Here is a 57,024-nt window from a genome sequence, read left to right on the forward strand (position 1 = left end):
ACTGCAGGGGGGACCCTGTGGGAGAGTAGGACACCGCCGAACAATTTTTCCAAAAAGGTCGGATCCTGAACTTCGGTTCGGGGTCCGGCCTTTTTACGTTTTCCTTAACGTGTCGTTCACCCTGCGCGCCGAGCATCCAGCACATGGGTACTGCTGCAATGCTCAGGGCCGCCGGTGTCGGGGTCGGTGACGAGGTCGTCGTACCGGCCTTCGGTAACGTCGAAGTCGCCGAGGCCGTGACCCTGGCCGGTGCGCTCCCGGTGTTCGCCGACATAGACCCGGTGACCTACTGCCTCGACCCCGGTGCTGTCGAGGCGGCCGTAACTCCGCGCACGGCAGCGGTCGTTGTCGTACACCGCTTCGGACGTTGGGCCGACCTCAAGCGGTTGCGCGGGCTGGGCCGGCGGCACGAGCTGCTGGTGCTGGAGCAGGGCGAGTCCGAGGCGCCGTACGACGAGATAGCGCAGCGTCGCGAGCGGGCCTCGTACCTCGATGCCAAGCTCAAGGGCGTGCGCACGCCGGACGGCGGGGACGGGCACACCTATCAGCAGTATGTCGTCCGGGTGCCGGGGAACGGCCGGCCGGACCGGGACGCCTTCGCGATGGCCTTGCGGGCCAAGGGAGTTGAGTGCCGGGTCCCGGTCAAGACGCCCGTGCACCGGCTGCCGGAATTCCGTCGCTGTGTGTCCCTGCCGGAGACCGAGCTGGCCGCAGACGAGACGCTCACGCTCCCCGTGGATGCTTCGCTGACGAAGCGGGAGATGCAGCGGATCGTCTCCGCGTGCAATGCGCTCGGGGGACTGCTGCAGCCCGCCTACTGAGCGGATCCCGAACGAATTTGGGAAGTCGGTCCTGCTCGGGGTACAGTTTCTTCGTCGCCGCGAGGGAAACCTCGAAAACGACAGGCCCCTATAGCTCAGTCGGCAGAGCGTCTCCATGGTAAGGAGAAGGTCAACGGTTCGATTCCGTTTGGGGGCTCCAGTACAAAAGGCCTCACCCTTTCGGGTGAGGCCTTTTGTGTGTCCGGCGCCTTCTTCGCGTCTCACGCCTCCTTGTGGTGGCCCGGGACGCGCATCGCCAGGATCGCCATGTCGTCCGACGGGGCGTCCGAGGCGAAGCGTTCCACGGCGCGCATGATGCGTGCGGCGACCGCGCCCGCGGTCAGGCCGGTGCAGGTGGTGAGGACGTCGGCGAGGCCGTCGTCGCCCAACATGCGGGAGCCCTCGCGGCGTTCGGTGACGCCGTCCGTGACACACAGAAGTACGTCACCGGGGTCGAGGGTGACGGTCTCCTCGTGCAGTTCCAGGTCCTCGATCACGCCCAGCAGCGGCTGCGGTTCGGCGGCGGGTGTCACCGTGCCGTCCTGGCGCAGGCGCAGCGGGAGCGGGTGGCCGGCGCACACCACCTTCAGCTCGGCGCTGCCGTCCTCCTGCGGGCGCATCTCGCCGTAGAGGAGGGTCAGGAAGCGGCTGCGGTCGCCCTCGTCGAGAATGGCGGAATTCAGACGCTGCAGGACCGCCGGTCCGGACAGGCCCTCACGGGCCAGCAGGCGCAGGGCGTGCCGGGCGAGGCCGGTGACCGCGGCCGCGTTCGGGCCCGTGCCGCAGACATCGCCGATGGCGAAGCCGTAGGCGCCGTTGCCGATGGGGAACAGGTCGTAGAAGTCACCGCCGACTTCGTTGCCCTCGCCGGCCGCGCGGTAGATGACCTCGACCTCGACGCCGTCGATGTGCGGGGTGCCGGGCGGGAGCAGGCTGCGCTGGAGGGCCTGGCTGATGGCCGTGCGTTCCGAGTAGAGGCGGGCGTTGTCCAGGGCGAGGGCGGCCCGGCGGGACAGGTCCTCGGCCAGTTCCAGGATTTCCTGGCGGAAGTGTTCGTCGGTGGGCTTGCCGAGGACGAGCATGCCGATGACGCGGTTGCGGGCGACGAGCGGCAGGACGACCGTCTCGCCGCCGACCGCGGAGGCCGTGGCCAGGGTCGGGCCGATGCCCGCGGTGACCCGGTGCGTGGGGCCGCCGGCCAGGCCGAGACTGCGCATGGAGGTGCGCAGGGCTGCCTGGTGCGCCACCTCGCCGGGGATGGTCCACACGCGGGCGCCGGGGGTCGGTACCGGGTCCGGCGGCGGGACCTTCGACAGCAACGACTTGATGCCGTCGATCAGTTCCTCGTCCTCGTGCAGGACGTACGACAGATAGGGCTCGGAGGCCTGGTCGGCGATCGTGTAGACGGCGCACCAGGTCGCCAGGGTGGGGACCGTCATCTGGGCCATCAGGGCCAGGGTCTGGTCGCGGTCCAGGGTGCCGGCGAGCAGGTCGGAGGCCTCGACCAGGAAGCTCAGGGAGCCGCGGCGCAGCCGCTCCAGCTCACCGAGGCGGGCCGACTCGACGGCCAGGGCGATACGGTCGGCGGCGAACTGCAGGCGCAGCGCCTCCTCGTTGGAGTACCGGCCGGGTGCCTCGGCCGCGACGCCGAGGGAGCCGGTGAGCCGGCCCTCGACCTTCAGCGGGACCGTGACGACCGAGCGCATGCCGGTGCCCGACAGCAGCGGTACGGCCCCGGGTACGGCGGTGAGGTCGTCGTGGACGGCGGGCATGCGCGCGGAGCCGTAGCGTCCGGGGCCGGCCTCGACGGGGACACGGGCGAAGCGCTGGCGGGCCGAGGGCAGGCCGGTGGAGGCGCGGACCTCCAGCTCGGTCTCGTCGTCGGTGGCCAGCAGCAGGAACGCGGAGTCGCCGTCGAGCATGTCGCGGGCGCGCTCCACCGTGCGCTGCAGCAGACCGTCGAGGTCGTCCGGGGCGGGGGAGCCGATGAAGACCTCGAAGGGGTCGGTGCTCTGCCCGTCAGGGGACTGGGGCTGGTCGGAGGCCGGCACGCGCGGCGGGGACTGGAGTACGGCGCGCTCGTGGTCGCGGACCAGGAGGCAGACGGTGGAGGGTTCGCCGCCGGTGTCGCGGACCCTGAGGTGGGAGGCGTAGACCGGGGCCACCCGGCCGTCGGCGCCGCGGATGCCGTAGCTGCCCTCCCAGCGGGAGAGCCGGAGGGCCTCGGCCACGCCGGTGCTGGTGCCCGGGGTGTGCGGCCAGGCCGCCAGTTCGGTGAGCGGCCGGCCGACGACCTCGGGGGCGGGGTAGCCGAAGAGCTCCTGGGCGTCCTCGTTCCAGGAGGTGATGGTGCCCTTCCGGTCGACCTGGAGGACCGCGACGCGGACCCGGCCGTCGGCCAGCGGAAGCAGGTCGGCGGGGAGGGAGGGACCGGCTGTCCGGGTGCCGACCGGGCGCTCGGGGAGGTTGAGCTGAAACCAGACGTTCTTGTGGGTGGGCGTGTAGTCGACGCCCCAGCGGGCGGCCAGGGCCGCGCACAGCTGCAGGCCGCGGCCGCCCTCGCGGTCGGGGCTGCCCATCGAGGCGGGAGCGTTCTGGAGGGGTACCTCGCGCTCGGGGTAGCGGTCGGCGACCTCGATGCGCACGCCGTCCTCGGTGCGCAGGCACAGCACGTCCGCGTGTGTGCCCGCGTGCACGACCGCGTTGGTCACCAGTTCGCTGGTGAGGACGACGGCGTCGTCGACGATATCGGCGAAGCCCCATCCCTGGAGGGTGTCGCGGACGAAGGACCGGGCGGTCGCGACCGATCGCCCGACGGGCTCGAAAGTGGCGGCCGCTCGCGCGGTGATCACAGAACTCCTCGGCCGGTTGTCGACGTGCAGGGCTGCTTGGCCGACCGGCTCGCGCCGCTGCTGCGGCATCAGCTCGCCCGTCGGCTGTGGCTCCGGGGGCTGTCCCCCGGGGATGACTCCGGTGGTCATGGTCTGCGGCCGCCCCTCCGATGCCCGCTCGTTCTCGTGCCACCGCCCAAGCCGGTCGGACCGGTGCGGCTGGACAGCCGCATGCAAGGTTACTTACCTTCGCCGTCCGAGCGGATGCCGGTCGCCGGTGTTTACCCCCCATGGTGTGCGGACGATGTGCGAAGCTGCCGAACTGTTATGGCCTGGTTCGGGCAGGGTGAAACACTGGGCAAGCTTCTGATGAAGGTCGGGTCGGGCTGCGTGTGTTCCGTGTACGGCGGGCAGCAGCCCCTGGTGTGGCCGGATCTCGTCTGGCAGAAATACGCAGCAGTAACGGGTACGCGGAGGTATCCGGTATGCCGATGACCGGCAGGCCGGGCCGAAGCGGCCGAGCACAGCAGTAACGGTCTACCCCTCCGGGAGGGACACAGTGGAGTCTGGCGCGGCGACGCGTGGCACGAAGACGCGCGCGAAAGGCGGACCGTCCCTGGGCAGGCGCGGCAGTACGACTGCGGTGGACACGGCTGCCCTGAACCGGCTGCTGGCGGCGCTCGTCGCGATGCGTGACGGGAACTTCCGCAAGCGGCTCACGGTCTCCGGGGACGGCGTGATGTCGGAGATCGCGGCCGTCTTCAACGAGGTGGCCGACCGGAACATGCACCTGACCGGGGAGCTGTCCCGGGTACGGCGCATGGTGGGGCGTGAGGGAAAACTCACGGAGCGGCTGGAGACGGGAGCCTGCGAGGGCTCCTGGGCGTCCGCCATCGACGCCTCCAACGCCCTGGTCGACGATCTCGTCTGGCCGGTGTCGGAGGTCAGCCGGGTACTGACCGCCGTCGCCGAGGGCGATCTGTCGCCGCGCATGGAGCTGCGGACGCAGGCGCCGGACGAGGGCACCGGGCATCCGCTGCGGGGCGAGTTCCTGAAGGTCGGCCGTACCGTCAACAATCTGGTCGACCAGCTGTCGACGTTCACGGACGAGGTCACACGCGTGGCCAGCGAGGTCGGTACCGAGGGCAAGCTCGGCGGGCAGGCCCGGGTGCGCGGTATGTCCGGTTCGTGGAAGGACCTGACCGAGTCCGTCAACACCATGGCCAACCGGCTGACCGCGCAGGTGCGAGACATCGCACTGGTCACCACGGCGGTCGCGCGCGGTGATCTGTCACGCAAGGTCACCGTGCATGTGGCCGGCGAGATGCTGGAGCTGAAGAACACCGTCAACACGATGGTGGAGCAGCTGTCGTCCTTCTCCGTCGAGGTGACCCGGGTGGCCCGTGAGGTGGGCACCGAGGGCATCCTGGGCGGGCAGGCGCAGGTGCCGGGTGTGGCCGGTGTGTGGAAGGAACTGACCGACTCGGTCAACACGATGGCGGGCAACCTGACCGCACAGGTGCGGGGGATCTCGCAGGTCACGACAGCTGTCGCCAACGGTGACCTGTCGCAGAAGGTGACGGTTCCGGCGCGCGGCGAGGTGGCGCAGCTCGCCGAGACGATCAACCAGATGACCGAGACGCTGCGGATCTTCGCGGACGAGGTCACGCGCGTCGCGAACGAGGTCGGCGCGGAGGGGCGCCTGGGCGGTCAGGCGAACGTGCCGGGCGCCGCCGGTACGTGGAAGGACCTGACGGACTCCGTCAACACGGTCTTCCGGAACCTGACCACGCAGGTGCGCGACATCGCCACCGTGACGACCGCTGTGGCCAGCGGTGATCTGTCGCAGAAGGTCACGGTCGACGTGGCGGGCGAGATGCTGGAGCTGAAGAACACCGTCAACGGGATGGTGGACCAGCTGTCGGCGTTCGGTGCCGAGGTGACGCGGGTCGCGCGGGAGATCGGTGTCGAGGGTGAGCTGGGCGGTCAGGCGCAGGTGCCCGGTGCAGCCGGTGCGTGGAAGGACCTGACGGATTCCGTCAACACCGCGTTCCGCAATCTCACCGGTCAGGTGCGCAACATCGCCCAGGTGACGACGGCGGTGGCCAACGGCGACCTGTCCCAGAAGGTCACCGTGGACGTCTCCGGCGAGATGCTCCAGCTGAAGAACACCGTGAACACGATGGTGGACCAGCTGTCGAGCTTCGCCGACCAGGTCACGCGGATGGCCCGGGACGTGGGTACGGAGGGCCGCCTCGGCGGTCAGGCCCGGGTGGACGGCGTGTCGGGCACGTGGAAGGAGCTGACGGACTCCGTCAACTTCATGGCCGGCAACCTGACGTCTCAGGTGCGGCAGATCGCGCAGGTCACGACGGCCGTGGCGCGCGGTGACCTGTCGCAGAAGATCGACGTCGACGCGCGCGGCGAGATCCTGGAGCTGAAGAACACGATCAACACGATGGTTGATCAGCTGTCCGCCTTCGCCGACCAGGTGACCCGGGTCGCGCGTGACGTGGGTACGGAGGGCCGCCTCGGCGGTCAGGCGCAGGTACCCGGTGTGGCCGGTGTGTGGCGGGATCTGACCGACTCCGTGAACGGCATGGCCGGCAACCTCACGGCCCAGGTGCGCAACATCGCGCAGGTCGCCACCGCCGTTGCTCGCGGTGACCTCTCCCAGAAGATCACCGTGGACGCGCGCGGGGAGATCCTGGAGCTGAAGAACACGCTGAACACGATGGTGGACCAGCTGTCGTCGTTCGCCCAGGAGGTCACGCGTGTGGCTCGTGAGGTGGGTACGGAGGGCATCCTCGGGGGTCAGGCCGAGGTGCAGGGTGTCTCCGGTACCTGGAAGGACCTCACGCAGTCCGTGAACTTCATGGCGAACAACCTGACGATCCAGGTGCGCAACATCGCCGAGGTCACGACGGGGGTGGCCAAGGGCGACCTGTCGAAGAAGATCACTGTTGACGCCAAGGGCGAGATTCTTGAGCTGGTCACGACGGTCAACACGATGGTTGATCAACTGTCCAGCTTCGCCGAGCAGGTGACCCGGGTGGCCCGTGAGGTGGGCACCGAGGGCATCCTGGGCGGTCAGGCGCATGTGCCGGGCGTCACCGGTATCTGGAAGGACCTGAGCAACAACGTCAACCTGATGGCCAACAACCTGACCATGCAGGTGCGCAACATCTCGCAGGTGTCCGCGGCTGTCGCCAACGGTGACCTGACGCGGCAGGTGACGATCGAGGCTCGGGGTGAGGTCGCTCAGCTCGCCGACACCATCAACACCATGGTCAGGACGCTGAGTTCGTTCGCCGACCAGGTCACCAAGGTGGCCCGTGAGGTGGGCACGGACGGCATCCTGGGCGGTCAGGCGCACGTACCGGGTGTGGCCGGTACCTGGAAGGACCTCACCGAGTCGGTGAACCAGATGGCGTCCAACCTGACCGGACAGGTGCGCAACATCGCCATGGTCACCACGGCCATCGCCAAGGGTGACCTGACGAAGAAGATCGACATTGACGCGCGCGGCGAGATCCTTGAGCTGAAGACGACGATCAACACGATGGTCGACCAGCTGTCCAGCTTCGCCGAGGAGGTCACGCGCGTGGCCCGCGAGGTGGGCACCGAGGGACAACTCGGCGGCCAGGCACGCGTGCGTGACGTCGACGGCACCTGGCGGGACCTGACCGAGTCGGTGAACGAGATGGCCGGGAACCTGACCCGGCAGGTGCGGGCCATCGCGCGCGTGGCGACCGCGGTGACCCGCGGCGACCTGAACCTGAAGATCGACGTCGACGCGTCCGGCGAGATCCAGGAACTGCAGGACTACATCAACAAGATGATCGCCAACCTGCGCGACACCACGATCGCCAACAAGGAGCAGGACTGGCTCAAGGGCAACCTGGCCCGTATCTCCGGCCTCATGCAGGGCCGCCGCGACCTGGAGGACGTGGCCTCGCTGATCATGAGCGAGCTGACCCCGGTGGTCTCCGCACAGCACGGCGCGTTCTTCCTGACGATGCCGCTCATGGAGGGCAAGGACGCCGGTGACGGCGGCGAGGCCTACGAGCTGCGGATGCTGGGTTCGTACGGCTACTCGATGGGCTCCATGCCGACGTCGTTCCGGCCCGGTGAGGCGCTGGTCGGCACGGCCGCCCAGGAGAAGCGCACGATCCTGGTGGAGAACGCGCCCAGCGGCTATCTGAGGATCTCCTCGGGGCTCGGCGAGGCCCCGCCGGCGCAGGTGATCGTGCTGCCGGTGCTGTTCGAGGGCAATGTGCTCGGGGTGATCGAGCTGGCCTCCTTCACGCCGTTCACGCAGATCCAGAAAGACTTCCTCAACCAGATCGCCGAGATGATCGCGACGAGCGTCAACACCATCTCGGTCAACACCAAGACCGAGCAGCTGCTGAAGCAGTCGCAGGAGCTGACCGAGCAACTCCGGGAGCGATCGGCCGAGTTGGAGAACCGGCAGAAGGCGCTGCAGGCCTCCAACGCCGAACTGGAGGAGAAGGCCGAGCTGCTGGCCCGGCAGAACCGCGACATCGAGGTGAAGAACACCGAGATCGAGGAGGCCCGGCAGGTCCTGGAGGAGCGCGCCGAGCAACTCGCGGTGTCGATGCGCTACAAGAGCGAGTTCCTCGCCAACATGTCGCACGAGCTGCGTACTCCGCTCAACTCGCTGCTGATCCTCGCCAAGCTGCTCGCCGACAACGCCGAGGGCAATCTCTCGCCGAAGCAGGTGGAGTTCGCCGAGACCATCCACGGCGCCGGTTCCGATCTGCTCCAGCTGATCAACGACATCCTCGACCTGTCGAAGGTCGAGGCGGGCAAGATGGACGTCTCGCCCACGCGTATCGCGCTCGTCCAGCTCGTGGACTACGTGGAGGCCACCTTCCGGCCGCTGACCGCGGAGAAGGGCCTGGACCTGTCCGTACGGGTCTCCCCGGAGCTGCCCGCGACCCTGCACACCGACGAGCAGCGGCTGCTGCAGGTGCTGCGCAACCTGCTGTCGAACGCGGTGAAGTTCACCGACTCCGGCTCGGTGGAGCTGGTGATCAGGCCGGCCGGCATGGACGTACCGGTGCGCATCCGGGAGCAGCTTCTGGAGGCCGGCTCGCTGACCGATCCGGAGGCGCCGCTGATCGCGTTCTCGGTGACCGACACCGGCATCGGGATCGCGGCCAGCAAGATGCGGGTGATCTTCGAGGCGTTCAAGCAGGCGGACGGCACGACCAGCCGCAAGTACGGCGGCACCGGCCTCGGCCTGTCGATCTCCCGGGAGATCGCGCAGCTGCTCGGCGGCGAGATCCACGCGCAGAGCGAACCGGGCCGCGGCTCGACGTTCACGCTGTACCTGCCACTGCACCCGAGCGAACTGCCGCCGCAGGGCTACCAGCAGTCCGTGCCCCAGCTGGAGGCCCGCGAGTTGCTGGCCTCGGAGGCGGAGGCGTCCTCGGAGCTGTCCGCGGCGGAGATCGAGACGCCGGCCGAGGTGAAGTCGTACCGGGAGACGCAGAACGGTCCCGCGGCGCTCTTCCGGCGCCGTCGGCGGAGTCTGCCGCAGGGCGAGCGGCGGTCCGAGCAGTGGGCAGGGGTGCCCGAGCAGGAGGGCGCGCCGCAGTCCGCGCGCGCGGTGCGGTTCGGCGGCGAGAAGGTGCTGATCGTCGACGACGACATCCGCAACGTGTTCGCGCTGACCAGCGTCCTGGAGCAGCACGGTCTTTCGGTGCTGTACGCCGAGAACGGCCGCGAGGGCATCGAGGTGCTGGAGCAGCACGACGATGTGGCGGTCGTGCTGATGGACATCATGATGCCGGAGATGGACGGGTATGCGACGACCACGGCGATTCGCCGGATGCCGCAGTTCGCCGGACTGCCGATCATCGCGCTGACCGCGAAGGCGATGAAGGGCGACCGGGAGAAGGCGATCGAGTCCGGCGCCTCCGACTATGTGACCAAGCCGGTCGACCCGGATCATCTGCTGGCCGTGATGCAGCAGTGGATGGGTGGGAAGTGACGAGATCGGCACACCATGACGTGAACACCCGGGGAACCCTCGGCACGTGTCGGGAGTTGCCCACTTGAGGTGAGTGCGAACGTACGACTTAAGGTGGCTGCACACGTATGGGAATGCCAGATTCCGGGAACCATCCCGGCCTCCGCCGCGTTTCCGCTACGTGCACAGTGACATCGCGGTGACAGGGTGTGGCGACAGGCGGGGTACGGCTACGATGACCGGCACAAGGACGGGCGGCGAAAGGGAGTCGTCCCCTGGGGCGGCGCCCGGTGTACCGCCGGGGCGAGGAGGGCGGGCCATGGTGCAGAAGGCCAAGATCCTCCTGGTCGATGACCGGCCGGAGAATCTGTTGGCGCTGGAGGCGATCCTCTCTGCGCTCGATCAGACGCTGGTGCGGGCATCGTCCGGGGAGGAAGCACTCAAGGCACTGCTCACGGACGATTTCGCGGTCATCCTGCTGGATGTCCAGATGCCGGGCATGGACGGTTTCGAGACCGCCGCGCACATCAAGCGGCGCGAGCGGACCCGGGACATCCCGATCATCTTCCTCACGGCGATCAACCACGGCCCGCATCACACTTTCCGGGGCTACGCGGCGGGTGCGGTCGACTACATCTCCAAGCCGTTCGATCCGTGGGTGCTGCGCGCGAAGGTCTCGGTGTTCGTCGAGCTGTACATGAAGAACTGCCAGCTGCGCGAGCAGGCGGCGCTGCTGCGACTGCAGTTGGAGGGCGGCGGCAAGGGCGCGGTCGGCGGCAAGGAGTCCGCCGGGCTGCTCGCCGAGCTGTCCGCGCGGCTCGCGGCCGTCGAGGAGCAGGCCGAGGCGCTGTCCAAGCAGCTGGACGACGATTCGGCGGACGCGGCCGCGGTGGCCACGGCGGCCCATCTGGAGCGCAAGCTCACCGGGTTGCGGCGCGCACTGGACGCCCTGGAACCGGGCGCCGGCCCCGCCGGCTCCTCGGTGCCGGCGCAGAACTGACCCACACCGAGGCGGCGGTTGCCCATGAGCGCGCGTCAGCTCCGGTCTCCTGCAAGGGCGACACGAACGGGTGAAGCTGTGGGCACACGTGTCCGCTGTCGTCTCCCCCGGTAACCTCACACCCATGGCCTCACGTCCCTCCGCAGCCAAGAAGCAGCCCGCGAAGAAGGCGGCCGCTCCCGCGAAGGCTCCGGCGAAGAAGGCCGCAGCAAAGAAGGCGGCGGCCAGGAAGGCGCCCGCCAAAAAGGCTCCGCCCAAGAAGGCCGCGCCGAAGCCGGCACCGAGCCCCACCGGGGGCGTGTACCGGCTCGTGCGCGCCCTCTGGCTCGGCCTGGCGCACGCCGTCGGCGCCGTCTTCCGCGGCATAGGGCAGGGCGCGAAGAACCTCGACCCGGCTCACCGCAAGGACGGCATCGCGCTGCTGCTGTTCGGCATCGCGCTGATCGTCGCCGCCGGCACCTGGGCCAACCTCAAGGGCCCCGTCGGCGGCCTCGTGGAGATCCTCGTCACCGGCGCCTTCGGCCGGCTCGACCTGCTGGTCCCGATACTGCTCGCGGTGATCGCCGTACGGTTCATCCGGCACCCGGAGCAGCCGGAGGCCAACGGCCGGATCGTGATCGGCCTGTCCGCGCTCGTCATCGGCGTGCTCGGCCAGGTCCACATCGCCTGTGGCTCGCCCGCGCGCAGCGACGGCATGCAGGCCATAAGGGACGCCGGCGGCCTCATCGGCTGGGCGGCGGCCACCCCGCTGACGTACACCATGACCGAGGTCCTCGCCGTACCCCTGCTGGCGCTGCTGACGATCTTCGGCCTGCTCGTGGTGACCGCCACCCCGGTCAACGCCATCCCGCAGCGGCTACGGGCGCTCGGCGTACGCCTGGGCGTGCTGCACGACCACGACGCGGAGGGGTACGAGGAGTACACCGACGACGACGAGCGCTACGACGAGCAGTGGCGCGAGGCGCTGCCCGCGCGCCCCCGTAAGCGCTCGTCCGCCCCCAAGGCGTACGACCCCGACAACGCCGAGGAGGAGGCCCTCTCGCAGCGCCGCGGCCGCCCCAGGCGCTCCGCGGTGCCCCAGCCGGATCCGCAGCGCCATATGGACGCCGTGGACGTCGCGGCGGCCGCCGCCGCGGCGCTCGACGGCGCGGTGCTGCACGGCATGCCGCCCTCCCCGCTGGTCGCCGACCTCACCCAGGGCGTCAGCATCGGCGACCGCGAGGAGACCACCCCGGTGCCCACCCCCGCGCCGGCTCCCAAGCCGTCGCCGGTGCCGGCCGCGCGCCCCAAGCAGGAGAAACTCCAGCCCGGGACCGTCCCCGACCTGACCAAGAAGGCCCCCGAGGAGCCCCGCGACCTGCCCCCGCGCGCGGAGCAGCTCCAGCTCTCCGGGGACATCACCTACTCGCTGCCGTCGCTGGACCTGCTCACGCGCGGCGGCCCCGGCAAGGCGCGCAGCGAGGCCAACGACGCGGTCGTCGCCTCGCTCACACAGGTCTTCACCGAGTTCAAGGTCGACGCCGCCGTCACCGGCTTCACCCGCGGCCCGACGGTCACCCGCTACGAGGTCGAACTCGGACCTGCCGTGAAGGTCGAGCGGATCACCGCACTGACCAAGAACATCGCGTACGCCGTCGCCAGCCCGGACGTACGGATCATCAGCCCCATCCCGGGCAAGTCCGCGGTCGGTATCGAGATCCCGAACACCGACCGGGAGATGGTCAACCTCGGTGACGTGCTGCGCCTCGCGGAGTCCGCCGAGGACGACGACCCGATGCTGGTCGCCTTCGGCAAGGACGTCGAGGGCGGGTATGTGATGCACTCGCTGGCGAAGATGCCGCACATGCTGGTCGCGGGCGCCACCGGCTCCGGCAAGTCGTCCTGCATCAACTGCCTGATCACCTCGGTCATGATGCGGGCGACCCCGGAGGACGTCCGGCTGATCCTGGTCGACCCCAAGCGCGTCGAACTGACCGCGTACGAGGGCATCCCGCACCTGATCACGCCGATCATCACCAACCCCAAGCGGGCCGCCGAGGCCCTGCAGTGGGTCGTCCGCGAGATGGACCTGCGCTACGACGACCTCGCGGCCTACGGCTACCGGCACATCGACGACTTCAACCAGGCCGTGCGCGAGGGCAAGGTCAAGCCGCCGGAGGGCAGCGAGCGGGAGCTGCAGCCGTACCCGTATCTGCTGGTGATCGTGGACGAGCTGGCCGACCTGATGATGGTCGCCCCGCGTGACGTCGAGGACTCGATCGTGCGCATCACGCAGCTCGCGCGCGCGGCCGGCATCCACCTGGTGCTCGCCACCCAGCGCCCCTCGGTCGACGTGGTCACCGGTCTGATCAAGGCCAACGTGCCCTCCCGGCTGGCCTTCGCCACCTCCTCGCTCGCCGACAGCCGCGTCATTCTCGACCAGCCCGGCGCCGAGAAGCTGATCGGCAAGGGTGACGGCCTGTTCCTGCCGATGGGCGCCAACAAGCCGACCCGTATGCAGGGCGCGTTCGTCACCGAGGCCGAGGTCGCGGCCGTCGTCAAGCACTGCAAGGACCAGATGACGCCCGTCTTCCGGGACGACGTCACGGTCGGCACCAAGCAGAAGAAGGAGATCGACGAGGACATCGGCGACGACCTCGACCTGCTGTGCCAGGCGGCCGAGCTGGTCGTCTCCACCCAGTTCGGGTCGACCTCCATGCTCCAGCGCAAGCTGCGCGTCGGCTTCGCCAAGGCCGGGCGGCTCATGGACCTCATGGAGTCCCGCAACATCGTGGGACCGAGCGAGGGCTCCAAGGCACGTGACGTTCTTGTGAAGCCTGATGAGCTGGATGGCGTGCTCGCTCTGATTCGCGGGGAGTCTGAGGAATAGAAACAAGACGGGACAGGGTGAAGGGCCGTCCGGCGGACACTGGTTACGCCGGGTGGCGTCATCGTCGTGATCCACCCGTTAGAGATCGGCGGGCAACCGTTTCCCTTTCCCGTACGTCCAGTTGAGCGAGAGGAACAGGAAGGCATCTCATCCTGGGGTACCTCTTGTCCAGCCCTCGGCATGTCCGGCCATTCCGATGGCGTACAAAGTCCCACCGCCCGGTTGCCCCACCCTTTCGTACCACCCCTAGACTGAGCTTCCAGCACAGGTGGCTACACGCTCGAAAGGCGCCCCCGTGTCCATCGGCAACTCCCCTGAAGACGAGCGTCCGTTCCGAGACGAGTCCCAGGAACCCCGTGTCCCCGTGGGCCGCGCCCTGCAGCAGGCGCGGATCGCGGCCGGGCTCACCGTGGACGACGTCAGCAGTGCCACTCGTGTCCGTATCGCCATCGTGCACGCCATCGAGGTGGACGACTTCGGTCCGTGCGGCGGCGACGTGTATGCCCGCGGACACATCCGAACGCTGGCCAAGGCTGTCCACCTCGATCCCGCACCCCTGATCGCCCAGTACGACGCCGAGCACGGTGGCCGTCCCGCCCCCACCCCGGCAGCACCTTTGTTCGAGGCCGAGCGAATCCGTCCCGAGCGGCGCGGGCCGAACTGGACCGCGGCCATGGTCGCCGCGATCGTCGTCGTGATCGGGTTCGTCGGCTTCACCATGGTGAAGGGCGGCGACTCCGGAAGCGATGCGAAGTCGCAGGTCGCCGAGGGCAGCACGCCCGCCGCCAGCAAGTCCGCCTCCGCCACACCGAAGAAGGACAAGCCCGCCGCGCCGAGCACCGTGCCCTCCGACAGCGCCATCGCGGCGGCGCCCCAGGACAAGGTGACCGTCCAGGTCAGCGCGCCGAACGGACGCAGCTGGATCTCGGCCAAGGACCACAACGGCCGGATGCTCTTCGACGGGCTGCTGAAGAAGGGCGAGTCCAAGACCTTCCAGGACAGCTCCAAGATCAACCTGATCCTCGGCGACGCCGGCGCGATCGAGCTGTACGTCAACGGCAAGAAGATCGACAACAACTTCCAGCCGGGCGCCGTGGAGCGCCTGACCTACACGAAGGGTGACCCGGTAGCGGGCTGACCGGTCCCTCTGAGACCGCGGATGTGACGGGGTCGGCACAAGATCGGCCAACCCCGTCGACGTGGGCTGTCAGTGGGACGAAGTAGTCTTGAGCCCATGCCTGAACGCCGTACCGTCGCACTCGTCACTCTTGGCTGCGCCCGTAACGAGGTGGACTCGGAGGAGCTCGCAGGCCGTTTGGAGGCGGACGGCTGGCAGCTCGTCGAGGACGCCGCGGACGCCGATGTCGCCGTGGTGAACACGTGTGGCTTCGTGGAGGCCGCGAAGAAGGACTCCGTCGACGCCCTCCTCGAAGCCAATGATCTCAAGGACCATGGGAGAACCCAGGCCGTCGTGGCGGTGGGCTGCATGGCCGAGCGGTACGGCAAGGAGCTGGCCGAGGCACTGCCCGAGGCCGACGGCGTGCTCGGCTTCGACGACTACGCGGACATCTCCGACCGCCTGCAGACCATCCTGTCCGGCGGCATCCACGCCTCCCACACCCCGCGCGACCGCCGCAAGCTGCTCCCGATCAGCCCGGCCGAGCGACAGGAGTCGGCCGCAGCCGTCGCGCTGCCCGGCCACGGCCCCGCCGACCTCCCGGACGGCGTCGCGCCCGCCTCCGGCCCGCGCGCACCCCTGCGCCGCCGCCTGGACGGCGCCCCGGTCGCCTCGGTCAAGCTCGCCTCCGGCTGCGACCGGCGCTGCTCCTTCTGCGCCATCCCGTCCTTCCGCGGCTCCTTCATCTCCCGCCGCCCCAGCGACGTGCTGAACGAGACCCGCTGGCTGGGCGAGCAGGGCGTGAAGGAGATCATGCTGGTCTCCGAGAACAACACCTCCTACGGCAAGGACCTGGGCGACATCCGCCTGCTGGAGTCCCTGCTGCCGGAACTGTCCGAGGTCGACGGCATCGAGCGGGTGCGCGTCAGCTACCTGCAGCCCGCCGAGATGCGCCCGGGACTCATCGACGTCCTGACCTCGACGCCCAAGGTCGCCCCGTACTTCGACCTGTCCTTCCAGCACTCCGCGCCCGACGTGCTGCGCGCCATGCGCCGCTTCGGCGACACCGACCGGTTCCTGGAACTGCTCGACACGATCCGCTCCAAGGCCCCCGAGGCCGGCGTGCGCTCCAACTTCATCGTCGGCTTCCCCGGCGAGAGCGAGGCGGACCTGGCCGAGCTGGAGCGCTTCCTGACCGGCGCCCGCCTGGACGCCATCGGTGTCTTCGGCTACTCCGACGAGGAGGGCACGGAGGCGGCGACCTACGACGACAAGCTGGACGGGGACGTCGTGGCCGAGCGCCTGGCGCGCGTGTCCCGGCTGGCCGAGGAACTCGTCTCGCAGCGCGCCGAGGAGCGCGTCGGAGAAACGGTGCACGTGCTGGTCGAGTCGGTCGACGCGGAAGAGGGCGTCTACGGCCGTGCCGCGCACCAGGCGCCCGAGACCGATGGCCAGGTGCTGCTCACGAGCGGCGCGGGCCTCACGGTCGGACGTATGGTCGAGGCGAAGGTGGTCGGTACGGAAGGTGTCGACCTGGTGGCCGAGCCGCTGACCGGCTCGCTCGCGTGTAGTGAGGAGGCGGGCAGATGACGGGAGTCCCGGCATCCGCCGCGGGTGGCTCCTCCGGCGCGCACGGCGCCCGGGGTTCCGGCGCCGCTGCCGACGGCGTCAAGTCCGAGGGCTCCGGTTCTGCCTCAGGTTCCGAGGGCGGCGGCAGGGCACCGCGCGGCGCCAAGATCGCGGCCGCGGCCGTCAACCAGGCGAGCGTCTGGAACGTGGCCAATCTACTGACCATGCTCCGCCTGGTCCTGGTGCCCGGCTTCGTGGCGCTGATGCTGGCGAACGGCGGCTATGACCCGGCCTGGCGCTCGCTGGCCTGGGCCGCCTTCGCCGTCGCCATGATCACCGACCTGTTCGACGGGCATCTGGCGCGCACCTACAACCTGGTCACCGACTTCGGGAAGATCGCCGACCCCATCGCCGACAAGGCGATCATGGGGGCGGCGCTCATCTGTCTTTCGGCCCTGGGCGATCTGCCGTGGTGGGTGACGGCCGTGATTCTCGGCCGGGAACTCGGCATCACGCTGCTGCGTTTTCTGGTCATTCGCTACGGCGTGATCCCGGCCAGCCGTGGGGGCAAGCTGAAGACCCTCACCCAGGGCGTGGCGGTGGGGATGTATGTCCTGGCGCTCACGGGGTGGCTGGCCACTCTGAGGTTCTGGGTGATGGCCGCGGCGGTCGTCCTCACCGTCGTCACGGGCCTCGACTACGTAAGACAAGCCATTGTGCTGCGCCGCCGGGGAATCGCCGAGCGCGCGGCCGCGTTGGAGGAGAAGGAAGCGTGAGTGCGCAGGCCACCGAACTGGTGCGACTACTGACCGTGAGGGGCGAGAGCCTCGCCGTCGCCGAGTCGCTCACCGGTGGCCTGGTGGCCGCGGAGATCACCTCGGTCCCCGGGGCGTCCAAGGTGTTCCGGGGCTCGGTGACCGCCTACGCCACCGAGCTGAAGCATGAGCTGCTGGGCGTCGACGCCACCCTGCTGGCGCGGCAAGGAGCGGTGGACCCGCAGGTCGCGGGCCAGATGGCAGCCGGAGTACGGAAGGCTCTGGGCGCCGACTGGGGCATCGCGACCACCGGAGTCGCCGGCCCCGAACCGCAGGACGGCCGGCCCGTCGGGACGGTGTTCGTGGCCGTCGACGGGCCGTTCACCGACCGCCCCGGTTGCGCCGGTGGCGGAAAAGTGGAGAGCCTGCGGTTGAACGGCGGCCGTGCGGAAATCCGTATGGAGAGTGTACGGAGCGTGCTCGCACTGCTCCTGGAGCAGCTTGCGGGCGAACACACCGGGAACGAGCGGGCACAGGATACGGAACGGAACGGGGGGTTTTGATGTTTGCAGCCCTGAGTGAACACGACATCGCTCCCCGCACGGCCGCGGCGCGAGGCGGTACGGTGGGGCGAGAAGGATGCGGCTACGCGGTCCGAGGAGGGAGCCACCGATGATTCTGCTCCGTCGCCTGCTGGGTGACGTGCTGCGTCGGCAGCGCCAACGCCAGGGCCGTACTCTGCGCGAAGTCTCCTCGTCCGCCCGAGTCTCACTCGGCTATCTCTCCGAGGTGGAGCGGGGGCAGAAGGAGGCTTCCTCCGAGCTGCTCTCCGCCATCTGCGACGCGCTGGACGTACGGATGTCGGAACTCATGCGGGAAGTGAGCGACGAGCTGGCGCTCGCCGAACTGGCCCAGTCCGCCAGGGCCACCGAGTCCGTGCCCACGTCGGTCCGTCCGATGCTGGGTTCGGTGTCGGTGACCGGTGTGCCACCGGAACGGGTGACCATCAAGGCGCCCGCCGAGGCGGTGGACGTGGTCGCCGCGTGACGTCCGCGTGCGCGGCTCAGTGACCCGATACGCGTGAAGCCCCGGCTGGGCTTCTCCAGGCAGACCTGGGGAGCCCGGCCGGGGCTTTCGTGTTGCCCGTGCACGTGATTTGTGTCTCTTATGGGTCCGTTTGCCGGGCTTGGGCGGTGCGGTCATGGTGGAGGGATGTGACGGCACCGAAGCACTGGAGGAATCGGATGTACGTCGTGAAGAGCCCGCTGGCCGACGCGGACCTGAAGACCGTGGCCGAGGCGCTGCAGGGTGCCCTCGTGGACCTGGTGGACCTCTCGCTGGTCGCCAAGCAGATCCACTGGAACGTCGTCGGGCCCCGCTTCCGCTCCATCCACCTCCAGCTCGACGAGGTCGTCGCCTCCGCGCGCACCCACTCCGACACCGTCGCCGAGCGGGCCTCGGCCCTCGGCGTCCCGCCCGACGGGCGTGCTGCCTCGGTGGCCTCCAGCAGCGGCATCAAGGCGACTCCTGCGGGCTGGATCAAGGACACGGACGCCGTCAGGATCATGGTGGAGGCGCTCGGCGCGGTGATCGTCCGGATGCGGGAGCGGGTGGAGGCGACGGGGGAGCCGGACGCGGTGTCCCAGGACATCTTCATCTCGATCACGGCGGATCTGGAGAAGCATCACTGGATGTTCCAGGCGGAGAACGCGTAAGCGTTCTGGCCGAGGTCGGTGCGCCGCGATGGGTGGTGGTCCCGTGTTGCCCCCGGACGGGCTTGATGACCGCGAGGCTGGGCTGAGCGGAGTGGTGCGTCCGTGTGCCCTCAGTGCGCCCTGCCGGTGCTCGTGATCGGCGATCTAGCGTCCCGCTGGAGGTGACGGCCATGGTGGTGCGGACAGCGCGCTACGGGGTCGCCCTGGCGCTGGGGGCCGTGTGGTGGTGGGCGGTGCTGCGGCTCGCCCTCGGGCAGGGCGCGGGCGTGCTGGAAGGCGCCGTCGCGGCCGGCGGGTGGGGGCTGAGCCTGCTGCCGGTGCACTGTGTGCCCAAGGGGCGGGCGGACGGGGCGTTGCCGACGGGGCGCTGGGTGGCCGCCTGGCGGGCGGGGGACGACGCTACCAGGGCATCGCCACACCCCCGTTCGGGCGAAGTATCTGACCCGTCGTGAACGCCGACGCGTCCGACGCCAGGTACAGCACCGCGTGCGCGACGTCGTCCGCCTCGCCGACCCGGCCCAGTGGCGCCATCCGGGCCATCGTGCCCTCGGTGTGCGCCTGCGCCGCACGGTCGTGGCGCTCGGTCATCGGGGTGCGGATCCAGCCAGGCGCGATCGCGTTGACCCGGATGCCGTGCCGGCCGACCTCGGTGGCCAGCGTCTTGGTCAGCTGGACCACGGCCGCCTTGGCCGCGCCGTAGCAGAGCAGCCCGGGGCCGCCGGTGTCGACCGCGCCGGAGGCCATGGTGACGATGCTGCCCCGGGTGTCCTGGGCCAGCATCAGCCGGGCCGCCTCCTGGCAGGCGTGGAGCACGCCCTTGAAGTTGACGTTCAGTACCCGGTCGAGATCCTCGTCGCGGGTCTCCAGCACGGGGCTGCTGTGCATGATCCCGGCGATCGCCGCCATCACGTGCAGGCGCTCGCAGGATCGGACCGCCTCGGCCAGCGCCGTCCGGTCGGTGACGTCCAGGGCATGGGTACGCGCCGTGCCACCGCGTTTCTCGATCAGTTCCGCCGTGCCGTGCAGACCGTCCGCGTCCCGGTCGGCGCAGTGCACGGTGGCGCCCGCCTCGGCGAGCAGGACGGCCGAGGCCCGGCCGATGCCGCCGGCGGCTCCGGTGACGAACGCGGTGCGTCCGGTGAGGTCGTACGCCGTGAGGGGCATGAAGCGACGGTACGAGCGTTTCTGACGGAACGTCAATTAGTGCGATGGTGCGGATTGCTGGTCACCCTGGAGGCGGGGTGCCCTCGCGCGTCGTCAGGGTGTGCGGCGGGGGTAGCGGTCGCGCCGACGCTGCGGTGAGCCGGGGGCCGGGGCGGGGCCCGGCTGGCAGGCGGGGCACCAGAAGGTGGGGCGGTCCTGCGAGCCGTCGCCCTGGTCGGCCACGCGGACGGGGGTGCGGCAGCGCAGGCAGGGGCGGGGCGCGCGGCCGTAGACGAACAGGTCGTGCCGGTGCAGGCCGGTGGTCTGGCGGACCGGGCGGTCGCGGTTCGCCTCCAGGAGTTTCCTGGCGAGCGCGGGAAGTTTCTCGGCGCGGTCGGCGGGCAGCGCGCCGACCGGCAGCCAAGGGGTGACGCCGAGCAGAAAGCACAGCTCGCTCTTGTAGACGTTGCCGATGCCGGCCAGATTGCGCTGGTCGAGCAGGGCCTCGCCGAGCGGGCGGGCGGGATCGGCGAGGATGTTGGCGAGGGCGCGCTCGGGGTCCCAGTCCGGGCCGAGCAGATCAGGGCCGAGATGGCCGACGACCCGCTCCTCCTCGCTCGTGCGCAGCAGCTCCAGGACCTGCAGGCGATAGCCCACGGCCGTGCGGTCGACGGTTCCGAGGACGGCCCGGATCTGATGCGCCGGGCCGCCGCGCCAGCGCTCGCCGGTGCCGTACACCTTCCACGCGCCCTCCATCCGCAGATGGGTGTGCAGGGTCAGGCCGCCCTCGAACCGGGTGAGCAGGTGTTTGCCGCGCGGGATCGTGCTGAGCACCGTACGGCCCGTGAGGTCGACCGTCGCGTACTTCGGCACCCGGAAGTCGCTGCGGGTCAGCGCCTTGCCCGCGAGGGCCTCATGCAGCCGCCGCGCGGCCTGCCAGACCGTGTCACCTTCGGGCATGCGTCCAGGGTGCCATGAGGGGGAGGCCGGGGAACGCCCCGGAGGGGCGCGGAGAACTGCGCGACCAGCCACGATGGTGCTGCGGACGGTATACGGCAGACCCCGGCACTCCCAACGGCGCGGCACTCCTGGCGGAGCGTCACGCTCTCAGGCGCAGGCCGCGTGGTGTGGCCACGAAACCCGCGGCTTCCAGGAGGGCGCCTATGGGCGAGGTCAGGGCCTGGGCGCCGTTGATCCGCTCGACCGTGACCGTGCCGAGGGAGCCCGCGCGGGCGGCTGCGGCCAAGGCCTCGGCGGCCGTACGGAGACGGGGATCGTCCGGGGCCTCGGTGTCGGCGGTGACGGGCCAGGCCAGCAGGGTCTTGCCGCCGCGCTCCATGTACAGCGTCAGTTCGCCCTCCACCAGGACGACCAGCGAGCCCGCCTTACGGCCCGGCTTGTGCCCGGCACCGGTCGGTGGCTCGGGCCAGGAGAGGGCCGCGCCGTAGGCGTTGGCGGGGTCGGCCGCGGCGAGGACCACGGCACGGGGGTCGGGCGCGGACGTGCCCGTACGACCGCTGGCGTATCCGCGGTGCGCCGGTGCGCCGTAGCCGCCGGTGCCGCCTCCTCGGGGGCCTCCGTAGCCGGGGGAGGCGAAGGGGGCGGCGAGGTCGCGGGGCGAGATGTAGTCGCCGGGGGCGGGCGGGGGGTCCGCCGGGGGCCAGGTGAAGTCTCCGTCGAGGCCGGGGTGCGCCAATCCGCCGTCGCTTCCGTCGAGGGCGCCGGGGAGTGCGTGGTCGTGCGGTGCGCCGTCGGACGCGCCGAAGCCGTCCGGGAAGGCCGCATCGCTGAAACCGTTCGGGAAGGCCGCGTCGGTGAAACCGGGTGGGAAGGCCGATTCCGTGGAGCCGGGTGGGAAGCCCGGGGCGGGGAAGCCGTCCGGGCGGGCCGGGGCGGTCAGGCTCTCGCCGCGTTCGCGGGCATTGGCCACCGCGCGGAGCCGGTCCACCGCACCGTCCATGGCGAACTGGGCCGCGCCCAGGCCCTCGACCACATAGCCGCGCCGCGCCTGACCGCTCTCCTCGAACGCGGACAGCACCCGGTACACCGCTGAGAAGCCGCCCTCGATCCCCTCCGCCGCGACCGCCCCGCGAGTGACCACGCCGTGCCGGTCCAGGAGGGTGCGGGCCAGTGCGTGGGCGTGCACGGTGGCGTCCGGTTCGGCCGGGGGGAGCAGGGACCAGCGGCCGGCGACCGTCGGCGGGCCCGTACGGGACGCGGTGCGGGCCGCCGCCGTCAGGGAGCCGTAGCGCCCGCGCGGGACGGCGCGCTTGGCACGGTGGGCCGTGGAACCCGCCGTACGACCGGATCCCAGCAGCGAGCGCATCGGGGCGAGGGTGTCGTTGGTGAGCCGGCCCGACCAGGCCAGGTCCCAGAGCGCGTCGGCCAGTTGGGGGTCGGTGACGTCGGGGTGCGTGGTGGCACGGACCTGGTCGGCGATCTGGCGGAAGAACAGGCCGTAGCCGCCGCAGAGCGTGTCCAGGACGGACTGGTGGAGCGCGGTCAGCTCCAGGGGGTGGGGCGGCGGGAGCAACAGGGGGGCCGCGTCCGCCAGATAGAGGGAGACCCAGCCGTCCTTGCCGGGCAGCGCGCCCGCACCGGCCCACACCACCTCGCCGGCGGAGGTCAGCTCGTCGAGCATCGACGGCGTGTAGTTCGCCACGCGGGAGGGCAGGACCAGCTTCTCCAGCGCGGAGGCCGGCACGGAGGCGCCCTGCAACTGCTCGACGGCGCGCACCAGTCCGTCGATGCCGCGCAGACCGTGTCCCTTGCCGATGTGCTGCCACTGGGGCAGGAACTGGGCGAACGCGGCCGGCGGCACGGGCTCCAGCTCATGGCGCAGGGCCGCCAGGGAGCGGCGGCGCAGACGGCGCAGTACGGCCGCGTCGCACCACTCCTGGCCGATGCCCGCCGGGTGGAACTCGCCCTGGACGACCCGGCCGCTCGCGGCGAGCCGCTGCAGGGCGCCCTCGGTGACCGCCACGCCCAGCCCGAAGCGGGCGGCCGCCGTGGCCGACGTGAACGGGCCGTGCGTACGGGCGTAACGGGCGAGGAGGTCACCCAGAGGGTCCTTCACCGGCTCGGTGAAGGCCTCGGGCACGCCGACCGGCAGGGCCGTGCCGAGCGCGTCGCGCAGCCGGCCCGCGTCCTCGATCGCCGCCCAGTGGTCGGCTCCGGCGATCCGGACCTTGATCGCCCGGCGGGCCCCGGCCAGCTCGCGCGCCCACTGCGGATCCGCGCCCCGCGCGACCAGCTCGGCGTCGGTCAGGGGGCCGAGCAGCCGGAGCACATCGGCCGCGCCCTCCACGTCCTTGACCCGCCGGTCCTCGGTGAGCCACTGCAGATCGCGCTCCAGCTCGGTCAGCACCTCGGCGTCGAGCAGCTCGCGCAGCTCCGCCTGGCCCAGCAGCTCGGCCAGCAGCCGGGAGTCCAGGGACAGCGCGGCGGCACGGCGCTCGGCGAGCGGGGAGTCGCCCTCGTACAGGAACTGGGCGACGTACCCGAACAGGAGCGAGCGGGCGAACGGGGACGGCTCCGGGGTGGTGACCTCGACCAGGCGCACCCTGCGGGACTCGATGTCGCCCATCAGCTCGACGAGCCCGGGGACGTCGAAGACGTCCTGGAGGCATTCGCGGACCGCCTCCAGCACGATCGGGAACGAGCCGAACTCGCTTGCCACCTGGAGCAGTTGGGCCGCTCGCTGGCGCTGCTGCCACAGCGGGGTGCGCTTGCCGGGGTTGCGGCGCGGCAGCAGCAGCGCACGGGCGGCGCACTCGCGGAACCGGGAGGCGAACAGGGCCGAGCCGCCGACCTGGTCGGTGACGATCTGGTCGACCTCGCCCTTGTCGAAGGCGACGTCCGCCGCGCCGACGGGGGCCTGCTCGCTGTCGTACTCCGTGCCGGCCTTCGTCGGTTCCTGGTCGAGCAGGTCAAGGCCCATCAGGTCGGCGTCGGGCAGGCGCAGCACGATGCCGTCGTCGGCGTGCATGACCTGCGCGTCCATGCCGTACCGCTCGGACAGCCGGGCGCCGAGGGCGAGAGCCCAGGGGGCGTGGACCTGGGCGCCGAAGGGGGAGTGGACGACGACCCGCCAGTCGCCCAGCTCGTCGCGGAAGCGCTCCACGACGATCGTGCGGTCGTCCGGGACGTGGCCGCAGGCCTCGCGCTGCTCGTCCAGGTACGACAGCACGTTGTCCGCCGCCCAGGCGTCCAGGCCCGCCGCCAGCAGACGCGGCCGGGCGGTGTCCTTGGGCAGCGAGCCGACCTCGCGCAGGAACGCGCCCACCGCGCGGCCCAGTTCGAGCGGGCGCCCCAGCTGGTCGCCCTTCCAGAACGGCAGCCTGCCCGGCACGCCGGGCGCGGGGGAGACCAGGACGCGGTCGCGGGTGATGTCCTCGATGCGCCAGGAACTCGTACCCAGCGTGAAGACGTCACCCACCCGGGACTCGTAGACCATCTCCTCGTCCAGCTCGCCGACTCGGCCGCCGCCCTTCTTGGGGTCGGAACCGGCGAGGAAGACCCCGAACAGACCGCGGTCGGGAATCGTGCCGCCCGAGGTGACAGCGAGGCGCTGGGCGCCCGGCCGGCCGGTGATCTCGCCGGTCACGCGGTCCCACACCACGCGCGGGCGCAGCTCCGCGAACGCGTCGGACGGATACCGGCCGGCGAGCATGTCGAGGGTCGCCGTGAACGCCGACTCGGGCAGTGAGGCGAAGGGCGCCGCGCGGCGGACCGCGGCGAGCAGGTCGTCGAACTGCCAGGTGTCCAGCGCCGTCATGGCGACCAGCTGCTGCGCCAGCACGTCCAGCGGGTTCGCGGGGACCTTCAGGGACTCGATCGAGCCCGAGCGCATCCGCTCGGTGACCACGGCCGCCTGGACCAGGTCGCCCCGGTACTTGGGGAAGACCACGCCGGTGGAGACGGCACCCACCTGGTGTCCCGCGCGGCCGACGCGCTGGAGCCCGGAGGCGACGGACGGCGGGGACTCGACCTGCACGACCAGGTCGACGGCGCCCATGTCGATGCCCAGCTCCAGGCTGGACGTGGCGACCACGGCGGGCAGCCGGCCCGCCTTCAGGTCCTCCTCGACCAGGGCACGCTGCTCCTTGGAGACCGAGCCGTGGTGCGCGCGGGCGATCACCGGGGGTGCGCCCTGGGCCGCGCCCGAGCCGCCCATCAGCTGGGCCGGGGAGTGATGCTCCTCCAGCGTCTCGCCGGTCGCCCGCTCGTACGCGATCTCATTGAGCCGGTTGCACAGGCGCTCGGCCAGGCGCCGCGAGTTGGCGAACACGATGGTCGAGCGGTGGGCCTGGACCAGGTCGGCGATCCGCTCCTCCACATGCGGCCAGATCGACGGCCGCTCCGCGCCCTCGGCAGCGTCCGCCGCCGGGGAGCCGCCCAGCTCGCCCATGTCCTCGACCGGGACGACGACGGACAGGTCGAACTCCTTGCCCGACTCCGGCTGGACGATCTCGACCTTGCGGCGCGGCGAGAGATACCGGGCCACCTCGTCCACCGGGCGGACGGTGGCCGACAGGCCGATCCGGCGGGCCGGCTTCGGCAGCAGCTCGTCGAGCCGCTCCAGGGAGAGCGCGAGATGGGCGCCCCGCTTGGTGCCCGCGACCGCGTGCACCTCGTCCAGGATCACCGTCTCCACGCCCGTCAGCGCGTCGCGCGTGGCCGAGGTCAGCATCAGGAACAGCGACTCGGGGGTGGTGATCAGGATGTCCGGCGGGCGGGTGGACAGGGCGCGCCGCTCGGCTGCCGGGGTGTCGCCGGAGCGGATGCCGACCCTGACCTCGGGCTCGGGCAGGCCCAGGCGCACCGACTCCTGGCGGATGCCGGTCAGCGGGCTGCGCAGATTCCGCTCGACGTCGACCGCGAGGGCCTTGAGCGGGGACACGTACAACACCCGGCAGCGTTTCCTCGGGTCGGCCGGGGGCGGGGCCGAGGCCAGCTGGTCCAGGGCGGCGAGGAACGCGGCCAGCGTCTTGCCCGAGCCGGTCGGGGCCACCACCAGCACGTCCGAGCCCGCGCCGATGGCCTGCCACGCGCCGGCCTGGGCCGCGGTGGGCGCGGAGAACGCCCCCGTGAACCAGCCGCGGGTCGCGGGTGAGAAGCCATCGAGGGCCCGGTGTGCGGAGCTGACCATGCGTCCATCCTGCACCCGACCACTGACAATCACGCTGACCTGGGCAAACGCCGTTCGGCGAGGAGCGGGCGCGGGCCTGGCGGTGTCGTCGGGCGTCGGCCCGCTGCCCGTCCTGTCGGCCCGCTGCCCGTCCTGCCGGGCGTCGGCCCGTGCTGGTCGTGGAGGCGGCCGTGGTGGTGACGGCGGTCGTACGGGCCGTCGGAGGGTGCCGCGCCACCGGCGCGGCCGTCCGGCTCAGCCCACGAAGCGGCCGTAGGACCGGAGGGTCTGTAGTGCCTCGATCGTCACCAGGGGGCGCGCTTCCAGTGCGGGGGCCGGGGACCAGTGGTGCCGGCGGATGGGCCAGCCGCCGTCGTCCTGCTGCTCGGCGGCCAGGTGGTCCAGGGAGCGGGCCATCTCGTCGTCCGTGAACCACGCGCGCGCGAGTGACTCCGGACTCCTGGCGAAGTCGTGCGGGAAGTGGTGCTCGCCCGGGGCATAGCCGGAGGCGACCGGATACGCGTCGAGCCGGTCCGGGTCCAGGACCGCGAGCCGTTGCTCCCGCACCGTGCGGCCGAGCCGGTCCGCGGCGGCCTCCGCGCGTGAGCGGTCGGGAGCGGAGTCCAGGAAGGCCACGGCGGCCTCCACCTCGTACGGGTGCGACTTGTCCAGGGACTCCACGGCCTGCCAGCAGAAGTCGGTGGCCCGGAACAGCCAGGCGTGCCATACCTCGTTGCGGTGCAGTAGCCCGACAACCGGCCCGGTGGCGAGCAACTCGCTGGGAGGATCGTCGACGACCGGGACGAACGGCGCCGTCGGATACCCGCGCTGGCTGGGATGGATCGCCGGCAGGGCGCCGTCCGCGGTGGAGACCGACGTCAGATAGCGGCACACCCGCTCGACCCGCTGCCCGCCGCAGCGCCCGATGGTGTCCAGGACGCGAAGCGCGTGCGCGGTGTGCAGGGGCTGGCTCACGGGCCCGCGGAGATCGGGCTCCAGCCCGTACCCGTACCCGCCGTCCTCGTTGCGGAAGGCGTCCAGTGCCGCTTCCACCGCGTCCGGGGTGCCGTGCAGGAAACGGTATGCGAAGAGGCGCTGCTCCAGCACGCGCGCGTTGAGCCACACGAACTGCTCGGCGCGGAAGAGCGGAGAGCGTGCCGGGGGCGTGGAGGGGAGTGGGGAGACTCCTGTTTCGGACATGCGTCAGACCGTAGGACGGAAAGCGGTCTCGGCAAGGGCTCCAGGCCGGGCCCACCCCCAGGGGCGGGATACTGGAGTCATGCGGTTGACGGTCTTCTGGCAGCGGATGGCGGAACACTTCGGTCCGGGGTACGCCGACACCTTCGCGCGCGATCACGTCATGTCGGAGCTGGGCGGACGCACGGTGCGCCAGGCGCTGGACGCCGGCTGGGACGCGAAGGACGTGTGGCGCGTGGTCTGTACGGTCATGGAGGTGCCGGGCGAGCGGCGCTGAGCCGCTGGTGGGAGAGAGTCACCCGATACGCCCCGATCGTCCGTGAAGAGGCCGGCCGTACGGCACCGATCGGTCACGAAGATCGCAGGTGGGCACCGGTGTCGGTGGTGTCCCTCGGGGTCTCCGCGCAGGTGTTCGGCGGGCTGTGCCAGCTGCTGACGGTCGCGCTGTTCTCGTTCTACTTCGCCGCCGACGGTGCCGTACGCGCCCGTGCTCGGTGTCTGGGTGGGCCTGGTCTCGCAGTTCATCCCGACCATCGGCACGTACCTTGCCGGCACGCTGCCGATGCTGATGGCGTTCCAAGTCGGGCGACATCCACCCCGCGGTCGCCTTCGGTTCGGTCGTCGGTCCCGGTGGTGGCCACCCCTCAGGCCTTCCTGGGGGCGCATGTGAAGCGGTACGCCGTCACGGACGACCCCAGGGTGCACGGGCACCGCGGCCGGGGGCCGGGCGCCGCCGGGGTGCAGGCGCGCATACGCAGGCCGGCGCGGGAGCCGTAGCCCGAGCCGGAGGGGTCGGCGTAGGCCCGTGCCGGTCGGGTCGGGGGCGTGGCAGGCGGGTGTCGCCTCGGTCCTGGCTTGGCTGTCTTCAGTACGTCAGCATCGCCCACACCCCCGTGCCGGCGACGGCCACCGCGTAACAGCCGACCGCTGTTGCCACGATCCGCCGGCGGGTCCGTTCGCTCCAGGGTGAGCGGGACAGCAGCCAGGCCAGTGCGGGCAGGACGAGTACGGCGTGCAGGCTCACGCCGTGCAGGGGCTTGAGCGGGGCCGTCGAGTGGTAGGCGGCCTCCTGATGGCCGGTCCTCGTGAGCACGACCCCACGCGCGATCATCGCCGCCCCGGAAGCCAGCGCCACCAGCAGGATCGCGAACCCGGAGCGGACCGCGAGCGGCATGCCGACCGGGCCTGCCGGCCGGTGCCGGAAGGACGTGATGGCGAAGACCGTGAGCAGGGCCACCAGGACACCACCGCCCACGGCGAGAGTCATGGACACCGACGTGTCGAAGGGGGTCTCCATGTTCAGATGCGAGGGCACCCGGCGCCACGCCTGCAGGGTGATCCCGCCGACCTCCACCACACAGTCGGCGGCGAAGACGAGCAGCAGGACCGAGCGCGGCCGCGGGCTGACGCGTAGATACGACGTGACCCAGGTGATCGCGATCAGCGTCAGCCCGAAGGAGAGCCCGAAGGTGATGGGCTTGCGCCAGGAGACGGGGCCGTACCAGGGGCCGCCGTCGACCGCGAACACCACCAGATGCACGAGACCGGACAGGATGAGAAACAGCCCCGTCGCATGACAGAGGCGGTCGACGGCCCGCGGATTCTTCATGGGCCAAGGCTCCTGGGGAGCAGCCCCTGCGGTCGTCGTCCGGCCGAAGGCACCCGCCGTACGCCGTCGGAAGTAGCGGTGCCGGGTGCTGAAGAACGGTGGGTGTAATCAGCGGCGGGCCGATGCGATGAGACGTCGTAGCGCTGCCCGGGCGGGTGGGCCCCAGGTGGGCTTGCCGCCCGGACGGCCGTGGATGCCGGCCTGTCCGATGAGGAGGCCGCTGAGGGCCTGCAGCACCGCCCAGCCGCGGGCACGGCGCAGGGTCGCGGGGTCCGGGGCGGGCCGGTAGGCGGCGTGGAAGCGGTCGGCGGCCCCGTCCGGCAGGAGCACCCAGGCGGCGGCGAGGTCACAGGCCGGATCGCCCGTGCAGAGGTCGCCGAAGTCGATCACGCCGCAGAAAGTGCCGTCCGCGGTGAGGACGTTGGCCGGATGCAGGTCGCCGTGGAGCCACAGGGCCGGACCCGCCCAGACGGGCGCGGCGACGGCGTCCTCCCAGACCGCGCGGACGGCGCCGGGGGCGGGGATCAGCCCCAGCTCGGTGGCCGAGGCGAGGTGTTCGGCGAACTGCTCGGCACGGTCGGCCGGCGGCCCGCCGCGGCCCAGGCCGGCGGGCGCCGTGTCCGGAGCGGGTCGGTGAAGGGCCGTCAGGAAGGCGGCCAGGGCGTCGGCCGCCTCCGTGGCCCTGGTGGCGGGGGCTCGGTCGGCGGGCGAGCCCGGCACCCACGTGGTGACGATCCAGGGGCGCGGGAACCGCTCGGAGGGCTCGCCGAGGCGCTGCGGGACCGGGACCGGCAGGGGGAGGCGCGGGGCGAGGGCGGGCAGCCAGGTGTACTCCTTGCGCAGCAGCACGTCCGCGGACCGCGTCGCCCAGGCCAGCCGGACGGCCAGGTCGTCACCGAGCCGCCAGAGCTGGTTGTCCCAGCCGCGCGCGCCGAGCCGCAACGGCCGATCGGCCAGATCGGGGTGCTGGTCGCGCAGCAGGTCCCGGACGAACTCCGCGGTGATCCCGGTCTCGGTGTGGGTCATGCGGAGCGACGATAGGTGGGGGGCGGCCGGCCGGGCCGTTTTCCGGCCCGCGGCCGCCGCCGAACCCTGGCTTCCGGTGCGGTGCGGTGCGCTTGACACGAAAATCGAACATCCATTCTCATGGAGGCTCAGGCGAGGCGTCAGGCAGCCGATTTCATCCCGTTTTGCGGGACGAAGTCCCTCGGTTATCCACAGGCTGGGCCTGCGTCGGGGCGCATTGTCAGTGGCAGGGGTTAGCGTCTTTGACGTGAAGCGATCGACTCAAGCAAACCGGGTGGAACCCATGGCAGGAACCGACCGCGAGAAGGCGCTCGACGCCGCGCTCGCGCAGATTGAACGGCAATTCGGCAAGGGCGCGGTCATGCGCATGGGCGAGCGGTCGAAGGAGCCCATCGAAGTCATCCCGACCGGGTCGACCGCACTCGACGTCGCCCTCGGTGTCGGTGGCCTGCCGCGCGGCCGTGTCGTGGAGATCTACGGCCCGGAATCGTCCGGTAAGACGACCCTGACCCTGCACGCGGTGGCGAACGCGCAGAAGGCCGGCGGCCAGGTCGCCTTCGTGGACGCGGAGCACGCCCTCGACCCCGAGTACGCGCGCAAGCTCGGCGTCGACATCGACAACCTGATCCTCTCCCAGCCGGACAACGGCGAGCAGGCGCTGGAGATCGTGGACATGCTGGTCCGCTCCGGTGCGCTCGACCTCATTGTCATCGACTCCGTCGCCGCTCTCGTCCCGCGCGCGGAGATCGAGGGCGAGATGGGCGACAGCCATGTGGGTCTGCAGGCCCGGCTGATGAGCCAGGCCCTGCGGAAGATCACCAGCGCGCTGAACCAGTCCAAGACCACCGCGATCTTCATCAACCAGCTCCGCGAGAAGATCGGCGTGATGTTCGGCTCCCCGGAGACCACGACCGGCGGCCGGGCACTGAAGTTCTACGCCTCGGTGCGCATCGACATCCGCCGCATCGAGACCCTCAAGGACGGCACGGAGGCGGTCGGCAACCGCACCCGCTGCAAGGTCGTCAAGAACAAGGTCGCCCCGCCCTTCAAGCAGGCCGAGTTCGACATCCTCTACGGCCAGGGCATCAGCCGCGAGGGCGGTCTGATCGACATGGGCGTGGAGCACGGCTTCGTCCGCAAGGCCGGCGCCTGGTACACGTACGAGGGCGACCAGCTCGGCCAGGGCAAGGAGAACGCGCGCAACTTCCTCAAGGACAACCCCGACCTGGCCAACGAGATCGAGAAGAAGATCAAGGAGAAGCTGGGCGTCGGTGTCCGGCCGGAGGAGCCCGCGGCCGAGCCCGGCGCGGACGCCGCGGTCACCGCCACGGCCGCCGACGACACCAAGACGGCGCCCGCCCCGGCAGCCGCCAAGGCCACCAAGCCCAAGGCCGCCACAGCCAAGGGCTGACCCGTGACACGACGAACCGACTGGGCCGAGTACGAGTACGCCACCCCCGGTGCCCCACGGGGGAGGGGCACCGGGGGCTATCCGGACTCCGCCCCGGACGGTGACGACGGATACCGGGACGACGGCTGCGACGGCTACAAGCGTTACGGCGGGCACGAGGACTACCGCGGAACAGCGGGACACGCGGACGACGACGGAGCCCACGCGGGCGGTACGGGCGACCCAGGCGACATGGGCGACGGGCCGTACGCGGGTGGCTCGCCCGGCCGTGGCTCGGGCCGCCGTTCAGGCGGTGGTTCAGGCCACGGTTCCGGCGGTGGCGTCGGCCCACGGGGCGGCCGGGGGCGTGGCCGGCGGCGCGGCTTCGGGGACGCGCCCGGTGAGGACGAAGGCACCCCTCCCTCGTCGAGGGCCGAGCGGGGGGAGTCTTCAGGGGACCCGGCTGAGCGGGCACGGGCGATCTGTCTGCGCCTGCTCACCGGGACCCCGCGCACCCGCAAGCAACTCGCGGACGCCCTGCGCAAGCGGGAGATCCCCGAGGACGTGGCCGAGGAGGTGCTGTCGCGGTTCGAGGAGGTCAGGTTGATCGACGACAGCGCGTTCGCGGACGCCTGGGTGGAGTCCCGGCACCATGGCCGGGGCCTCGCGCGCCGGGCACTCGCCCAGGAACTGCGCACGAAGGGCGTCGACTCGGCGCTGATCGACGAGGCCGTCTCCCAGCTCGACTCCGAACAGGAAGAGGCAACGGCCCGCGAACTCGTGGCCCGCAAACTGCGCGCCACCCGTGGCCTCGACCGCGACAAGCGGCTCCGTCGCCTCGCCGGCATGCTCGCCCGCAAGGGCTACCCCGAGGGCATGGCCCTCCGCGTCGTACGCCAGGCCCTGGAGGAAGAGGGCGAGGACACGGAGTTGCTCGGGGAAGGGGACTTCTGAGGAGAGGGGGACCTACGAGTTCTCGGGGCAGGTGCTCGCTGGGCGGAGGCGGAGCGTGGGCGCCGGGCTCACAACGGCCCGAAGGGCTGTGCACCCGACTCGCCCACGTCCCCGCCGTGGCCTCGTCGTGCCCGAACTCACCGTCGTCGCCGAGGCGTTGACCCCATCCGGTCAGCACGGGCCGTCGTAGCGCCTGCGGCCTCCGGTACGGTTCAGGACCGCACCGGCTCCACCGGCAGTCCCTCGGCCCGCCATGCCTGGAAGCCGCCCACCAGGTCTGTTGCCCGGCGGAGGCCCAGTTGGTGGAGGGAAGCGGCGGCGAGGCTGGAGGCGTAGCCCTCGTTGCAGAACACCACGACGCGCAGGTCGTGGCCGGTGGCTTCGGGGACGCGGTGGCTGCCCTGGGGGTCGAGGCGCCACTCCAGTTCGTTGCGCTCGATGACGAGGGCGCCGGGGATCACTCCGTCCCGCTCGCGCAGGGCCGCGTACCGGATGTCCACCAGCAGCGCCGCACCGGTCCGCACCGCCTCGTGCGCCTCCCGTGCCTCGACGCGCCGGTAGCCCGCGCGTACTCGTTCCAGCAACTCGTCTATGCCGACGGGCCGTTCACTCCCGCCCGCCACCTTTACCGCGCCGTTCGCCGTCGCCGGGGCGCCGTCCACCGGTGCCCTCTCCGTGTCGTTCGCCGTAGCCACGGCGCTGCCCGGCCGTCTCTTCTCCGCGCCGTTGGCCGTCACCACAGCCCCACCCCTCGGGGTCTTGTCCGTGCCGCTCACTGCCAGTCCTCCGGGCGTTCGACCTGCTCCAGGCGGAGGACGTGGCCGGTGCGGCTGTAGCGACGGATGCGTGGCAGGGGCGGGTAGTAGGCGTGTACGGAGATCGCATGCTCGTCGCGGGAGTCGTTGAGGACCTCGTGGACATGGTGGCGGCCGAAGGCACGGCCCTCGCCGGCGGGCAGCCGGCGTACGCGGTCCACGTCATCGGCGAGTTCCAGGGTCTTCCAGCCGTCGGTCGGCAGCCGGGCGGCCAGCGAGTACTCCTTGAGCGCGCCGGAAGCCGTGAGGAACGCGCCGACCGAGTCGGCGTGGTCGTGCCAGCCGGTGCCGGTGCCGGGCGGCCAGCCGATCAGCCACGCCTCGCTGCCACCCGGCCCCTCAAGCCGCACCCAGGTGCGGCCCTCGGGGTCGAGCGGCAGGGAGGCGATCAGCTCGGCGTCTGCGGCCGTACGCCGTACGAAGTCGAGGAGGTCCGCCTGGGTGGGCGCCGAGCCGACGGCAGGGGACACGGGGGCAGGGGAGACAGACACGTACACCGTCCTGAGGAGCGTTCGCGGAACGGGCGCACGACGGCGCCCGGAAGGAAGAGAGATGCGAATTCAGCAGGACGGGCGACACACGCAGCCCGCGTAGCGGACGAGGTCCATGTGGACCCTCCGCCACAGGCGCACACAGGTGTCGGTCATGGTCCGGAGTACAGCATGCGCGTGCACGTCGGTCAACTCACTGTCACCATGTGGACAGAGGGTGACGGGCTTCTGGGTCAGCGTGCGCCGGAGACGGCCTGTGCCTCCTCCTTCGTCGCGCCGCCCACCGTCGCCTCCGCAGCCGCGTACAGATCGGCCGGACGGACCCCGTTCAGCACGGTGACCAGGTGACCGTCGGGGCGTACGAGCAGCACACTGTGCGCCGGCGCACCCGGGTAGCTCTCGGCGACCAGCAGTTCGGCGGGGTACGGCAGCGCCGTCACGGCCGCCGCGAGCCGGGGCATGATCCCGGCGGACATCCAGTGCTTGCGGTCCCACACGCCCGTGCCCGGCGCGATCAGGACGACGAGCAGGGCGCCACGCCCGAACCGGTCGCGCAGTTGGACGAAGGAACCATCCTCCGCGGTGACCCGTACGTCGGTGACCAGCGCGCCGCGCGGGGTGTCGACCGGGATCTCGCCCTCCAGCTGCCGGGGCGCCAGCGGGGAGTCGGCGTACACCTGCGGCGCGCCCAGCGCCCCGCGTCCCAGGTGACCGTCCGTGAGCAGCGCGTCGTGCCCTCGCGCTGCGCCCGGGACGATCTGGCGCAGCCCGCCGGCACCGCGCAGCGCCGGCAGCACCTGGTCGGCGGCGCGCAGCCGGGCGGCGATCACCGCGCGCCGCTCGGCCTGGTAGCTGTCCAGCAAGGCCTCGTGCGGGCCGTGGTGCCAGGCCGCGGCGAGCTTCCAGGCGAGGTTGTCGACGTCCCGGAGGCCCTCGTCCAGCCCCTGGGCGCCGAGCGCGCCGAGCAGATGGGCCGCGTCCCCGGCGAGGAAGACCCGGCCGGCGCGCCACCGGCGGGCCAGGCGGTGGTGCACCATGTGGACACCGGTGTCGAGCAGCTCGTACGCCGGTGTGGCGCGGTCCGTCCAGCCCGCGAGGGTCTCGCGGATCCGGGCCACCAGGGTCTCGGGCGTGACCAGGTCCTTGCCCGGTGGCAGCAGCCAGTCCAGGCGCCACACGCCGTCCGGGAGGGGGCGGGCGGTCACCTCCCCGGCCGAGGGCCCGGACTGCCGCCACGGCGGCATCCGATGGAGCAACGTCCGGCCCTCCCACGGAAGTTCCGCGCGCAGTGCGGCGACCGCGTGCCGCTCCACGGCCGTACGGCCCGGGAAGCGGATGTCCTGGAGTTTGCGCACGGTGGAGCGTGGTCCGTCGCAGCCGACCAGGTAACTGCCACGCCACCAGGTGCCGTTCGAGCCGCGGGTGTGCGCGGTGATGCCGGAACGCTCCTGCTCGATCGCGTCCAGGCGGTTGTCCACAGCCGTCTTGACCAGGGGTTCGTCGGCGAGGGCCGCACGCAGGGCGCCCGTGAGCACATGCTGGGCGATGTGCAGGGGGGCGGCGGGGTCCGACGCGTCGAAGGTGATCTCGCTCGACACCTGCTTGCGCCGCAGGGAGCGCCATCCGGCCGAGCGCACACCGTGCTCGGCGAGCGCCGTCCCGGTCAGCCGCTCCAGCAGGGCGGCCGTGTCCTGGCGCAGCACGACGGTGCGCGCCGGGCGGGGTTCGTCCTTGCCGGGGCCCTCGTCCAGGACGACGCACGGCACCTCCTGGCGGGCCAGCGCCAGGGCGAGCGTGAGCCCGACGGGCCCCGCTCCGACGACGATCACCGGGTCCACGGCGCGGTGCCCCCTGTCCGCGGCGATACCTCGACGGCGGTGGGTGAACAGGAAGGTGAAGCCGGGTGCACGATCACAGAACGTATGCAACCCATTGGCAGAGTTTGCGTCAAGTGACCGGGGGCAGTGGCGATCATGCCACTGCCCCCGGATGGGTCAAGCTGTTTGAGCCGTCGTCAGTTCCCGTGGCCGCCGCCGTGCCCACCGTGCGAACCGCCGGCGAAGCCACCGCTGAGGTCCAGGCCGCCGCCGGCACCCCCGGCGCCGGTCGCCGCCGTACCCGCGATGTCCGCCACGTCCTGGGCTCCGAGCACCGCGCCGGTCGACTTCTTGCCCCGCCGCTGCCGGCGCTCCAGCCAGCTGGCGAACGAGGTCAGGGAGTAGTTGATGATCAGGTAGATCACGGCCACGACGGTGAGAGAGGCGATGATGTTGCCGTAGTAGCCGGCCATGGTGTTGGCCGAGGCCAGCAGTTCGGGGAAGGTGAGGACCGCGCCGCCGAGAGCGGTGTCCTTCACGATGACCACCAGCTGGCTGACGATGGCCGGGAGCATGGCGGTGACCGCCTGCGGCAGCAGGACGAGCCGCATCATCTGGCCTTTGCGCAGGCCGATCGCCAGAGCCGCCTCGGACTGGCCCCTCGGCAGAGTGAGGATGCCCGCGCGGACGATCTCGGCGAGCACCGACGCGTTGTACAGCACCAGACCGGTGACGACCGCGTAGAACGGACGGTCGTCCGAACTGACATCGGTGTACTGAGCGAAGAGCGCGAGCCCGAAGATCATCAGGACCAGGACGGGGATCGCTCGGAAGAACTCGACCACGATCGCGACGGGGACGCGCACCCACACGTGGTCCGAGAGCCGCGCTATACCGAGGACGGCACCCAGCGGAAGCGCGATGACCATCGCCAGCGCAGCCGCTTCGAGGGTGTTCTCCAGACCGGGCCAGATGTACGTCGAGTACGCCTCGGTGCCGCTGAAGAAGGGCTGCCACAGAGACCAGGAAAGCTGCCCCTTGTCGTCGAGGGCTTTGTACACCCACCACACGACGGCCGCGAGGGCGACCAGGGAGAGGGCCGTGTACAGGACGTTGCGCCGCTTGGCGCGCGGGCCCTGGGCGTCGTACAGGACCGAAGTCATCGCTTCACCGCCACCTTCTTGCCCACCCAGCCGAGGATCACGCCGGTCGGCAGGGTCAGGCAGACGAACCCGAAGGCGATGACCGCGGAGATCGCCAGCAGCTGGGCTTCGTTCTCGATCATCTTCTTCATCAGGAAGGCAGCCTCCGCCACGCCGATCGCGGCGGCCACCGTAGTGTTCTTCGTCAACGCGATCAGCACGTTGGTCAGCGGGCCGACGGCCGCGCGGAAGGCCTGCGGCAGTACGACCAGGCCCAGCACCTGGGTGAAGCTCAGACCGATGGCCCGGGCCGCCTCCGCCTGGCCGACCGGCACCGTGTTGATGCCGGAGCGGATCGCCTCGCACACGAAGGCCGACGTGTAGACGACCAGACCGAGCACGGCCAGCCGGAAGTTGATCGTGTCGAAGCCGTGCGCACCGAGGCTGATGCCCAGCGTCTGGTTGAGGCCGAGCGAGGAGAACAGGATGATCACCGTGAGCGGGATGTTCCGCACGATGTTCACGTAGGCGGCGCCGAAACCGCGCATGAGCGGTACCGGGCCCACCCGCATGGCGGCCAGCAGGGTGCCCCAGACCAGGGAGCCCACGGCCGACAGCAGCGTGAGCTGCACCGTCGTCCAGAAGGCGCCCAGTACGTCGTACTTGTCAAGAAAGTCGAACACGATCTCCCGCGCTTCCGCGTGTAGGGATGCCCCGGTGCGCCACCGCCGTCAGGAGCGGCGCACCGGCCGGGCGTTGCCTCAGCTCTTGATGTCGCCGATCTTCGGGGCGGGCTCGTTCTTGTAGTCGGCCGGGCCGAAGTTCTTCTTCACGGCCGCCTCCCAGGAACCGTCGGAGACCATGTCCTCAAGAGCCTTGTTGATCTTGGCCTTGAGAGCGCTGCCCTTCTTGACGCCGATGCCGTAGTTCTCGTTCGTCATCTTGAAGCCGCCCAGCTTGAACTTGCCCTTGAACTGGGCCTGGGAGGCGTAACCGGCGAGGATCGAGTCGTCGGTGGTGAGGGCCTCGATGGCGCCGCTCTGCAGGCCCGACATGCAGGCCGAGTAGGTCGGGTACGTCTGGAGGTTCGCCTTGGGAGCCAGCTTGGCCTTGAGGTTCTGCGCCGAGGTCGAGCCGGCCACCGAACACAGGTTCTTGCCGTTCAGGTCCGCAGGCGCCTTGATCTTCGTGTCGTCCGCCCGCAGCAGCACGTCCTGGTGGGCCAGCAGGTACGGACCGGCGAAGTCGACCTTCTGCTCGCGCTTCGGGGTGATCGAGTAGGTGGCGGCGATGAAGTCGACGTCACCACGCTGCAGCATGGTCTCGCGGTCGGCGCTCTTCGACTCCTTCCACTCGATCTGGTCGGCGCTGTAGCCGAGCTTCTTGGCGACATAGGTGGCCACGTCGACGTCGAAGCCCGAGTAGCCCTGCGGGGTCTTCTGGCCGAGGCCGGGCTGGTCGAACTTGATGCCGATGGCGATCGTCTTGCCGCCACCGGAGGAACCGCTGCCGTTCTTCTTGCCGCCGCCGCAGGCGGTGACGGACACGGCGAGGGCGACCACGACGGCCGAGGCGGCGGTGACCTTGCGGAGCTTCATGGTGAACATTCCTTTGGGTGGTGAGAAACGAGGTCCGTGGCGGGACGGCTGATCGAGCCCGTAGCAGGACTGGCGATCCTGGCCGCCCACGCGCCGCACCGTCAGTGGTGCAGGATCTTGGACAGGAAGTCCTTGGCCCGGTCGCTGCGCGGGTTGCTGAAGAACTGGTCGGGCGCGGCCTCTTCGACGATCCGGCCGTCGGCCATGAAGACGACCCGGTTGGCGGCCGATCGTGCGAAACCCATCTCATGGGTGACGACGACCATCGTCATGCCCTCACGGGCGAGCTGCTGCATGACCTCGAGGACCTCGTTGATCATCTCGGGGTCGAGGGCGGAGGTCGGCTCGTCGAAGAGCATGACCTTCGGGCCCATCGCCAGTGCCCGCGCGATGGCGACGCGCTGCTGCTGGCCGCCGGACAGCTGGGCGGGGTACTTGTCGGCCTGGGTGCCCACGCCGACCCGGTCGAGCAGGGACCGGGCCTTCTCCTCGGCCTGCGTCTTCTCCGCCTTGCGAACCTTGAGCTGCCCCAGCATCACGTTCTCGAGCACGGTCTTGTGCGCGAACAGGTTGAAGGACTGGAAGACCATCCCGACGTCCGCCCGCAGGCGGGCCAGCTCCTTGCCCTCCTGGGGCAGCGGCATTCCGTCGATCGTGATCGTGCCCGAGTCGATCGTCTCCAGGCGGTTGATGGTGCGGCACAGGGTCGACTTTCCGGACCCGGAGGGCCCGATGACCACGACGACCTCGCCGCGGGCGATCGTCAGGTCGATGTCCTGGAGAACGTGCAACGCGCCGAAGTGCTTGTTGACGCTCTTCAGGACGACCAGTTCGTCGGACGCGGCCTCGTCTTCCTTGGCCACCGATACATTGGTCATCGCTCTCAGGCTCCGTCCTCCTCGGTTTCGGAGGACAGTAATGAGCGGCTGTGACCTGCGTCATCACATCTGAGGGAGATCTGAGCATCACGATCCGATAGCGATCGGACACGTGTCGTAGCACTTGCCGTGCCTGTGCGTATCGGCCGGATAACGGAAGCGGCGGGCAACCGGAACGCACTTGACGTCGTCCTTGTCCATCGGCGTGACTGCCATGGTGCACGCGCGCGTCCGAGCCGCACGACGCGCGAGAACCAAGACCGTACGACCGCTGAACCGGAGGGGGCCGGGATGAGACTGCTGCTCGTCGAGGACGACAACCACGTCGCCGCGGCTCTGTCCGCCGTACTCGCCCGGCACGGATTCGAGGTCACACACGCGCGTAGCGGCGAGGAGGCCCTCCAGGCCCTCGTCCCCGAGGGCGCCGGATTCGGCGTCGTCCTCCTCGACCTCGGCCTGCCCGACCAGGACGGATACGAGGTCTGCGGCAAGATCCGCAAACGCACCAGCACCCCGGTCATCATGGTCACCGCCCGCTCCGACGTCCGCTCCCGCATCCACGGGCTCAACCTCGGCGCCGACGACTACGTGGTGAAGCCGTACGACACCGGGGAACTGCTCGCCCGTATACACGCCGTCAGCCGGCGCACCGCCCACGAGGACACGGGGCCCGGTGGTGACAGCTCCCTGCTGCTCGGCCCCGTGCGCATCGAACTGCCCACACGGCAGGTCACCGTGGATGGTTCGATAATCCAACTGACCCGCAAGGAGTTCGATCTGCTCGCCCTGCTCGCGCAGCGCCCCGGTGTGGTCTTCCGGCGGGAACAGATCATCAGCGAGGTCTGGCGCACCAGTTGGGAGGGGACCGGCCGCACCCTGGAGGTGCATGTCGCCTCCCTGCGCGCCAAACTGCGCATGCCCGCGCTGATCGAGACCGTACGCGGCGTCGGCTACCGCCTCGTCGCCCCGGCCGTCTAGCGGGGACGGGTGCGCGCACGTCTGCTGCCGCTGCTCATCGTCCTGATGGCGGCCGTCCTCCTCGCACTCGGGATCCCGCTCGCCGTCAGCCTGGCCGCCGCCCAGCAGCAGAAGGTCGTCGTCGACCGCATCGACGACACGGCCCGCTTCGCGGCGCTCGCCCAGTTCGTCACCGACGGGCCCAGCGGGTCCCGCCGCACCAGCACCGACGAGCGCCTGGAGGCCCTGCGCAGCGAACTGGACAGCTACTACGGGGTCTACGGCATCCGCGCGGGCGTCTTCTACCGCAACGACTCCGCGATGGCCAATGCGCCCGGCGACTGGGTCGTACCGCAGACGGGGGAGGTGCGGGACGCCTTCGAGGAGGCACTGCTCAGCCGGCGCAGCCACGACCCGAAACAGGTGTGGCCCTGGCAGCGCAGCCGGCTGATCGTCGCTTCGCCGGTGATCCGGGACGGGGACGTCGTGGCGGTCGTGGTCACCGACTCGCCCACCGGGCAGATGCGTTCACGGACCCTGCGCGGCTGGCTGCTGATCGGGGCCGGGGAGATCGCGGCGATGCTGCTGGCCGTCGGCGCGGCGCTGCGGCTGACCGGCTGGGTGCTCAGACCGGTACGGGTCCTGGACGCCACCACGCACGACATCGCCACCGGACGCCTGAAGTCCCGCGTCGCGGCCGCCGGCGGGCCGCCGGAACTCAGACGGCTGGCCCGGTCGTTCAACGAGATGGCGGACAACGTCGAGGACGTGCTGGAGCAGCAGCGCGCCTTCGTCGCGGACGCCTCGCACCAGCTGCGCAACCCGCTCTCGGCGCTGCTGCTGCGCATCGAACTGCTCGCCCTCGAACTCCCGGAGGACAATGAGGAGATCGCCTCGGTCCGCACCGAGGGCAAGCGCCTCGCGCAGGTTCTGGACGACCTGCTCGACCTGGCGCTGGCCGAGCACGCCGAGGCGGACCTGAGCCTGACCGACATCGGCGCGCTCGCCGGGGAGCGGGTCGCCGCCTGGTCTCCGGCCGCCGAGGCCAAGGGCGTCCGGCTGACCGGGGACTGCCCGCCCATGACCGCCTGGGCGGACCCGATCACCCTGTCCAGCGCCCTGGACGCGCTGATCGACAACGCCGTGAAGTTCACCCCCGAGGGCGGCACGGTGGCGGTCACCGTGGCCGTCGACGGCGACACCTCCGCCGTCGTCGTCACCGACACCGGACCAGGCCTCACCGACGAGGAACTAGCGCGCGTGGGCGACCGCTTCTGGCGCAGCGGCCGCCACCAGAACATCAAGGGCTCCGGCCTCGGCCTGTCCATCGTCCGTGCACTGCTCACGGCAGGCGGCGGCTCGATCACCTACGCCCACCATGAGCCGGGTGGCTTGCGGGTGACGGTGACGGTGCCCCGGCAGGGGGAGCGCTGAGGCCCGGTTCCATGGGCTGCGAGCCATGGGCTATGAGCCATGGGCTCTCGTCCGCCCCGCTACGGCTTCATCGAGCGGTAGTAGCGGCGGGCGCCCTCCTGAAGCGGGAGGGGGTCGGTGTAGATGGCGGTGCGCAGGTCGACGAGCTGGGCGGAGTGGACGTGGGCGCCGATGCCGTCGCGGCTCTTGATGACCGTGCGGGTCACCCATTCGGTCAGCCGGGGGTCCACGTCCGTACGGGTCATCAGGAGGTTGGACACGGCGATGGTCGGGACCTCGCTGCCCTGCTGTACGGCCGGGTAGGCCGACTCGGGGATGTTGGTGGCCCGGTAGTAGCGCGCCTCCTGGCCCTCGCTGTGCAGCTTGCTGACGAGGTCGCTCTCGATCGGCACGAACTTGAAGGCGGACTTCTTCGCCAGCGTGAGCAGTCCCCTGGTGGGCAGGCCGCCCGACCAGAAGAAGGCGTCGATCTTGTGCTGCGCCAGCCGGTCGGGCCCGGTGTCGATGCCGTCCGCGACCGCGGTGATGTCCTTGCGCGGGTCGATGCCGGCGGCCTTGAGCACCCGGTCGGCGATCAGCCGCACCCCGGAGTGGGGCAACCCGGTCGCCACCCGCTTGTGCCGCAGGTCCGCGATGCTCCGGATGTCCGAGTCGCTGCGCACGACGAGATGCACGTAGTCGTCGTAGAGCCGGGCCACCCCGCGCAGCCGCTCGGCGCCGCTGCCGTGCGCCAGTTCGTACGCCTCCACCGCGTCCGCCGCCGCGATGGTGAAGTCGGCCTTGCCGGTCGCCACCCGCTGCACGTTCTCCTGCGAACCGGCACTGTTGAGGAGCTTCACCTTCAAGTCGGGCATGTCCTTGGCGAACTCGGCGCGCAGCCGCTCGCCGTACTCCTGGTACACCCCTCGGGGAGTGCCCGTACTGAAGACGATCGTCCCGCTCGGCGGCTTCTCGCCCAGCGGCAGCAGCCACCACAGCAGCAGCCCGAGCACCACGGCACCGGCGGCCGCGGTTGGCAACGCCCGGCGTCTGCTGATCCGGGGGAACACCTTGGACATGCGGCGATCCTGCCAGGCCGGGCGCGGCGCTGACCAGGGCGGGGGTCCCTCCGGGACGGAGAAGCGGACCGCGGGCGCTGTCAGTGGGCGCCGTTAGAGTCGACGCATGAGCACTTCACCCGCCCACCTCGTCCGAGAGTTCCACCGCGCCTTCGGCCTCGACGCCCGCAGTACGCCGACGGAGGTGGCCCCCGAACTGGCCGCGCATCGTGGGGAACTGCTCGCCGAGGAGGCCGCGGAGGTCGCCGAGGTCGCGGTCGACGGCCCGCTGGACAAGCTCGCGCACGAACTGGCGGACGTGGTCTACGTGGCGTACGGCACGGCGCTGGTCCACGGCATCGACCTCGATCAGGTGATCGCCGAGATCCACCGGGCCAACATGAGCAAGCTCGGCCCGGACGGGCAGGTCGCCCGCCGGGCCGACGGCAAGGTCCTGAAGGGGGAGCACTACCGCGCACCGGATGTGTCGTCCGTGCTGCGCGGCCAGGGCTGGATACCGGCGGCGGCCCAGCGCGCTGCCTCGGAGCCGAGCGCCTAGGCGCGCTGCGGTTGGAGCCCGCGCTGCCTCGGAGCCGGGTGCCTGTCCGGCGTGCCTAGCCTGCCAGGAGGGTGCCGCCCGCGAGTTTCCACTCGCGGTTCAGGGTGCCGAGCGGGATGCTCCGCTGGACGATCGGTGTGCCGAAGACGGACAGCTGGAGCCGCAGGGTCCCGGACAGGTCGACCCCGCCGTACACACCCCAGGCGCCCCCGGTCTTCGCCTCGGCGGCCTTGCTCTTCGCCCCGGCGTCGGAGGAGGCGGTGACCGTGCCGGAGGCCTCGCCGCGCAGATACGGAGCCAGGTCGGCGCTGACGCCCACGGTGCCGTAGAGGCCGACCGAGGCCTCGGCGCCGAGCGCCGTCTTGAGGTTCCCGGCAGCGGCGACAGAGGCGCGCACGGGTGTGCTGGTCATGTTTGCGGAGCTGACCGGGGTCCAGCCCTTCGTCAGGCCGAAGGTGCCGCCCGCCTTGAAGCCGCCCTTCAGGTGCTGCTCGACATCGACGGTGACCCGCCCGTCGCCGCTGATCTGGACATAGGCGGTCAGGTCGAGGTTGACGACGACGGGGACGGGGCCGACCTGCAGGACGGGGTCGGCGTGCAGTTTGGCGAACGGGATCCGCAGCGGTGTGCCGGTGGCCGCGGCGGCCCGGCCCTCGACCGCCCAGCCGGAGGTCCAGTCACCGGACACACCGAGGTAGGCGGAGCCGGGCGGCGCGTCGCTGCCGGTGCCGCCGTAGGCGAAGTCGACCCGCGGGGCGACCTGGACGAACCCGTGCACCGACGCGGAGGCCGAGGCCGGGGAGCCCTGGGCCGTCGGGATACCGGCGCTCATATCGAGCCGCAGGCTGCCGAGCGGCACCGTCGCACCCTTCGGGCCCGCGTGCACGTCACCGGCCTTCGCCCAGGACACCTTCACATCGGGCAGCAGCTTGTCGACGGCGAAGGACGACGGGTCGACCGGCACGGCGCCCTTCGCCGTGTCGTCGCCGAGCAGCGCGTTGAGCGTGGCCGGTTCCGTCTGCACCGCGGTGCCGCCGTCCGTCTCGCCGATCACCTTGGTGACCTTGGCGAGCAGCCCGTGCGGAGCCCCGGGCGCGGGAGCGCTGGCGATCACATCGCCGACGGCGGCGCGGTGCGGGGTGCCGGTGGGGGTGGGGGAGGGGGAGTGAGGGGTCGTCGGGGAGGCGGAGGAACTCCCTTGGCGGGCGGGCTTGTCGGAGAGGACGGCCCGCCGGGTGTGGCTGTCGTACGCGCTGACGGCGAGAGCCGTGCGGTGTGCCCGCTGCCCGGAACCGGCCGGTCCCGCCGTCGCGGTCGAGGTGCCGGCGGGAGCGGCGGCGACGGCGAGCGAGTGGTCCGTGTCGTCGGCGGGCCGGTCGGCGACCTCGACGTGCCGGCCGTGCCCGGCGCTCGCCGGCGGTTCGGCGTGCGGTGCGGACGAGGAACAGGCCGCGGCGAGGAAGAGGGAGGCAACGGCGAAGGCGGGCAGCAGGGCACGTCTGTGCCGCATGCGTCTGTGCATGGTCGGTCCCGTGTGAGGTGGGGGGTGGCAGAGAGGTACCGGGCGCACGGGCTACTTGAAGGTAGTACCGGCCGGTAACTCGATGTGATCCATGAGCATGCCACGCCCCCGTGCATGGTTCCCTCACAATCCGGCCACATCTCAACGTGAGCTGCGCCACGCCGAGTTCAGGTCGGCGTGAGGCTGAAACTGCCTGTGCGGGACGGGTGTTGAGGGCCGGCCGTCGCCTGGGTGGGGGCGACGGCCGGCGCACGGGAAAAGAGGAGGGGACCGGAGAAGGGAGGAGCCGTTGTCCCGCTGCGGGCTCAGCGACCGGCAAGGCCGGTGCCGCCGAGGCGGGCCAGCAGAGTCGACAGCAGCCCGGTGTCCCCGGCGTTCCACGCCGGTGCGGCGAAGACCTCGGCGGCGGTCTCCTCGGCCGTGGCGCGCATCTCCTTGAGCCGCTGTCTGCCCGTCGCGGTCAGGGACGCGTACGCCACGCGGGCGTCCCGGGCATCCGCTTCACGGGTCACCAGCCCGATCCGCTCCAGCGGAGCCAGCCCGCGGGTGACCCCGGACGCCGTCAGGCTCAGTACCTCGGCGAGGTCCACCCGGCGCATCCGGCCGCCGGGCGCCTCACCCAGCCGGAGCAGCAGGGTGAAGTCGGCGAGGCTGACGCCGTGCAGACCGCTCAGCCGGGAGTCGAAGCGTCGTACGAGCGCGGCCTGGGCCCGTACCAGCCGCAGTGCCGCGTCCAGGGTGTCACTCATCGCCGCCGCTCACTCCTGCCCTGGCGCGTAGCACGTGGTCATTCATTGCTTTCTCCTTGAGTGCTCAAGTTCATGGGCTGTCGGAACGCCTCGCTTCATGAGCCGATGGAGCGTGCCGCGCGTCGCTGCCGCTTGCCCAGCGGCGCCCGGGAGAGGTCCTCGGCGGTGGAGCGGAGGTTCTTGAAGCCGTAGCCGCGCTCGGCGAGCCAGGCCTGTGCCGCCGCTTCGGCCCGCTCGGTCGCCTCCAGGATGTCCTCCTCTTCCTCACCGGTGTCGGAGAAACGGAACACGAAGGCCGGCCGGGCGGCGATGTCGTAGGTGAGGGTGCCCTCGGGCGTGAACGCGGAGCGCAGCACGTCGTGTTCGGCGGCCTCGGCCAGCAGCGCGGCCCGCTGGGCGTCGGTGAGGCCGTCGAAGGCGCCGCGGACGGTGATACGGAAAGTGCGAGTACTCATTGCGCGACCATAGGCGCGGTGGAGCCGGCGTCTCCAGCGGGTTTCTCCCGACGGGCGCCTACGCTTGAACCATGACCAACGGCAGCGACCGGTGCCCCACCGTGGACCTGCGCGGCTGGCCGACCGACTGCTCGGGCCCGTACGGGAGGGCGGTGGCGTTCCATGCGGTACGTGACGGTGAGTGCGCTGAGTCATCCCGGGCTGCTCCGTGAACGGAACGAGGACAGCCTCGTGGTCGGGCCGTGGACGCTGTGCGCCACGGTCACGGAGAGTCCGCAGACCCTGGTCTTCCCGCTCGGCACGCCCCTGGTCGTGGCCGTCGCCGACGGGCTCGGCGGGCATCCCGGCGGCGAGGTGGCCAGCGCCCTGGTGGCCCGCCGGGTCGCGTCCCTCGGGCCCGTCCTGAGCAGCGAGGACGCTGTCCGCGACGCCTTGAGCGCTTGCAACCGCGCCGTGTACGAGGCCGCCGGCGGCGACGCGGGAGGTGAGCTCGCGGCCATGGGGACGACGATTGCCGGCATCGTCGTACAAGCCGGTTCCCTGTTGGTGTTCAACGTGGGCGACAGCCGGGTCTTCGCGGCCTCCCCCGACGGGCTGCGCCAGGTGAGCGTCGACGACAGTCCTCCGCTAGAACCCGGGCGCCGTACCACGTCCATCGTCACCCAGTGCCTCGGCGGCAGCCGCTCGTACCGCGCCGTCCGCCCTCATGTGACCGCCGAGCCCCTGTCGCCCGGCGACCGCTATCTCATCTGCACCGACGGTCTGACCGACCCCGTGCCGCAGGATGAACTCGACGAGCTGATACGGGAGAACGACGACGGACGTGTGGCCTTCGAGCTGTGGAAGGCCGCGATCGCGGCGGGCGGCCCCGACAACATCACGCTGGCGGTCGTACGCGTCGCGGACGCATAGGTGCCGACGGTAGTGAGGCGGAACTCCGCCTCATTGCCCCTCACTCCGCCTCGTCCGGCGGGAACTCGTCCGGCGGAAAGCCGTATCGCCCCTGCAGCCGGACGAAGCAGGCCGGGGTCAGCACCCGCAGCCGTACCAGCGCCGACGCGGTGCGCTCGAAGCACACCACCTGCTCATGCCCGCCCGGCCCGATCGGCTGCACCAGGCGGCCGCCCGGCCTCACCTGGGCGACCAGCGGCGGGGGCACCTCCGGGAACGCGGCCGACACGAGAACGGCGTCGTACGGAGCACGGTCCGGCACGCCGCCGCTGCCGTCGCCGACCCGCAGCTCCACGTTCCGCACGCCCTGACGCGCGAGGTTCACCCGTGCCTGGCGGGCTATGTCCGGCCGTATCTCGATGCTGACCACGTCCGCGGCCAGCCCGGCGAGCAGCGCCGTCTGGAAACCGAGACCCGTACCGACCTCCAGAACGTGCTCGGATCCGGCCAGACCCAGGCCCTCGATCATCATGGCGGACAGCGAAGGCTGCGTGGTGACCTGCCCCTGCCCGATCGCGACGGCCACGTCCCGGTACGCGGCAGCCGCCTGACCTGCCGGGACGAATCCCGCCCGGGGCGTCGTCCGCACGGCCGAGAGCAGCCGTGCGTCCCGGACCCCGGCGGCCATGAGCGCCCGCACGAGATCATCCGGTTCACCGGGTACGACGTTCACGGCACGGGCCGTTCGGTCTCATGACCGCCTACCGTGGAGACATGCCCGAGATCGTCGTCTACGAAGTCGACAAGCCGGTGGCGAGGCGTTCCTCCCCGGGACCGCCGGGTGGGGCGGAACAGCGCGTCCGCAAGGTGCACGCTGCCCCCGCGGCACCGGGGTCGCGCACCACCGCGGGACCGCGGACCCTCTGCGGCAAGGACACGTTCGCCATGGAGACGGCCCGCTGGAAGCCCTCCGAGGATCCCGGAGCGCCCTGGTACCCCGCCGAGTACGCCTCCGTGGTCTGCCCGGACTGCGACGCCGTGCTCGAGGTCTGAGCGGTGTACCGACTGCTCGGCGGTGTTGCTCCCGCGGTGCGCCGAGCCTGCGGTGTCTCTGCCGCTCAGCCCCGCTCCACGTACTCCTTGAAGTGCTCCAGATCGCTGCGGACGAGCCGTTCGATGGCGTTCGTCTGGGCGAATCCCTTCGGCCCGCCGAAGGTGTCGCGGACCGTGCTCGGGTCGTACTCCAGCCGTGCCTGGATCCGGGTGCGGTTCTGGTCGATCGGCTGGACCGAGAAGGAACCCGTCAGCTCGGGGGCGCTCGTGGTGAGCCACTCCATCACGCGCTCGCCAACGCGCTCGCCGCGGTCGCTGACCTCGGCCTCGACCTCCGTGGCCCGGCCACCCGCCTCGACGTCCAGATGCGCTCGGCCCCCCGCCTCCGTACGCGCGCCCCGCACTCCCTCCACGAAGCTCGGATAGTTCTCCACTCGGTGCAGCGTCTCCCAGGCCTTGTCGACCGGAACCCCGACGTCGACGTGTAGCTCAAGGGTGCTCATGGCTCACCTCCACGTGCGGCTCATGGTGCATGCCCTTCCACTTCCAGTGTGCGCCCGGTGGGAGGGGAGACGAGCCGAGCGGAACGAGGACAGCCTCGTGACCGGACCGTGGTCGCTGCGCGCCTCGGCGACGTGCCGCTTCTACGGCGGCACGGACGGAGTACCGGAGTACTGGCACCGTAATCTGCGTGCAGCTGGGGTCGGCGTACGGGCGGAGGAGTTCACTTGTTACGACTTCAAGCAGTGAGTAAGCGATATGGCCGTGGCGACTGGATTCTGCGTGACGTCGACGTGGAGGTCCCGGCGGGAGAGGTCGTGGCATTCACAGGCGGGAACGGTTCCGGGAAGTCGACGCTGTTGCGGATCGCGGTGGGACTGTCCCGGCCGACCCGCGGCCGGGTGGCCACGCGGCCACCGGTCGTGGGCTACGTGCCCGACCGCTTCTCCCCCAACGAACGCATGTCGGCGGTGGACTACTTGGCCCATGTGGGACGCGTGCGCGGGCTGACCACCTCGGACGCCTCGTCGCGGGCGGACAGGCTGCTGGACAGGCTGGCGCTGGTGGGCGGCAAGCAGGCCCCGCTGCGGAGCCTGTCCAAGGGCAACGCCCAGAAGGTCGCGGTGGCCCAGGCCCTGTTGGTGGATCCCGGGCTGCTCGTCCTCGACGAGCCGTGGTCGGGGCTGGACGCCGACGCCCACGGCGTCCTGGCCGAGATCATGACCGAGGTCGCCGGCGCCGGAGGAACGGTGATCTTCACCGACCACCGCGAGTCGGTGACACGGGCCCGTGCCACCCGGACCTACAGCGTCAGCAAGGGCCGGGTCTCGCTGCGCGCGCCGGAGTCCCGGCCGGACGGGCACCGGCCCTCCTCCGACGTCGTCCTGACCGGGTACCCGGGCGACCGCGTGCCTCAGGACCTCGTCTGGGAGGAGCTGGACGGCGTGCTGGCGGTGAGCCGCACGGACTCGGGGGTCCGGGTGAGAGTGGCTCGCGAGACCGCCGACGCCCTGCTGTTCACCGCACTGCGGCACGGCTGGTCCGTGGAACGGGTGGAAGGGCCGGCAGTGGACCTCTTCGCGCGGGACGCCGCCACGAACGGAGGCGTGCAGTGATCGCCCTCATCCGCTACACGTTCGCCACCGTGCTGCACAGCCAGCGCTACGTAGCCCCGTTGCTTCTGTTCATGGGCCTGCTGGGCGTGCTGACTGTGAACGGCAGCGGCCCCCTGCCGCCTGCCTACGCGTCCTCGGGCGGTGCGCTGTTCGTCTGCTCGACCTGGCTGACCGTCGCGCTGATGAGCCTGGACGAACCGACACAGCGGGCGATCGTCGTCGTCGCGTCCGGCGGCCGGTCGCTCAAGGTCCTGCTCGCGGCGATCGGCACGGCTCTGCTGAGCTGTCTGGTGCTGATGGTCTTCGGCTTGCTCTTCCCGCTGTGGATGGGGCGCTACACCGTCACCACGGACGATCTTCTGCTGGGAGTCGAGGCCCAGCTCACCTGCGCGTTCGTGGGGGTCGCCATCGGCGTGCTGTGCTCGCGGCTGGTCTTCGGACGACAGGGATACGCGGTGGTGTGCGCCGTCGCGCTGGTGATGGCAGCCCTCTTCGCCAAGGGCATGCCCCCGGTCAATCGGCTGTTCACCCTGATGTCGACGACGCCCGACGCGACGAAGCTGCTGGCTCCCACGGGCGGCATGCTGGCGATCGCGGCCGTGATCCTGGTCGCGTTCACGGCACTCACCCAGTTCGTCGCCGCACGGCGAGAGTGACCCGGGACAGGGCTCTCCCGACAGCGCCTACCCTTGACGCATGACCAGCAGCATCGACCGGAGCCAGCCCGTGGACGTCAAGCGAACCTATGAGGTGCGCACCTATGGGTGCCAGATGAACGTCCACGATTCCGAGCGCCTGGCCGGGCTGCTCGAAGAGGCCGGGTACGAGCGGGCGCCCGAGGGGGCGGACGGGGACGCCGATGTGGTCGTGTTCAACACCTGCGCCGTGCGGGAGAACGCCGACAACCGGCTGTACGGCAACCTCGGCCGGCTCGCGCCGAGGAAGGCCTCGCGGCCCGGCATGCAGATCGCGGTCGGCGGCTGTCTCGCGCAGAAGGACCGCGACACCATCGTGAAGAAGGCGCCCTGGGTGGACGTCGTCTTCGGCACGCACAACATCGGCAAGCTGCCGGTCCTGCTGGAGCGCGCCCGCGTGCAGGAGGAGGCGCAGGTCGAGATCGCCGAGTCGCTGGAGGCGTTCCCCTCCACGCTGCCGACCCGGCGCGAGAGCGCCTACGCGGCCTGGGTGTCGATCTCCGTCGGCTGCAACAACACCTGCACCTTCTGCATCGTCCCGGCCCTGCGCGGCAAGGAGAAGGACCGCCGGCCCGGCGACATCCTCGCCGAGGTAGAGGCGCTGGTCGCAGAGGGCGTCTCCGAGATCACCCTGCTCGGGCAGAACGTCAACGCCTACGGCTCCGACATCGGCGACCGTGAGGCCTTCAGCAAGCTGCTGCGCGCCTGCGGGAACATCGAGGGCCTGGAGCGGGTGCGGTTCACGTCCCCGCACCCCCGTGACTTCACCGACGACGTCATCGCCGCCATGGCCGAGACCCCGAACGTGATGCCCCAGCTGCACATGCCGCTGCAGTCCGGTTCGGACACGGTCCTGAAGTCGATGCGCCGGTCGTACCGGCAGGAGCGCTACCTCGGGATCATCGAGAAGGTCCGGGCCGCCATCCCGCACGCCGCGATCACCACCGACATCATCGTGGGTTTCCCGGGAGAGACGGAAGCGGACTTCGAGCAGACCCTGCACGTCGTCCGCGAGGCGCGCTTCGCGCAGGCCTTCACCTTCCAGTACTCCAAGCGCCCGGGCACCCCGGCCGCGACCATGGAGAACCAGATCCCCAAGGAGGTCGTCCAGGCGCGCTACGAGCGGCTCGTCGCCCTCCAGGAGGAGATCTCCTGGGAGGAGAACAAGAAGCAGGTCGGCCGCACGCTGGAGCTGATGGTCGCCGAGGGCGAGGGCCGCAAGGACGGCGCCACGCACCGGCTCTCCGGCCGTGCCCCCGACAACCGGCTCGTCCACTTCACCAAGCCGGAGCAGGAGGTCCGCCCCGGTGACGTGGTCACCGTCGAGGTGACCTACGCCGCCCCGCACCACCTCCTCGCCGAGGGCCCCGTTCTCGACGTGCGCCGCACGCGCGCGGGGGACGCCTGGGAGAAGCGCACCGCCGCCGAGTCCGCCAAGCCCGCGGGTGTGCTGCTGGGCCTGCCGAAGATCGGCGTCCCGGAGCCGCTGCCGGCCGCGGCGACCGGCTGCGGCTGCGACTGACGGCGCGCAACGTGCCCGACGCCATCGGGAACCGAGTCGGGCGTCGTACGGCGTTACCCTGCCGATCATGCTTGTCTCAGCCGCTGTCTGCCCCTGCCCTCCGCTGCTCGTGCCCGAGGTCGCCGCGGGCGCCGCGCCCGAAATGGACGCCGCGCGCGCGGCATGCTCGGACGCCGTCGGCGTGCTCGCGGCCGCCCGCCCGGACCTCCTGGTCGTAGTCGGGCCCGCCGAGCAGAGCGGGCGTGGATCGTTTCCGCAGGGCGCCCGGGGATCCTTCCGCGGGTTCGGGGTCGACCTCGACGTACGGCTCGGGCCCGCGACGGACGCCCCGGGCGAGCGTGAGCTGCCGCCCTCGCTCGCCGTGGGTGCGTGGCTGCTGGAGCGCACCGGCTGGGCGGATGCCCCGATCGAGGGACTCGGGATCGGGGAAGCGCTCGCGCCCGAGCGGTGCGGCGAAGTCGGACGGGAGATCGGCGCGCGGGCCGGGCGGGTGGCGCTGCTGGTGCTGGGAGACGCCAGCGCGTGCCGCACGGTCAAGGCGCCGGGCTACCTGGACGAGCGGGCGGCACCCTTCGACGCGGAGGTCGCACGGGCGCTGGGCGCGGCGGACCTGCCGGCCATCCGTGCGCTGGACCCCGGGCTGGCCCGCGAACTGAAGGCCTCCGGCCGGGCGCCCTGGCAGGTCCTGGCCGGCGCCGCCGAGAACACGGCCCTCAGCGGCTCACTGCTGTTCGAGGCCGCGCCGTACGGCGTGGGATACGTGGTGGCCGCCTGGTCGTAGCGGGGTGCGTGGCCACGGTCTCCACGGCCGCGCAGGCGCACGCGCATACGGCGGACGACCGGGAGCCGGTGTGTTGTACGACCGTCCCCGCGACCGTCCGCCGATCCGCATGCCGTTGAGGAGATTCAGGAAGCCGGTGGCGGGCCCTCCGGCCTGGTGGGGGCCGTCGGGTCGCCGGTGGCGGTGTCCGGGCCGGGACCTTCCTTGTGCGCAAGGCGGTCCATCGCCTCCTTGGCCTTTCCGGTCCCCGCATGGATCTTGTCGCTGTACTTGCCCTTGGTCCGCTCGTCCACGGCCTTCGCGGCCTTGTCGATGCCGTGCTGGACCTTGTCCCCGTGCTGCCGCGCGAGGTCCGACACCTTGTCCTTGGCCGGGCCGAGCTTGGCCTTCATGTTGTCCAACAGACCCATGGTCCACCTTCCCTCACGGGGCAGTTACCTGCGGGCGCCCTCGCCGGCCTCGTTGTCGGCGGCCTCCTCGGCGGACTGCTGCTTGGGGATGCCGGAGCCCTCGGACGCGTCGTCTGTGCCGGCGTCCGACGATACCGGCACGTCCTCGCTCCCGTCCCCGGCCGAACCCTTCGCCTCCGCCGACCCGGTCGCCTTCGCCTCCGCCGGCTCCGCTTCCGCCGCCTCGGCCGCTTCCGGCTCCGCGCCGGCCTGCGCCTCGGCGGCCGACGCCTCCGGAGTCGGCTTCGACTTACGGAGGAGCCGTGCAAAAACGCCCATATCCACTCCATACGGTACTCGTGCGGGCGAATTCCCGCGTTACCCGGTGCGTACGGTTGCGCCGCCCGGGTCACCGCCTCCAATCTGCAGGAGGGCGGCATCTCGCCTCGGGCAACGACCCGGGACCCCACCCGTCACGTAACTCGTTCGAGGCATGGCCTGGAGGTTTGCGAGACTGGTGCGGTGAGCAGTGCACCCTCCACCCCCCGTGTCATCGCCGTCGTCGGACCCACCGCGGCCGGAAAGTCCGATCTCGGCGTCTTCCTGGCCCAGCAGCTCGGTGGGGAGGTCGTCAACGCCGACTCCATGCAGCTGTACCGAGGGATGGACATCGGCACCGCGAAGCTGACGCCCGAGGAGCGCGGCGGCATACCGCACCACCTGCTCGACATCTGGGACGTGACGGTCACCGCCTCGGTCGCCGAGTACCAGAGACTGGCCCGCGCCCGGATCGACGCCCTGCTCGCCGAGGGCCGCTGGCCCATCCTGGTCGGCGGCTCCGGCCTGTACGTCCGCGGGGCCGTCGACAACCTGGAGTTCCCCGGCACCGACCCCGAGGTCCGGGCCCGCCTGGAAGAGGAGCTGGCCCTGCGCGGCTCGGGCGCGCTGCACGCCCGGCTGGCCGCCGCCGACCCCGAGGCCGCCCGCGCGATCCTGCCGAGCAACGGCCGCCGTATCGTCCGGGCGCTCGAAGTGATCGAGATCACCGGCCGGCCCTTCACCGCGAACCTGCCGGGACACGACTCCGTCTACGACACCGTCCAGATCGGTGTCGACGTGGCGCGCCCGGAACTGGACGAGCGCATCGCGCTGCGCGTCGACCGCATGTGGGAGGCGGGCCTCGTGGACGAGGTGCGCGCACTGGAAGCGCGGGGGTTGCGCGAGGGGCGCACGGCGTCGCGTGCGCTGGGTTACCAGCAGGTGCTCGCCGCGCTCGCCGGGGAGTGCACCGAAGCGGAGGCGCGGGCCGAGACGGTACGTGCGACCAAGCGCTTCGCGCGCCGCCAGGACTCGTGGTTCAGGCGCGATCCCCGGGTGCACTGGCTGAGTGGGGCCGTGGCGGACCGGGGGGAACTTCCGCACCAGGCCCTGGCGTTGGTCGAACGACCGGTTACAGCCTGATCACGTCATGGCATCGGGATGCGCCGCCGGTCATCCCGGCCTTCGGGGCCGTGCCATCATCGAGCTTCGATCGACCAAGTGGAGCCTAGTTGGGAGGGCGCGTGGCGATGGAGGCCGGCCCTCGCGACACCGCACAAAGCGCCGAGCACGTCACCACCGACAGTGACGAACCGAGCCGCTGCGAGAACCGTCTGGCCGAGGACTGCCTGGGCGAGGACCGTCTGCCCGAGGGCCGGGTGGTCGAGCAGCGGCTGCCCGAGGGGCCTCTTCCGGACGGCAGGCTGGTCGAGGACGCGCTCACCGAGGCCCGGCTGACCGATGACGGCCCCGACGAGATCCCCGACGGCGTGACGGCCGACGGGCCGGAGCCCGAGGAGATGTACCCGGGCGGTCCGGAGGTCGAGGTCGAGCTGCGCCCGCAGCGCCGGCTGCGCATCTGGCAGCTCGCTCCCATCGTGGGCCTGTCCGCCGTCGGCTCGCTGATGTTCGCCTTCCCGCTCGCCTTCGACTTCGGCGACAGCGGCGCCGTCATCGCCATGCTGGGCCTGCTGATCTGCTCCTGCGCCGCCGGCTGGGCCATGATGGCCGCCCGCAAGGTGGGCTACACCTGGCCCGGCCTCCCGCCCCGGGGCTCGGCCCGCCGCCCCGACTGGAGGGTCGCACTCGGCTACGCCGTGCTGGTGGCCGTGGTCGTGATCCTGGCGGTGTGGCGCGTGGCAAGGCTCCGCTGAGCGCACCCCGGACTGAAGGGCTTCCCGTCAGGGCGCACCGCCCCGCCTCCCGTCGGCTCCCTGGTGGAGCGCTCCCGTACGATCGAGGCATGCGCACCCCCATCCCCTTCCTCAAGGGCCATGGCACCGAGAACGACTTCGTGATCGTCCCTGACCCGGAGAACGCCCTCGACCTGCCCCCGGCCGCCGTCGCCGCCCTGTGCGACCGCCGGGCCGGTATCGGCGGCGACGGGGTGCTGCACGTGGTGCGCTCGGCCGCGCACCCGGAGGCGAAGCCGATGGCGGCCGTGGCCGAGTGGTTCATGGACTACCGCAACGGCGACGGCTCCGTCGCCGAGATGTGCGGCAACGGAGTCCGTGTGTTCGCGCGCTACCTCAAGCACGCCGGACATGTGGGCGAAGGCGACCTCGCGATCGCCACGCGCGCGGGCGTGAAGACCGTCCACATCGCGAAGGACGGCGACATCACCGTCGGTATGGGCCGCGCCCGTCTGCCGGAGGGCGAGGTCACGGTGAGCGTCGGTGAGCACAGCTGGGCCGCCCGCAACGTGAACATGGGCAACCCGCACGCGGTCGCGTTCGTCGACGACCTCGCGCAGGCCGGCAACCTGTACGACCCGCCGCCGTTCAGCCCGGCCGCGGCCTATCCCGAAGGGGTCAACGTCGAGTTCGTCGTCGACCGCGGTCCCCGTCACGTCGCCATGCGCGTGCACGAGCGCGGCTCCGGCGAGACCCGCTCGTGCGGCACGGGCGCGTGCGCCGTCGCCGTGGCCGCCGCCCGGCGCGACGGCGCCGACCCGGCCGTCACCGGCACCCCGGCCACGTACACCGTCGACCTGCCCGGCGGCCGTCTCGTCATCACCGAACGGCCCGACGGCGAAATCGAGATGACCGGACCCGCCGTGATCGTCGCCGAGGGCGAGATCGACGGCGAATGGCTGGAAAACGCGCTTCGCTGACCAGGCGAGACCACGAACACGACGTCGCTCGGCGCCTGGAGCAGCGGTTTCCGGTGGCCGGGGGTGTTCGAAACCGCTGACGACCCCAGGGCATGTGGCGCAAACCCTAAACCTCTTTTGCGTCGCTCGAATGGGTGATCCGTTTCACGCTCGGCGAGAGGCGGTCAGTCGGGCGTGGTGGGCTCGATAGCATCAAGCACCGGCACGGACGGGGGGAACGTCGCCATCCCTGAGCCGCGTACGCCCTGGGGCCCCCGTCCGCCGGTCCACGAGCCGGAGGTGCCCATGAGTGCGGAGGCCACGAACCCTGCGTCCCCTGGCCCGGTGGCCCCGACGGCGTCCGCGGCGGTCACCGCCCCCGCGGTGCCCAGGGCGGACCGCAGGAAGTCCCGGCCCCGGATCGATCTGCGCAGACTCGGCCGGGCCGCGCTGCTCGGCCCCGCCGTCCGCGGCAGGGTGCCCGACGCCATCGGCCATGTCGCGGAGGCGCACCGCGCCCATCACCCCGACGCGGACCTCGACCCGCTGCGCCGCGCCTACGTCCTCGCGGAGTCCTCGCACCGCGGCCAGATGCGCAAGAGCGGCGAGCCGTACATCACCCACCCGCTCGCCGTGACTTTGATCCTCGCCGAACTCGGCGCCGAGACCACGACGTTGACGGCGTCCCTGCTCCACGACACCGTCGAGGACACCGATGTGACGCTCGATCAGGTGCGGGAACAGTTCGGCGAGGAGGTTCGTTATCTCGTCGACGGGGTGACGAAACTGGAGAAGGTCGACTACGGAGCCGCCGCCGAGCCGGAGACCTTCCGCAAGATGCTCGTCGCCACCGGCAGCGACGTGCGCGTGATGTCGATCAAACTCGCCGACCGTCTGCACAACATGCGCACCCTGGGCGTCATGCGCCCGGAGAAACAGGCGCGGATCGCCAAGGTCACCCGCGACGTCCTCATCCCGCTCGCCGAGCGCCTCGGCGTGCAGGCCCTGAAGACCGAGATGGAGGATCTGGTCTTCGCCATCCTCCACCCCGAGGAGTACGAGCACACCCGCGAGCTCATCGCCGGCAACGCCGCCCGCCCGGACGACCCGCTCGCCGAGGTCGCCGACGAGATGCGCCGGGTGCTGCGCGAGGCCGGCATCCAGGCCGAAGTCCTCATCCGGCCCCGGCACTTCGTCTCCGTGCACCGCGTGGCCCGCAAGCGCGGACGGCTGCGCGGCACGGACTTCGGCCGCCTGCTCGTCCTGGTGCACGAGGACGCCGACTGTTACGGCGTCCTCGGCGAACTGCACACCTGTATGACCCCGGTCGTCTCGGAGTTCAAGGACTTCATCGCCGTACCGAAGTTCA

Annotated in this window: 51 protein-coding genes, 1 tRNA gene and 1 pseudogene (1 of these 53 only partly in view); 30 read left to right on the forward strand and 23 right to left on the reverse strand. The window is 71.1% G+C overall.

Annotated features, from left to right (window positions below; genetic code table 11):
• Positions 1-158 precede the first annotated feature (158 nt).
• Complete coding sequence (locus tag AV521_RS39275; RefSeq protein ID WP_076095820.1) at positions 159-821, forward strand: DegT/DnrJ/EryC1/StrS family aminotransferase; 663 nt, start codon at positions 159-161, stop codon at positions 819-821.
• An 84-nt stretch (positions 822-905) separates the two neighbouring features.
• Positions 906-981: transfer RNA gene (locus tag AV521_RS39280), tRNA-Thr, on the forward strand.
• Between the two features lie 61 nt (positions 982-1,042).
• On the opposite strand, the gene AV521_RS39285 is transcribed toward AV521_RS39280, so the two are convergent.
• A complete protein-coding gene (locus tag AV521_RS39285; RefSeq protein ID WP_076095821.1) occupies positions 1,043-3,802 on the reverse strand; it encodes a SpoIIE family protein phosphatase in 2,760 nt (919 codons plus the stop codon).
• A 409-nt stretch (positions 3,803-4,211) separates the two neighbouring features.
• Between AV521_RS39285 and AV521_RS39300 the strand changes: the two genes are divergently transcribed.
• From AV521_RS39300 to AV521_RS39345, 10 genes are all read left to right on the forward strand, one after another.
• On the forward strand, positions 4,212-9,671 hold the full coding sequence (locus AV521_RS39300; protein ID WP_107481142.1) for a HAMP domain-containing protein: 5,460 nt from the start codon (positions 4,212-4,214) through the stop codon (positions 9,669-9,671).
• Between the two features lie 298 nt (positions 9,672-9,969).
• A complete protein-coding gene (locus AV521_RS39305) occupies positions 9,970-10,650 on the forward strand; it encodes a two-component system response regulator (protein ID WP_023546293.1) in 681 nt (226 codons plus the stop codon).
• Between the two features lie 124 nt (positions 10,651-10,774).
• Positions 10,775-13,519 (forward strand): DNA translocase FtsK, encoded by a 2,745-nt coding sequence (locus AV521_RS39310; RefSeq protein ID WP_179023732.1) that lies wholly within the window; start codon positions 10,775-10,777, stop codon positions 13,517-13,519.
• Positions 13,520-13,814: 295 nt separating this feature from the next.
• Positions 13,815-14,657, forward strand: a complete 843-nt coding sequence (locus AV521_RS39315) for a helix-turn-helix domain-containing protein (RefSeq protein WP_076095823.1) — start codon at positions 13,815-13,817, stop codon at positions 14,655-14,657.
• A 96-nt stretch (positions 14,658-14,753) separates the two neighbouring features.
• Entirely contained in the window at positions 14,754-16,226 is a 1,473-nt protein-coding gene (gene rimO, locus AV521_RS39320) for a 30S ribosomal protein S12 methylthiotransferase RimO (RefSeq protein ID WP_076095825.1), read from the forward strand.
• Positions 16,223-16,981 (forward strand): CDP-diacylglycerol--glycerol-3-phosphate 3-phosphatidyltransferase, encoded by a 759-nt coding sequence (pgsA, locus tag AV521_RS39325; RefSeq protein ID WP_076095827.1) that lies wholly within the window; start codon positions 16,223-16,225, stop codon positions 16,979-16,981. The genes rimO and pgsA overlap by 4 nt, the downstream gene beginning before the upstream one ends.
• Positions 16,978-17,523, forward strand: a complete 546-nt coding sequence (locus AV521_RS39330) for a CinA family protein (RefSeq protein WP_076095829.1) — start codon at positions 16,978-16,980, stop codon at positions 17,521-17,523. Before pgsA ends, AV521_RS39330 begins: the two co-directional genes overlap by 4 nt.
• Before the next feature lie 109 nt (positions 17,524-17,632).
• Positions 17,633-18,007 carry a helix-turn-helix domain-containing protein gene (locus AV521_RS39335; protein ID WP_076095831.1) on the forward strand — a complete coding sequence of 125 codons (375 nt, stop codon included), beginning with the start codon at positions 17,633-17,635 and terminating at the stop codon, positions 18,005-18,007.
• A 197-nt stretch (positions 18,008-18,204) separates the two neighbouring features.
• Complete coding sequence (locus AV521_RS39340; protein ID WP_076095833.1) at positions 18,205-18,675, forward strand: Dps family protein; 471 nt, start codon at positions 18,205-18,207, stop codon at positions 18,673-18,675.
• A gap of 170 nt (positions 18,676-18,845) precedes the next feature.
• Positions 18,846-19,127: a hypothetical protein gene (locus tag AV521_RS39345; protein ID WP_076095835.1), complete on the forward strand. Its 282-nt coding sequence runs from the start codon at positions 18,846-18,848 to the stop codon at positions 19,125-19,127.
• Here AV521_RS39345 and AV521_RS39350 read toward each other — a convergent pair.
• The 4 genes from AV521_RS39350 to AV521_RS39365 form a co-directional block, all read right to left on the reverse strand.
• Complete coding sequence (locus AV521_RS39350) at positions 19,075-19,839, reverse strand: SDR family NAD(P)-dependent oxidoreductase (RefSeq protein ID WP_076095837.1); 765 nt, start codon at positions 19,837-19,839, stop codon at positions 19,075-19,077. The two genes, AV521_RS39345 and AV521_RS39350, sit on opposite strands and share 53 nt — an antisense overlap.
• A gap of 93 nt (positions 19,840-19,932) precedes the next feature.
• Positions 19,933-20,778, reverse strand: a complete 846-nt coding sequence (locus AV521_RS39355) for an Fpg/Nei family DNA glycosylase (RefSeq protein WP_076095839.1) — start codon at positions 20,776-20,778, stop codon at positions 19,933-19,935.
• A gap of 139 nt (positions 20,779-20,917) precedes the next feature.
• On the reverse strand, positions 20,918-25,969 hold the full coding sequence (locus AV521_RS39360) for an ATP-dependent helicase (RefSeq protein WP_076095841.1): 5,052 nt from the start codon (positions 25,967-25,969) through the stop codon (positions 20,918-20,920).
• A 234-nt stretch (positions 25,970-26,203) separates the two neighbouring features.
• A complete protein-coding gene (locus AV521_RS39365) occupies positions 26,204-27,148 on the reverse strand; it encodes a hypothetical protein (RefSeq protein ID WP_076095843.1) in 945 nt (314 codons plus the stop codon).
• 79 nt (positions 27,149-27,227) lie between these two features.
• Between AV521_RS39365 and AV521_RS39370 the strand changes: the two genes are divergently transcribed.
• Entirely contained in the window at positions 27,228-27,422 is a 195-nt protein-coding gene (locus AV521_RS39370; protein WP_076095846.1) for a DUF3046 domain-containing protein, read from the forward strand.
• A 113-nt stretch (positions 27,423-27,535) separates the two neighbouring features.
• A pseudogene (locus AV521_RS47120) lies at positions 27,536-27,922 on the forward strand (AI-2E family transporter); the annotation flags it as partial.
• Positions 27,923-28,010: 88 nt separating this feature from the next.
• Here AV521_RS47120 and AV521_RS39375 read toward each other — a convergent pair.
• Positions 28,011-28,754 (reverse strand): hypothetical protein, encoded by a 744-nt coding sequence (locus AV521_RS39375; protein WP_076095848.1) that lies wholly within the window; start codon positions 28,752-28,754, stop codon positions 28,011-28,013.
• A gap of 108 nt (positions 28,755-28,862) precedes the next feature.
• Complete coding sequence (locus AV521_RS39380; RefSeq protein WP_076095850.1) at positions 28,863-29,780, reverse strand: aminoglycoside phosphotransferase family protein; 918 nt, start codon at positions 29,778-29,780, stop codon at positions 28,863-28,865.
• Between the two features lie 283 nt (positions 29,781-30,063).
• Here AV521_RS39380 and recA point away from each other — a divergent pair, with 283 nt between their 5' ends.
• Complete coding sequence (gene recA / locus AV521_RS39385; protein WP_076095852.1) at positions 30,064-31,191, forward strand: recombinase RecA; 1,128 nt, start codon at positions 30,064-30,066, stop codon at positions 31,189-31,191.
• A gap of 3 nt (positions 31,192-31,194) precedes the next feature.
• Positions 31,195-32,124 (forward strand): recombination regulator RecX, encoded by a 930-nt coding sequence (gene recX / locus AV521_RS39390; RefSeq protein ID WP_076095854.1) that lies wholly within the window; start codon positions 31,195-31,197, stop codon positions 32,122-32,124.
• Positions 32,125-32,336: 212 nt separating this feature from the next.
• Here the strand turns inward: recX and AV521_RS39395 are convergent, their stop codons facing one another.
• The 8 genes from AV521_RS39395 to AV521_RS39425 all read right to left on the reverse strand — a co-directional run bounded on the left by AV521_RS39395 (position 32,337) and on the right by AV521_RS39425 (position 38,865).
• Positions 32,337-32,747, reverse strand: coding sequence for a rhodanese-like domain-containing protein (locus tag AV521_RS39395; protein ID WP_076095933.1), 411 nt, complete (start codon positions 32,745-32,747; stop codon positions 32,337-32,339).
• Between the two features lie 149 nt (positions 32,748-32,896).
• Entirely contained in the window at positions 32,897-33,430 is a 534-nt protein-coding gene (locus tag AV521_RS39400; RefSeq protein WP_076095935.1) for a cysteine dioxygenase, read from the reverse strand.
• A gap of 69 nt (positions 33,431-33,499) precedes the next feature.
• Positions 33,500-33,586, reverse strand: coding sequence for a putative leader peptide (locus tag AV521_RS53025; RefSeq protein WP_313960178.1), 87 nt, complete (start codon positions 33,584-33,586; stop codon positions 33,500-33,502).
• A gap of 77 nt (positions 33,587-33,663) precedes the next feature.
• Entirely contained in the window at positions 33,664-35,268 is a 1,605-nt protein-coding gene (locus tag AV521_RS39405) for an FAD-dependent monooxygenase (protein ID WP_076095856.1), read from the reverse strand.
• 176 nt (positions 35,269-35,444) lie between these two features.
• On the reverse strand, positions 35,445-36,410 hold the full coding sequence (locus tag AV521_RS39410; protein WP_076095858.1) for an amino acid ABC transporter permease: 966 nt from the start codon (positions 36,408-36,410) through the stop codon (positions 35,445-35,447).
• Entirely contained in the window at positions 36,407-37,072 is a 666-nt protein-coding gene (locus tag AV521_RS39415) for an amino acid ABC transporter permease (RefSeq protein ID WP_076095859.1), read from the reverse strand. The genes AV521_RS39410 and AV521_RS39415 overlap by 4 nt, the downstream gene beginning before the upstream one ends.
• Positions 37,073-37,150: 78 nt before the next feature.
• A complete protein-coding gene (locus AV521_RS39420; RefSeq protein ID WP_076095861.1) occupies positions 37,151-37,987 on the reverse strand; it encodes a glutamate ABC transporter substrate-binding protein in 837 nt (278 codons plus the stop codon).
• Between the two features lie 101 nt (positions 37,988-38,088).
• Positions 38,089-38,865: an amino acid ABC transporter ATP-binding protein gene (locus tag AV521_RS39425; RefSeq protein ID WP_076095862.1), complete on the reverse strand. Its 777-nt coding sequence runs from the start codon at positions 38,863-38,865 to the stop codon at positions 38,089-38,091.
• Between the two features lie 291 nt (positions 38,866-39,156).
• Between AV521_RS39425 and AV521_RS39430 the strand changes: the two genes are divergently transcribed.
• Together AV521_RS39430 and AV521_RS39435 are read left to right on the forward strand one after the other, a co-directional pair.
• Positions 39,157-39,843: a response regulator transcription factor gene (locus AV521_RS39430; RefSeq protein ID WP_076095864.1), complete on the forward strand. Its 687-nt coding sequence runs from the start codon at positions 39,157-39,159 to the stop codon at positions 39,841-39,843.
• A gap of 9 nt (positions 39,844-39,852) precedes the next feature.
• The gene (locus tag AV521_RS39435; protein WP_076095866.1) at positions 39,853-41,256 is read left to right on the forward strand and encodes a HAMP domain-containing sensor histidine kinase; all 1,404 of its coding nucleotides are present in this window, start codon (positions 39,853-39,855) and stop codon (positions 41,254-41,256) included.
• 59 nt (positions 41,257-41,315) lie between these two features.
• Here the strand turns inward: AV521_RS39435 and AV521_RS39440 are convergent, their stop codons facing one another.
• Positions 41,316-42,314: a TAXI family TRAP transporter solute-binding subunit gene (locus AV521_RS39440; RefSeq protein ID WP_076095869.1), complete on the reverse strand. Its 999-nt coding sequence runs from the start codon at positions 42,312-42,314 to the stop codon at positions 41,316-41,318.
• A gap of 106 nt (positions 42,315-42,420) precedes the next feature.
• Between AV521_RS39440 and AV521_RS39445 the strand changes: the two genes are divergently transcribed.
• Entirely contained in the window at positions 42,421-42,852 is a 432-nt protein-coding gene (locus tag AV521_RS39445) for a MazG nucleotide pyrophosphohydrolase domain-containing protein (protein ID WP_076095871.1), read from the forward strand.
• Between the two features lie 55 nt (positions 42,853-42,907).
• Here the strand turns inward: AV521_RS39445 and AV521_RS39450 are convergent, their stop codons facing one another.
• From AV521_RS39450 to AV521_RS39460, 3 genes are all read right to left on the reverse strand, one after another.
• On the reverse strand, positions 42,908-44,362 hold the full coding sequence (locus AV521_RS39450) for a hypothetical protein (protein ID WP_256725870.1): 1,455 nt from the start codon (positions 44,360-44,362) through the stop codon (positions 42,908-42,910).
• Between the two features lie 317 nt (positions 44,363-44,679).
• The gene (locus tag AV521_RS39455; RefSeq protein WP_076095876.1) at positions 44,680-45,123 is read right to left on the reverse strand and encodes a MarR family winged helix-turn-helix transcriptional regulator; all 444 of its coding nucleotides are present in this window, start codon (positions 45,121-45,123) and stop codon (positions 44,680-44,682) included.
• A gap of 95 nt (positions 45,124-45,218) precedes the next feature.
• Entirely contained in the window at positions 45,219-45,578 is a 360-nt protein-coding gene (locus tag AV521_RS39460) for a DUF6204 family protein (protein ID WP_076095879.1), read from the reverse strand.
• Between the two features lie 162 nt (positions 45,579-45,740).
• Between AV521_RS39460 and AV521_RS39465 the strand changes: the two genes are divergently transcribed.
• Positions 45,741-46,490, forward strand: coding sequence for a PP2C family serine/threonine-protein phosphatase (locus tag AV521_RS39465; protein ID WP_076095882.1), 750 nt, complete (start codon positions 45,741-45,743; stop codon positions 46,488-46,490).
• A gap of 40 nt (positions 46,491-46,530) precedes the next feature.
• On the opposite strand, the gene AV521_RS39470 is transcribed toward AV521_RS39465, so the two are convergent.
• On the reverse strand, positions 46,531-47,202 hold the full coding sequence (locus AV521_RS39470; protein ID WP_256725871.1) for a protein-L-isoaspartate O-methyltransferase: 672 nt from the start codon (positions 47,200-47,202) through the stop codon (positions 46,531-46,533).
• Positions 47,203-47,243: 41 nt separating this feature from the next.
• Between AV521_RS39470 and AV521_RS39475 the strand changes: the two genes are divergently transcribed.
• Positions 47,244-47,522, forward strand: coding sequence for a hypothetical protein (locus AV521_RS39475; protein WP_076095884.1), 279 nt, complete (start codon positions 47,244-47,246; stop codon positions 47,520-47,522).
• 65 nt (positions 47,523-47,587) lie between these two features.
• On the opposite strand, the gene AV521_RS39480 is transcribed toward AV521_RS39475, so the two are convergent.
• A complete protein-coding gene (locus AV521_RS39480) occupies positions 47,588-48,025 on the reverse strand; it encodes an SRPBCC family protein (protein ID WP_076095886.1) in 438 nt (145 codons plus the stop codon).
• A gap of 97 nt (positions 48,026-48,122) precedes the next feature.
• On the opposite strand from AV521_RS39480, the gene AV521_RS49750 reads away from it, so the two are divergent.
• The 5 genes from AV521_RS49750 (at position 48,123) to AV521_RS39500 (ending at position 52,136) form a co-directional block, all read left to right on the forward strand.
• Positions 48,123-48,272 carry a hypothetical protein gene (locus AV521_RS49750; RefSeq protein ID WP_179023734.1) on the forward strand — a complete coding sequence of 50 codons (150 nt, stop codon included), beginning with the start codon at positions 48,123-48,125 and terminating at the stop codon, positions 48,270-48,272.
• Positions 48,269-49,138 carry an ATP-binding cassette domain-containing protein gene (locus tag AV521_RS39485; protein WP_256725872.1) on the forward strand — a complete coding sequence of 290 codons (870 nt, stop codon included), beginning with the start codon at positions 48,269-48,271 and terminating at the stop codon, positions 49,136-49,138. Before AV521_RS49750 ends, AV521_RS39485 begins: the two co-directional genes overlap by 4 nt.
• A complete protein-coding gene (locus AV521_RS39490) occupies positions 49,135-49,794 on the forward strand; it encodes a hypothetical protein (protein ID WP_076095891.1) in 660 nt (219 codons plus the stop codon). Before AV521_RS39485 ends, AV521_RS39490 begins: the two co-directional genes overlap by 4 nt.
• Before the next feature lie 40 nt (positions 49,795-49,834).
• Positions 49,835-51,355, forward strand: coding sequence for a tRNA (N6-isopentenyl adenosine(37)-C2)-methylthiotransferase MiaB (miaB, locus tag AV521_RS39495; RefSeq protein WP_107481143.1), 1,521 nt, complete (start codon positions 49,835-49,837; stop codon positions 51,353-51,355).
• Between the two features lie 67 nt (positions 51,356-51,422).
• Entirely contained in the window at positions 51,423-52,136 is a 714-nt protein-coding gene (locus AV521_RS39500; RefSeq protein WP_076095893.1) for a class III extradiol dioxygenase subunit B-like domain-containing protein, read from the forward strand.
• 125 nt (positions 52,137-52,261) lie between these two features.
• Here AV521_RS39500 and AV521_RS39505 read toward each other — a convergent pair whose 3' ends face one another.
• Together AV521_RS39505 and AV521_RS39510 are read right to left on the reverse strand one after the other, a co-directional pair.
• Positions 52,262-52,546 (reverse strand): antitoxin, encoded by a 285-nt coding sequence (locus AV521_RS39505; RefSeq protein ID WP_076095895.1) that lies wholly within the window; start codon positions 52,544-52,546, stop codon positions 52,262-52,264.
• A gap of 24 nt (positions 52,547-52,570) precedes the next feature.
• On the reverse strand, positions 52,571-52,864 hold the full coding sequence (locus tag AV521_RS39510) for a hypothetical protein (RefSeq protein ID WP_076095897.1): 294 nt from the start codon (positions 52,862-52,864) through the stop codon (positions 52,571-52,573).
• A 183-nt stretch (positions 52,865-53,047) separates the two neighbouring features.
• Between AV521_RS39510 and miaA the strand changes: the two genes are divergently transcribed.
• The 4 genes from miaA to AV521_RS39530 all read left to right on the forward strand — a co-directional run.
• Positions 53,048-53,986: a tRNA (adenosine(37)-N6)-dimethylallyltransferase MiaA gene (gene miaA, locus AV521_RS39515; RefSeq protein ID WP_076095900.1), complete on the forward strand. Its 939-nt coding sequence runs from the start codon at positions 53,048-53,050 to the stop codon at positions 53,984-53,986.
• Positions 53,987-54,093: 107 nt separating this feature from the next.
• Positions 54,094-54,717, forward strand: coding sequence for a hypothetical protein (locus AV521_RS39520; protein ID WP_107481144.1), 624 nt, complete (start codon positions 54,094-54,096; stop codon positions 54,715-54,717).
• A gap of 89 nt (positions 54,718-54,806) precedes the next feature.
• Positions 54,807-55,676 (forward strand): diaminopimelate epimerase, encoded by an 870-nt coding sequence (dapF, locus tag AV521_RS39525; protein ID WP_076095902.1) that lies wholly within the window; start codon positions 54,807-54,809, stop codon positions 55,674-55,676.
• A 285-nt stretch (positions 55,677-55,961) separates the two neighbouring features.
• Positions 55,962-57,024 carry the 5' portion of a bifunctional (p)ppGpp synthetase/guanosine-3',5'-bis(diphosphate) 3'-pyrophosphohydrolase gene (locus AV521_RS39530; RefSeq protein WP_076095903.1) on the forward strand. It continues 1,127 nt past the right edge of the window, so the window shows 1,063 of its 2,190 coding nt (coding positions 1-1,063); it begins with the start codon at positions 55,962-55,964; its stop codon lies beyond the right edge, outside the window.

The organism is Streptomyces sp. IMTB 2501 (assembly GCF_001953885.1).
Taxonomy (GTDB): domain Bacteria; phylum Actinomycetota; class Actinomycetes; order Streptomycetales; family Streptomycetaceae; genus Streptomyces.

Coding starts and splice junctions, on each gene's coding strand:
- dapF (WP_076095902.1), top strand. CDS start 54,807: ATGCGCACCCCCATCCCCTTCCTCAAGGGCCATGGCACCGAGAACGAC.
- AV521_RS39420 (WP_076095861.1), bottom strand. CDS start 37,987: ATGAAGCTCCGCAAGGTCACCGCCGCCTCGGCCGTCGTGGTCGCCCTC.
- AV521_RS39520 (WP_107481144.1), top strand. CDS start 54,094: ATGGAGGCCGGCCCTCGCGACACCGCACAAAGCGCCGAGCACGTCACC.
- AV521_RS39365 (WP_076095843.1), bottom strand. CDS start 27,148: ATGTCCGAAACAGGAGTCTCCCCACTCCCCTCCACGCCCCCGGCACGC.
- AV521_RS39450 (WP_256725870.1), bottom strand. CDS start 44,362: ATGCGGCACAGACGTGCCCTGCTGCCCGCCTTCGCCGTTGCCTCCCTC.
- AV521_RS39510 (WP_076095897.1), bottom strand. CDS start 52,864: ATGGGCGTTTTTGCACGGCTCCTCCGTAAGTCGAAGCCGACTCCGGAG.
- AV521_RS39440 (WP_076095869.1), bottom strand. CDS start 42,314: ATGTCCAAGGTGTTCCCCCGGATCAGCAGACGCCGGGCGTTGCCAACC.
- AV521_RS39355 (WP_076095839.1), bottom strand. CDS start 20,778: ATGCCCGAAGGTGACACGGTCTGGCAGGCCGCGCGGCGGCTGCATGAG.
- AV521_RS39445 (WP_076095871.1), top strand. CDS start 42,421: ATGAGCACTTCACCCGCCCACCTCGTCCGAGAGTTCCACCGCGCCTTC.
- AV521_RS39425 (WP_076095862.1), bottom strand. CDS start 38,865: ATGACCAATGTATCGGTGGCCAAGGAAGACGAGGCCGCGTCCGACGAA.
- AV521_RS39360 (WP_076095841.1), bottom strand. CDS start 25,969: ATGGTCAGCTCCGCACACCGGGCCCTCGATGGCTTCTCACCCGCGACC.
- AV521_RS39380 (WP_076095850.1), bottom strand. CDS start 29,780: ATGACCCACACCGAGACCGGGATCACCGCGGAGTTCGTCCGGGACCTG.
- AV521_RS39285 (WP_076095821.1), bottom strand. CDS start 3,802: ATGACCACCGGAGTCATCCCCGGGGGACAGCCCCCGGAGCCACAGCCG.
- AV521_RS39460 (WP_076095879.1), bottom strand. CDS start 45,578: ATGAGTACTCGCACTTTCCGTATCACCGTCCGCGGCGCCTTCGACGGC.
- AV521_RS39430 (WP_076095864.1), top strand. CDS start 39,157: ATGAGACTGCTGCTCGTCGAGGACGACAACCACGTCGCCGCGGCTCTG.
- AV521_RS39310 (WP_179023732.1), top strand. CDS start 10,775: ATGGCCTCACGTCCCTCCGCAGCCAAGAAGCAGCCCGCGAAGAAGGCG.
- AV521_RS39455 (WP_076095876.1), bottom strand. CDS start 45,123: ATGAGTGACACCCTGGACGCGGCACTGCGGCTGGTACGGGCCCAGGCC.
- AV521_RS39500 (WP_076095893.1), top strand. CDS start 51,423: ATGCTTGTCTCAGCCGCTGTCTGCCCCTGCCCTCCGCTGCTCGTGCCC.
- pgsA (WP_076095827.1), top strand. CDS start 16,223: ATGACGGGAGTCCCGGCATCCGCCGCGGGTGGCTCCTCCGGCGCGCAC.
- rimO (WP_076095825.1), top strand. CDS start 14,754: ATGCCTGAACGCCGTACCGTCGCACTCGTCACTCTTGGCTGCGCCCGT.
- AV521_RS39465 (WP_076095882.1), top strand. CDS start 45,741: ATGCGGTACGTGACGGTGAGTGCGCTGAGTCATCCCGGGCTGCTCCGT.
- AV521_RS39375 (WP_076095848.1), bottom strand. CDS start 28,754: ATGAAGAATCCGCGGGCCGTCGACCGCCTCTGTCATGCGACGGGGCTG.
- AV521_RS39480 (WP_076095886.1), bottom strand. CDS start 48,025: ATGAGCACCCTTGAGCTACACGTCGACGTCGGGGTTCCGGTCGACAAG.
- AV521_RS39370 (WP_076095846.1), top strand. CDS start 27,228: ATGCGGTTGACGGTCTTCTGGCAGCGGATGGCGGAACACTTCGGTCCG.
- AV521_RS39410 (WP_076095858.1), bottom strand. CDS start 36,410: ATGACTTCGGTCCTGTACGACGCCCAGGGCCCGCGCGCCAAGCGGCGC.
- recA (WP_076095852.1), top strand. CDS start 30,064: ATGGCAGGAACCGACCGCGAGAAGGCGCTCGACGCCGCGCTCGCGCAG.
- AV521_RS39345 (WP_076095835.1), top strand. CDS start 18,846: ATGGTGGTGCGGACAGCGCGCTACGGGGTCGCCCTGGCGCTGGGGGCC.
- AV521_RS39305 (WP_023546293.1), top strand. CDS start 9,970: ATGGTGCAGAAGGCCAAGATCCTCCTGGTCGATGACCGGCCGGAGAAT.
- AV521_RS39335 (WP_076095831.1), top strand. CDS start 17,633: ATGATTCTGCTCCGTCGCCTGCTGGGTGACGTGCTGCGTCGGCAGCGC.
- AV521_RS53025 (WP_313960178.1), bottom strand. CDS start 33,586: ATGACCGACACCTGTGTGCGCCTGTGGCGGAGGGTCCACATGGACCTC.
- AV521_RS39505 (WP_076095895.1), bottom strand. CDS start 52,546: ATGGGTCTGTTGGACAACATGAAGGCCAAGCTCGGCCCGGCCAAGGAC.
- AV521_RS39475 (WP_076095884.1), top strand. CDS start 47,244: ATGCCCGAGATCGTCGTCTACGAAGTCGACAAGCCGGTGGCGAGGCGT.
- AV521_RS39350 (WP_076095837.1), bottom strand. CDS start 19,839: ATGCCCCTCACGGCGTACGACCTCACCGGACGCACCGCGTTCGTCACC.
- AV521_RS39275 (WP_076095820.1), top strand. CDS start 159: ATGCTCAGGGCCGCCGGTGTCGGGGTCGGTGACGAGGTCGTCGTACCG.
- miaB (WP_107481143.1), top strand. CDS start 49,835: ATGACCAGCAGCATCGACCGGAGCCAGCCCGTGGACGTCAAGCGAACC.
- AV521_RS39340 (WP_076095833.1), top strand. CDS start 18,205: ATGTACGTCGTGAAGAGCCCGCTGGCCGACGCGGACCTGAAGACCGTG.